This window comes from Paraburkholderia heleia NBRC 101817 (assembly GCF_000739775.1).
GTDB lineage: Bacteria > Pseudomonadota > Gammaproteobacteria > Burkholderiales > Burkholderiaceae > Paraburkholderia > Paraburkholderia heleia.
Window position 1 is genome coordinate 1 of record NZ_BBJH01000002.1, and the last position, 56,387, is coordinate 56,387.

The 56,387-nt window shown below is 65.2% G+C and carries 51 protein-coding genes and 2 pseudogenes (1 of these 53 running past the window's edge); 27 read left to right on the top strand and 26 right to left on the bottom strand.

Annotated features, from left to right (window positions below):
- Window positions 1-5 precede the first annotated feature (5 nt).
- From BHE01S_RS00685 to BHE01S_RS00720, 8 genes are all read right to left on the bottom strand, one after another.
- Window positions 6-731 carry a FadR/GntR family transcriptional regulator gene (locus tag BHE01S_RS00685; RefSeq protein WP_042259452.1) on the bottom strand — a complete coding sequence of 242 codons (726 nt, stop codon included), beginning with the start codon at window positions 729-731 and terminating at the stop codon, window positions 6-8.
- 54 nt (window positions 732-785) lie between these two features.
- Window positions 786-1,595 carry an ATP-binding cassette domain-containing protein gene (locus BHE01S_RS00690; RefSeq protein WP_042259454.1) on the bottom strand — a complete coding sequence of 270 codons (810 nt, stop codon included), beginning with the start codon at window positions 1,593-1,595 and terminating at the stop codon, window positions 786-788.
- Window positions 1,595-2,608, bottom strand: coding sequence for an ABC transporter permease (locus BHE01S_RS00695; protein ID WP_042259457.1), 1,014 nt, complete (start codon window positions 2,606-2,608; stop codon window positions 1,595-1,597). Before BHE01S_RS00695 ends, BHE01S_RS00690 begins: the two co-directional genes overlap by 1 nt.
- 27 nt (window positions 2,609-2,635) lie before the next feature.
- Window positions 2,636-3,739: a sugar ABC transporter substrate-binding protein gene (locus BHE01S_RS00700; RefSeq protein ID WP_042259459.1), complete on the bottom strand. Its 1,104-nt coding sequence runs from the start codon at window positions 3,737-3,739 to the stop codon at window positions 2,636-2,638.
- A 233-nt stretch (window positions 3,740-3,972) separates the two neighbouring features.
- Window positions 3,973-5,112, bottom strand: a complete 1,140-nt coding sequence (yjfF, locus tag BHE01S_RS00705) for a galactofuranose ABC transporter, permease protein YjfF (RefSeq protein ID WP_042259461.1) — start codon at window positions 5,110-5,112, stop codon at window positions 3,973-3,975.
- Window positions 5,113-5,145: 33 nt separating this feature from the next.
- Complete coding sequence (locus BHE01S_RS00710; RefSeq protein WP_042259463.1) at window positions 5,146-6,183, bottom strand: ABC transporter permease; 1,038 nt, start codon at window positions 6,181-6,183, stop codon at window positions 5,146-5,148.
- Complete coding sequence (locus tag BHE01S_RS00715; protein WP_042259464.1) at window positions 6,180-7,703, bottom strand: sugar ABC transporter ATP-binding protein; 1,524 nt, start codon at window positions 7,701-7,703, stop codon at window positions 6,180-6,182. The genes BHE01S_RS00710 and BHE01S_RS00715 overlap by 4 nt, the downstream gene beginning before the upstream one ends.
- 97 nt (window positions 7,704-7,800) lie before the next feature.
- Complete coding sequence (locus tag BHE01S_RS00720) at window positions 7,801-8,751, bottom strand: ABC transporter substrate-binding protein (protein WP_245639612.1); 951 nt, start codon at window positions 8,749-8,751, stop codon at window positions 7,801-7,803.
- A gap of 286 nt (window positions 8,752-9,037) precedes the next feature.
- Between BHE01S_RS00720 and BHE01S_RS00725 the strand changes: the two genes are divergently transcribed.
- Window positions 9,038-10,780 (top strand): IlvD/Edd family dehydratase, encoded by a 1,743-nt coding sequence (locus BHE01S_RS00725; RefSeq protein WP_042259469.1) that lies wholly within the window; start codon window positions 9,038-9,040, stop codon window positions 10,778-10,780.
- 46 nt (window positions 10,781-10,826) lie between these two features.
- Here the strand turns inward: BHE01S_RS00725 and BHE01S_RS00730 are convergent, their stop codons facing one another.
- The gene (locus BHE01S_RS00730) at window positions 10,827-11,834 is read right to left on the bottom strand and encodes an NAD-dependent epimerase/dehydratase family protein (protein ID WP_042259471.1); all 1,008 of its coding nucleotides are present in this window, start codon (window positions 11,832-11,834) and stop codon (window positions 10,827-10,829) included.
- A gap of 131 nt (window positions 11,835-11,965) precedes the next feature.
- On the opposite strand from BHE01S_RS00730, the gene BHE01S_RS00735 reads away from it, so the two are divergent.
- The gene (locus BHE01S_RS00735; protein WP_042259473.1) at window positions 11,966-12,868 is read left to right on the top strand and encodes a LysR family transcriptional regulator; all 903 of its coding nucleotides are present in this window, start codon (window positions 11,966-11,968) and stop codon (window positions 12,866-12,868) included.
- An 8-nt stretch (window positions 12,869-12,876) separates the two neighbouring features.
- Here the strand turns inward: BHE01S_RS00735 and BHE01S_RS00740 are convergent, their stop codons facing one another.
- A complete protein-coding gene (locus BHE01S_RS00740; RefSeq protein WP_042259475.1) occupies window positions 12,877-13,800 on the bottom strand; it encodes a LysR family transcriptional regulator in 924 nt (307 codons plus the stop codon).
- A 141-nt stretch (window positions 13,801-13,941) separates the two neighbouring features.
- On the opposite strand from BHE01S_RS00740, the gene BHE01S_RS00745 reads away from it, so the two are divergent.
- Together BHE01S_RS00745 and BHE01S_RS00750 are read left to right on the top strand one after the other, a co-directional pair.
- On the top strand, window positions 13,942-14,712 hold the full coding sequence (locus tag BHE01S_RS00745; protein WP_042259897.1) for a transporter substrate-binding domain-containing protein: 771 nt from the start codon (window positions 13,942-13,944) through the stop codon (window positions 14,710-14,712).
- Window positions 14,713-14,750: 38 nt separating this feature from the next.
- Window positions 14,751-15,866, top strand: coding sequence for a succinylglutamate desuccinylase/aspartoacylase family protein (locus BHE01S_RS00750; protein ID WP_042259477.1), 1,116 nt, complete (start codon window positions 14,751-14,753; stop codon window positions 15,864-15,866).
- Window positions 15,867-15,900: 34 nt separating this feature from the next.
- On the opposite strand, the gene BHE01S_RS00755 is transcribed toward BHE01S_RS00750, so the two are convergent.
- The 4 genes from BHE01S_RS00755 to BHE01S_RS00770 form a co-directional block, all read right to left on the bottom strand.
- Window positions 15,901-16,368 carry a MarR family winged helix-turn-helix transcriptional regulator gene (locus tag BHE01S_RS00755; RefSeq protein WP_042259899.1) on the bottom strand — a complete coding sequence of 156 codons (468 nt, stop codon included), beginning with the start codon at window positions 16,366-16,368 and terminating at the stop codon, window positions 15,901-15,903.
- 139 nt (window positions 16,369-16,507) lie between these two features.
- A complete protein-coding gene (locus BHE01S_RS00760; protein ID WP_042259479.1) occupies window positions 16,508-16,777 on the bottom strand; it encodes a hypothetical protein in 270 nt (89 codons plus the stop codon).
- A gap of 62 nt (window positions 16,778-16,839) precedes the next feature.
- Entirely contained in the window at window positions 16,840-17,286 is a 447-nt protein-coding gene (locus BHE01S_RS00765; RefSeq protein WP_042259481.1) for an Ohr family peroxiredoxin, read from the bottom strand.
- 273 nt (window positions 17,287-17,559) lie between these two features.
- Entirely contained in the window at window positions 17,560-18,033 is a 474-nt protein-coding gene (locus tag BHE01S_RS00770) for an OsmC family protein (protein WP_042259484.1), read from the bottom strand.
- A gap of 120 nt (window positions 18,034-18,153) precedes the next feature.
- Here BHE01S_RS00770 and BHE01S_RS00775 point away from each other — a divergent pair, with 120 nt between their 5' ends.
- On the top strand, window positions 18,154-18,807 hold the full coding sequence (locus BHE01S_RS00775; RefSeq protein WP_174479481.1) for a GntR family transcriptional regulator: 654 nt from the start codon (window positions 18,154-18,156) through the stop codon (window positions 18,805-18,807).
- Between the two features lie 111 nt (window positions 18,808-18,918).
- Window positions 18,919-19,545 (top strand): GNAT family N-acetyltransferase, encoded by a 627-nt coding sequence (locus BHE01S_RS00780; RefSeq protein ID WP_052405625.1) that lies wholly within the window; start codon window positions 18,919-18,921, stop codon window positions 19,543-19,545.
- Between the two features lie 139 nt (window positions 19,546-19,684).
- Here BHE01S_RS00780 and BHE01S_RS35905 read toward each other — a convergent pair.
- The 4 genes and pseudogenes from BHE01S_RS35905 to BHE01S_RS38280 all read right to left on the bottom strand — a co-directional run.
- Window positions 19,685-21,133, bottom strand: a pseudogene (locus BHE01S_RS35905) (EAL domain-containing protein); the annotation flags it as partial.
- Window positions 21,134-21,338: 205 nt separating this feature from the next.
- The gene (locus BHE01S_RS00790) at window positions 21,339-21,599 is read right to left on the bottom strand and encodes a hypothetical protein (protein ID WP_042259488.1); all 261 of its coding nucleotides are present in this window, start codon (window positions 21,597-21,599) and stop codon (window positions 21,339-21,341) included.
- Between the two features lie 431 nt (window positions 21,600-22,030).
- A complete protein-coding gene (locus tag BHE01S_RS00795; RefSeq protein ID WP_042259490.1) occupies window positions 22,031-22,672 on the bottom strand; it encodes an HD domain-containing protein in 642 nt (213 codons plus the stop codon).
- A gap of 59 nt (window positions 22,673-22,731) precedes the next feature.
- Complete coding sequence (locus BHE01S_RS38280; RefSeq protein WP_167337656.1) at window positions 22,732-22,881, bottom strand: hypothetical protein; 150 nt, start codon at window positions 22,879-22,881, stop codon at window positions 22,732-22,734.
- Between the two features lie 128 nt (window positions 22,882-23,009).
- Here BHE01S_RS38280 and BHE01S_RS00800 point away from each other — a divergent pair, with 128 nt between their 5' ends.
- Window positions 23,010-24,497, top strand: a complete 1,488-nt coding sequence (locus BHE01S_RS00800; protein WP_042259492.1) for a sensor histidine kinase — start codon at window positions 23,010-23,012, stop codon at window positions 24,495-24,497.
- A gap of 24 nt (window positions 24,498-24,521) precedes the next feature.
- On the opposite strand, the gene BHE01S_RS00805 is transcribed toward BHE01S_RS00800, so the two are convergent.
- Entirely contained in the window at window positions 24,522-25,019 is a 498-nt protein-coding gene (locus tag BHE01S_RS00805; protein ID WP_042259494.1) for an acyl-CoA thioesterase, read from the bottom strand.
- A 297-nt stretch (window positions 25,020-25,316) separates the two neighbouring features.
- Between BHE01S_RS00805 and BHE01S_RS00810 the strand changes: the two genes are divergently transcribed.
- Complete coding sequence (locus BHE01S_RS00810) at window positions 25,317-26,300, top strand: response regulator (protein ID WP_042259495.1); 984 nt, start codon at window positions 25,317-25,319, stop codon at window positions 26,298-26,300.
- 18 nt (window positions 26,301-26,318) lie between these two features.
- On the opposite strand, the gene BHE01S_RS00815 is transcribed toward BHE01S_RS00810, so the two are convergent.
- Window positions 26,319-28,085: a methyl-accepting chemotaxis protein gene (locus BHE01S_RS00815; RefSeq protein WP_042259904.1), complete on the bottom strand. Its 1,767-nt coding sequence runs from the start codon at window positions 28,083-28,085 to the stop codon at window positions 26,319-26,321.
- A 149-nt stretch (window positions 28,086-28,234) separates the two neighbouring features.
- Window positions 28,235-29,266, bottom strand: a complete 1,032-nt coding sequence (locus tag BHE01S_RS00820; protein WP_042259497.1) for a LacI family DNA-binding transcriptional regulator — start codon at window positions 29,264-29,266, stop codon at window positions 28,235-28,237.
- A 188-nt stretch (window positions 29,267-29,454) separates the two neighbouring features.
- Between BHE01S_RS00820 and BHE01S_RS00825 the strand changes: the two genes are divergently transcribed.
- The 7 genes from BHE01S_RS00825 to BHE01S_RS00855 all read left to right on the top strand — a co-directional run bounded on the left by BHE01S_RS00825 (window position 29,455) and on the right by BHE01S_RS00855 (window position 37,491).
- Window positions 29,455-30,627, top strand: coding sequence for an ABC transporter ATP-binding protein (locus BHE01S_RS00825; protein WP_042259501.1), 1,173 nt, complete (start codon window positions 29,455-29,457; stop codon window positions 30,625-30,627).
- Window positions 30,628-30,650: 23 nt separating this feature from the next.
- Window positions 30,651-32,651 (top strand): beta-galactosidase, encoded by a 2,001-nt coding sequence (locus BHE01S_RS00830; protein ID WP_042259905.1) that lies wholly within the window; start codon window positions 30,651-30,653, stop codon window positions 32,649-32,651.
- A gap of 64 nt (window positions 32,652-32,715) precedes the next feature.
- Window positions 32,716-33,978, top strand: coding sequence for an ABC transporter substrate-binding protein (locus BHE01S_RS00835; protein ID WP_042259503.1), 1,263 nt, complete (start codon window positions 32,716-32,718; stop codon window positions 33,976-33,978).
- A 92-nt stretch (window positions 33,979-34,070) separates the two neighbouring features.
- The gene (locus tag BHE01S_RS00840; RefSeq protein WP_042259505.1) at window positions 34,071-35,066 is read left to right on the top strand and encodes a carbohydrate ABC transporter permease; all 996 of its coding nucleotides are present in this window, start codon (window positions 34,071-34,073) and stop codon (window positions 35,064-35,066) included.
- A 21-nt stretch (window positions 35,067-35,087) separates the two neighbouring features.
- On the top strand, window positions 35,088-35,939 hold the full coding sequence (locus BHE01S_RS00845; protein ID WP_042259507.1) for a carbohydrate ABC transporter permease: 852 nt from the start codon (window positions 35,088-35,090) through the stop codon (window positions 35,937-35,939).
- A gap of 95 nt (window positions 35,940-36,034) precedes the next feature.
- Window positions 36,035-36,556, top strand: coding sequence for a pyridoxamine 5'-phosphate oxidase family protein (locus BHE01S_RS00850; RefSeq protein WP_218000392.1), 522 nt, complete (start codon window positions 36,035-36,037; stop codon window positions 36,554-36,556).
- A gap of 131 nt (window positions 36,557-36,687) precedes the next feature.
- Window positions 36,688-37,491: an FRG domain-containing protein gene (locus tag BHE01S_RS00855; protein ID WP_042259512.1), complete on the top strand. Its 804-nt coding sequence runs from the start codon at window positions 36,688-36,690 to the stop codon at window positions 37,489-37,491.
- Between the two features lie 27 nt (window positions 37,492-37,518).
- Here the strand turns inward: BHE01S_RS00855 and BHE01S_RS00860 are convergent, their stop codons facing one another.
- Window positions 37,519-37,815: a YciI family protein gene (locus tag BHE01S_RS00860; RefSeq protein WP_042259514.1), complete on the bottom strand. Its 297-nt coding sequence runs from the start codon at window positions 37,813-37,815 to the stop codon at window positions 37,519-37,521.
- A 42-nt stretch (window positions 37,816-37,857) separates the two neighbouring features.
- Here BHE01S_RS00860 and BHE01S_RS00865 point away from each other — a divergent pair.
- Window positions 37,858-38,034, top strand: a pseudogene (locus BHE01S_RS00865) (DeoR family transcriptional regulator); the annotation flags it as partial.
- Between the two features lie 22 nt (window positions 38,035-38,056).
- Here the strand turns inward: BHE01S_RS00865 and BHE01S_RS00870 are convergent.
- The gene (locus tag BHE01S_RS00870) at window positions 38,057-39,193 is read right to left on the bottom strand and encodes a peptidyl-alpha-hydroxyglycine alpha-amidating lyase family protein (RefSeq protein ID WP_042259907.1); all 1,137 of its coding nucleotides are present in this window, start codon (window positions 39,191-39,193) and stop codon (window positions 38,057-38,059) included.
- Window positions 39,194-39,413: 220 nt separating this feature from the next.
- Here BHE01S_RS00870 and BHE01S_RS00875 point away from each other — a divergent pair, with 220 nt between their 5' ends.
- From BHE01S_RS00875 to BHE01S_RS00885, 3 genes are all read left to right on the top strand, one after another.
- A complete protein-coding gene (locus tag BHE01S_RS00875) occupies window positions 39,414-40,442 on the top strand; it encodes a helix-turn-helix domain-containing protein (protein ID WP_042259519.1) in 1,029 nt (342 codons plus the stop codon).
- Window positions 40,443-40,602: 160 nt separating this feature from the next.
- Complete coding sequence (locus tag BHE01S_RS00880; RefSeq protein WP_042259521.1) at window positions 40,603-40,902, top strand: hypothetical protein; 300 nt, start codon at window positions 40,603-40,605, stop codon at window positions 40,900-40,902.
- A gap of 181 nt (window positions 40,903-41,083) precedes the next feature.
- Window positions 41,084-42,637 (top strand): hypothetical protein, encoded by a 1,554-nt coding sequence (locus BHE01S_RS00885; RefSeq protein WP_042259524.1) that lies wholly within the window; start codon window positions 41,084-41,086, stop codon window positions 42,635-42,637.
- A 62-nt stretch (window positions 42,638-42,699) separates the two neighbouring features.
- Here BHE01S_RS00885 and BHE01S_RS00890 read toward each other — a convergent pair whose 3' ends face one another.
- From BHE01S_RS00890 to BHE01S_RS00900, 3 genes are all read right to left on the bottom strand, one after another.
- Window positions 42,700-44,247, bottom strand: a complete 1,548-nt coding sequence (locus BHE01S_RS00890; RefSeq protein WP_042259526.1) for a methyl-accepting chemotaxis protein — start codon at window positions 44,245-44,247, stop codon at window positions 42,700-42,702.
- Between the two features lie 213 nt (window positions 44,248-44,460).
- Window positions 44,461-44,730 (bottom strand): hypothetical protein, encoded by a 270-nt coding sequence (locus tag BHE01S_RS00895; protein ID WP_042259528.1) that lies wholly within the window; start codon window positions 44,728-44,730, stop codon window positions 44,461-44,463.
- Window positions 44,731-45,079: 349 nt separating this feature from the next.
- Window positions 45,080-45,538 carry a PRC-barrel domain-containing protein gene (locus BHE01S_RS00900; protein WP_243412988.1) on the bottom strand — a complete coding sequence of 153 codons (459 nt, stop codon included), beginning with the start codon at window positions 45,536-45,538 and terminating at the stop codon, window positions 45,080-45,082.
- A gap of 341 nt (window positions 45,539-45,879) precedes the next feature.
- Between BHE01S_RS00900 and BHE01S_RS00905 the strand changes: the two genes are divergently transcribed.
- The 8 genes from BHE01S_RS00905 to BHE01S_RS00940 all read left to right on the top strand — a co-directional run.
- A complete protein-coding gene (locus BHE01S_RS00905; RefSeq protein ID WP_042259533.1) occupies window positions 45,880-47,787 on the top strand; it encodes a PAS domain S-box protein in 1,908 nt (635 codons plus the stop codon).
- A gap of 319 nt (window positions 47,788-48,106) precedes the next feature.
- Entirely contained in the window at window positions 48,107-49,039 is a 933-nt protein-coding gene (locus tag BHE01S_RS00910) for a MurR/RpiR family transcriptional regulator (RefSeq protein WP_042259535.1), read from the top strand.
- A complete protein-coding gene (locus BHE01S_RS00915; RefSeq protein WP_042259536.1) occupies window positions 49,036-50,031 on the top strand; it encodes an isoaspartyl peptidase/L-asparaginase family protein in 996 nt (331 codons plus the stop codon). Before BHE01S_RS00910 ends, BHE01S_RS00915 begins: the two co-directional genes overlap by 4 nt.
- A gap of 41 nt (window positions 50,032-50,072) precedes the next feature.
- Window positions 50,073-51,980 (top strand): dipeptide ABC transporter ATP-binding protein, encoded by a 1,908-nt coding sequence (locus tag BHE01S_RS00920; RefSeq protein WP_042259909.1) that lies wholly within the window; start codon window positions 50,073-50,075, stop codon window positions 51,978-51,980.
- Between the two features lie 107 nt (window positions 51,981-52,087).
- A complete protein-coding gene (gsiB, locus tag BHE01S_RS00925) occupies window positions 52,088-53,611 on the top strand; it encodes a glutathione ABC transporter substrate-binding protein GsiB (RefSeq protein ID WP_042259912.1) in 1,524 nt (507 codons plus the stop codon).
- 68 nt (window positions 53,612-53,679) lie between these two features.
- The gene (gene gsiC, locus BHE01S_RS00930; protein ID WP_042259916.1) at window positions 53,680-54,600 is read left to right on the top strand and encodes a glutathione ABC transporter permease GsiC; all 921 of its coding nucleotides are present in this window, start codon (window positions 53,680-53,682) and stop codon (window positions 54,598-54,600) included.
- Between the two features lie 7 nt (window positions 54,601-54,607).
- A complete protein-coding gene (gene gsiD, locus BHE01S_RS00935) occupies window positions 54,608-55,501 on the top strand; it encodes a glutathione ABC transporter permease GsiD (RefSeq protein WP_042259537.1) in 894 nt (297 codons plus the stop codon).
- Window positions 55,498-56,387: the 5' portion of a DmpA family aminopeptidase gene (locus BHE01S_RS00940; RefSeq protein ID WP_042259538.1), read on the top strand. Its footprint extends 187 nt past the window's final position; only the first 890 of its 1,077 coding nucleotides appear in the window; it begins with the start codon at window positions 55,498-55,500; its stop codon lies beyond the right edge, outside the window. Before gsiD ends, BHE01S_RS00940 begins: the two co-directional genes overlap by 4 nt.

The window sequence follows — 56,387 nt, forward strand, 5'->3', positions numbered from 1 at the left end:
GCGCCTCAATTCTCGAGGCCTGCCCCGCCCAGAATCGAGTTGGCGTCGGCGCGCGCATTGTCGAGCTGAACGACGCTCGCCTGGCGCGCCGCGAGCGCGTCGCCGTGCTCGATCGCCGTGAGAATCGCCTTGTGGCGCGGCAACGAAAGCGCATGCGTGTTGGGATGGCGGCTCGTGAGCTTGATCGATTCGGAAAGCGCGAGCGAGAGCATGTTGCCGATGTACGCCAGCATGTTGTTATGCGTGGCCGCCATGATCGCGCGGTGGAATTCCAGATCGGGCTCGAGCAGGTCGGCGGCGGTCTGCGCCTGCTCCATGCGCGCGTAGGCCGCGGTAATGCGGGCGCGGTCTTCGTCGTTGGCTGAAATCGCGGCGAGCGCGGCGGCGGCGGGCTCGATGATCTGCCGCACGGTCATGAGCGAGCGGAAGAACTCGCCTTCGGGAATGCTGTTGACGGTCCAGTACAGCACGTCGGGGTCGAGCATGTGCCATTCTTCGCGCGGCCGCACGACACTGCCCACGCGCGGCTTCGACACCACGAGGCCCTTGGCGACCAGCACGCGCGTGGCCTCGCGCAGCACCGGGCGACTCACGCCGTAGGTTTCGCACAGCGTGGGTTCGGGAGGCAGGCGCTGCCCGGGGGCGAGCGTGCCGCCTACGATCTGCATGCCGAGCTCCTGCACGATGCGCGCGTGCATGCTCTTGCGTTTCTCTAGATTGCGGTAATCCATGATGGTCCGGCCGGGGGCTACCCGGTCGGAGCGTCCCCCCTGTTTGCAGGCCCGTTACGCGCTGGTGGCGCGCATGGCCCGATATTCCCGCCGCACGATATCCATCAGCTCAGCCACCGAGGTATTGGCGCTGTGCTGCTCGTATGTCACGCGGCCTCGCTGCATCAACATGATGCGATCCGCAATATCGAGCGTCTGCGCATAGTTGTGCATGATCATGATAATCGATAGGCCGCCTTTTTCCTTCAAACGCATGATCAGATCGATGATCAGACCCGCTTCCCGCGCTCCCATTGCGGCGAGCGGCTCGTCGAGCAGGAGGATTCTTGCGTTCGAATGCACGGCGCGCGCCACCGCGATAGCCTGGCGCTGACCGCCTGAAAGCCGCTCTACAGGCAGGTCCACCGAGGGCACATGCACGCCGATGTCGTCGAGCAGCTGGGCCGCGCGCTGGCGCATCTGCTTGTGGTCGAGCAGTTTGAAGGGCCCGCGCCGCACGATCTCGCGGTTCAGGAACATGTTGTGGTAAATGCTCAGCGAATTGGCGAGCGCGAGGTCCTGATAAACGCATTCGATGCCGAGCGAGCGCGCATGGTCCACCGAGCGCAGCAGCGTTTCGCTGCCGTCGATCTGCAGCGTGCCGCTCGTTTGCTGGTGAAAACCCGTGAGGATTTTCACGAGCGTGGACTTGCCCGCGCCGTTGTCGCCGAGAATGCCGAGGATTTCGCCGCGGCCGAGCGTGAGCGAAACGCCGTCGAGCGCCGTCACCGCGCCGAAGCGCTTGACGATGTTGTCGGCCCGCAGGGCGAGCGGCGCGTCGGCCGTGGCGCTCGCGCCGCCGGGGGCGGTTTGCGGTTCGTCCATCATCGGCTCCCTTTGCGGCGCAGGCGCCCAACGTGGATGTTGAAGACCATGGCGGCGAGAATCGCGGCGCCGAGAATGATGTTGAAGGTGAACGCGTTGATGCCGATGAGCGTGAAGCCGTCGTTGAGAATGCCGAGCACCGCCGCACCGATCAGGCCGCCCACGATCGTGCCCGAGCCGCCCGTGAGCGGCGTGCCGCCGATCACGGCCGAAGCCACGGCGAGGAACATGATCTGGTTGCCGCCCGCCTGCGGGTCGATCGAGGTGATGCGAAAGCCTTCCAGAATGCCGGTGAAGCCCGCGAGCACGGCGGCGATGATGAAGTTGCCGAGGCGCAGCCGGTTCACGTGAATACCGGCTTCGCTCGCGCCTAGCGGATTCGCGCCCGCCGCCTGCGTATGCAGGCCCCAGCGCGTATGCCGCAACAGCACATGCATCGCCAACGCGATCGCCACGGTCCAGATGATCTCGCTATAGCCCCAGGCGCCCATGAAGGCCGCGAATTCGGGAGAGCCCGGCGTCTGCACCGGCGTGCCGCGCGAGATCGTGAGCGTGATGCCGTTGATGAGGAAGAGCGTGCCGAGCGTCGTGACGAACGAGGGCAGGCGCAGCCACACAGTCACGGCCCCGTTCACGAAGCCGACGATGCCCGCGGCCACCAGCCCCGCGATCACGGCGAGCCACATGGGCGCGCCCGCGTCGTTGGCGAACACCATCATGAACGGCGCGAAGGCGAACACCATGCCCGCCGACAGATCGATGTCGCCGCCGATCATCAGCATGATTTCGCCGAACGCGATGATCGCCACCGGCGCGATGAACTGCGAGAGGTTGACGAGACTCGCGTTGGTGAGCAGGAAATCCCGGTTGGAAAATTCGAAGTACGCCGCGAGGATCATCGCCACGAGCAGAATGCGCAGTTCGGGCGCCCACGCGGAGAACCATTGCCCGCGCGGGCGGCCAGCAGCCCGCGCGGTGACTTCAGCCTTGCCAGTTTCGTTCACGGAGTTCATCACTCGTAGTTCGTTGTGCGCAGTTCGTCAAGACTTGATCGCACCGCTCATCGGCACGATTTGCGGCTTGGTGGTCTTGCCTTCGTACCGCGTCGAGGTGTTCAGGTACGGCTCGACGGTATCCTTCGTCACGAACTTCAGACCCGTGTTCGTGTCGGCCGGGCCGACCAGTCCGCCGGAGGCGAGGGTCACGAACGCCTGCATCACCGTATAGAAGCCCTGCACATACGGCTGCTGGTCGATCGTGAAGTCGAGGAAGCCTTCGTGAATGAGCTGAACCGTGGTGGGCAGCAGGTCGAAGCCGCCGCCGTGTACGCCCTTCGAAGGCAGGTTGCTTTCCTTCATCACCTGCGCGACGCCCTGCGTGCTGCCCGCATCCACGGCGAACATGCCTTTCAGGTCCTGGTGGCCCAGGTAGAACGACTTGATCTTCGAAAGCTCTTCGTTGACGGTCGCGCCCGTCGCGACGGTCTGGATGTCGATCTTCTTGCCGGACTTCTTGATGGCGTCGCTCGCGCCGTCCAGACGCGGCTGGATGTTGAGCTGGCCAGGCGTGGCGATGAACAGGCCGACGAGGCCGCTGTCGATCAGGCTCACGATGCGCTCGCCCATCTGGTAGCCCGAGAGATACAGGTCCTGGCCGATATAGGCGAGGCGCGGGTTCTTCTTGCCGCGCGGCGCGTCGGCGTTATAGGCGAAGACCGGAATGCCCGCGTCGAGCGCCGCCTGAATCGGCTTGTCGAAGGCGGTCGGGTCGACGATCGGCACCGCGATCGCATCGGCTTTCGCGGCGATCGCCGCATTCACGGCGCGCACCATTTCGCCCGCGTCGGAGGTGGCCGAGCCGGTCCACTGGTAGTCCATGTTGAGCAGCGAGCATGCGTCCTGAATGCCGTATTGCGTGGGCACGAAGAACGGATTCGTGGTGACGTGATTGACGAACACGATCTTCCACTTCTTGTGCGACGGGAAGCCCGATTCGGCGGCCTGCGCCGTGGAAATGAATCCGCCGCCGCCCACCGCGCCGAGCAGCGAAAGCGCCGCGCCCAAGCCCGCACCCTGCATCAGGCCGCGCCGGCCCGTGTCGATCAAGCTCTTCCCGTCTTTTGTGTCATCCCGATCCTGCGCCATGTTTTCCTCCGGTCTTGTCATCGTGGTCGATGTAGTCGACTTGCGTCGAAAAGCGTGCAGATACTGGCCAGTACCGGGGGAACGCGCGAGACATCCGCAGCGAACGTGTGTTCGCCAGGCGCCGACGGTACCGCAAAAATCTTAGTGCAGCGTGATGAGGCCTCCTAATCCATGTATACCCGTAACTACTCCATAGGCCCTCGCGCGGCGGCGGGTCGCCCATGACAAGCGGCTTACGCACTGCCTTTCGCCTCCTGCATGGGTGGCGGCGGGCTGGCGAGCCTCGCCTGGTCCATCGGCGTGGCGGATCGCCCGCGCGCGGGGCGCGGGGCGCCGCGGCCCGTGCCGGTGGATTTGCGACGCGCGGCGTGGCGCTCGGTTGCGCGCTGCATGAGGCAGAACGCGCAGAGCAGCGCGCCGATCACGATGCGCGTCCACCACGAGCTGAGCGTGCCGTCGAAGGTAATGAGCGTCTGGATCGTGCCGAGAATGCCCACGCCGAACACCGAGCCGATCACATAGCCCACGCCGCCCGTGAGCAGCGTGCCGCCGATCACCGTCGCGGCGATGGCGTCGAGTTCCATGCCTTGCGCCTGCAGCCCGTAGCCCGAGAGCACGTAGAGCGTAAACACCACGCCGCCGAGCGCCGAGCAAAAGCCCGAGAGCGCGTAGACGCCGATCTTGGTGCGCGCCACCGGCAGGCCCATGAGCAGCGCGGAGCGCTCGTTGCCGCCGATCGCGTAGACGTTGCGTCCAAAGCGCGTGAAGTGCGCGATGACGATGCCCGCAGCGAGCATGGCGATGGCCGTGAGCGAGCCCGTGGTGAGCGAGCCGCTGCCCACCGGAATGCTGAATTCGGATAGCGCGTGAAAACCGGGGTCGTTGATCTGGATGGATTCGGTGGTGATGAGAAAGCAGGTGCCGCGCGCGAGGAACATGCCCGCGAGCGTGATGATGAAGGGCTGCAGCCGGAAGAAGTGGATCAGCGCGCCCATTGCCGCGCCATAGAGCGCCCCGCAGAGCAAAACGAGCGGCACGACGACGAGCACGGGCCAGTGCAGCTTCTCGGTGCCCACGGCGCAGAGGATCGTCGTGAGCGCAACCACGGCGCCTACCGAAAGATCGATGCCGCCCGAGATGATCACGAACGTCATGCCGATGGCGACGATCAGCAGGAACGCGTTGTCGACCAGCAGCCCGAAGGCCACCTGCAGCGAGAAGAACCCGGTGTACATGACCGAGCCGAAGCCGAACAGCACGGCAAAGAGCACGACGGTCACCACGATGGGCAGCACGCGCGGATCGACGAAGCGGGTGGCGCCGCGCCGGCACGCTGCGAGCGTGTTCGACAAGGACAGGGCTGGGCGGTTCATGCTCGGCTTCCCCCGAATGGGTGCGCTTCGTGCTCAGGCGCGCGCGCGGCGCGCGAGAGCGAGGCGTTTGAGTTGTTGAAAAGCGAAGGTGCGCGCGGCGGGCGACTGGATCAGACACACGAGCAGCACGACCACGGCCTTCACGACGAGCGTGGCCTCGGGCGGCACGCCGATCGAATAGGTGGTGTAGGTGAGCGTCTGGATGATGAGCGCGCCGAGCACCGTGCCCGCGAGACTGAAGCGCCCGCCCAGCAGCGACGTGCCGCCGAGCGTCACGGCGAGAATCGCGTCGAGTTCGAGCAGCAGGCCCGCGTTGTTGCCGTCCGCGCTGCGCACGTTCGAGCTGATCAGAATGCCGGCGATCGCGGCGGTCACGCCGCAGAACGCGTACGCGCCGAACACCACGGCTTGCGACGACAGGCCCGCAAGCCGCGCCGCCACCGGATTCACGCCGATCGAGCGGATGAAGAGCCCGAGCGCCGTGCGGTTGACGATGAGGGCTGTGAGCCCGGTCACGGCGAGCGCGATCCACACGGCGCACGGGATGAGCGCGAAATAGCCGCCGCCCGCGAACAGATACCCCGGCGCGCCGATGGGGATGATCTGGCCGCCCGTGAGCAACTGCGCCACGCCGCGGCCCGCCACCATCAGGATGAGCGTGGCGATGATCGGCTGCATGCCGACGAACGCGACGAGCAGCCCGTTCCAGATGCCGGCGAGCAGGCCCACCGCGAGCGCCGCGCCGAACGCCAGGCCCACGCGCGAAGGATCGGCGGCGAGCACGGTGGCGGCCGCCGCACCCGCAATCGCCACGACGGCGCCCACGGAAATGTCGATGCCGCGCGTGGCGATCACGAGCGTCATCCCGAGCGACACCACGACGAGCGGCGCGGCGCGCATGAGGATGTCGATGGGCGCGCCGAACAGGTGGCCGCCCAGCATCGTGATCGAGAGGAAGTTGCCGCGATGCGCCACATCGACGGCGAACAGCGCGATGAGCGTCACCGCGGGCCACACCAGCGGATGCCGGATGACGAGCGAAAGCCAGGCGGGGAGGGCGGGGCGCGTCATCGACGGTCTCCGGCAATGAGGTCGTAGACTTCGTGCTCCGTGCGCGCCGCGCCCGATAGCTCGGCCACCTTGCGTCGGTCGCGCAGCACGGCGATGCGGTCGGAGACGCGCACCACCTCGCTGATCTCCGACGAGATGAACAGGATGCCGAGGCCCTTCGCGCAGAGCGCACGCACGCGGTCCATGATTTCGAACTTGGCGGCCACGTCGATGCCGCGCGTCGGTTCGTCGAGTATCAGCAGACGCGGCCTGGTCGCGAGCCAGCGCGCGAGCAGCACCTTCTGCTGGTTGCCGCCCGACAGCAGGCCAATAGGCTGCTCGGCGTCGCGCGCCTTGATGCCGAGCTGCTCGATATATTCGTTGGCCAGTTCGCGCTGGCGCGAGCGCCGGATCATGCGCCACCAGCCGAGTTGCGCCTGCAGCGCGAGCACGATGTTTTCGCGGATCGACAGGTCGGCGACGATGCCTTCCTTCTTGCGGTCTTCGGGACAATAGGCCATGCCGTGGCGCACGGCGTCGCGCGGCGAGGAGAGCTTCACGGCTTTGCCGTCGATGTGCACCGTGCCTGCATCGGCTTTGTCCGCGCCGAAGAGCAGGCGCGCGGTCTCCGTGCGGCCCGAGCCGAGCAGGCCGGCCAGGCCCAGAATCTGCCCCGGCTGCACTTCCAGATCGAGCGGATTGAGCACGCCGCGGCGCGCCACGCCCTGCGCCGCAAGATAGGGCGCGGTATCCGTTGCAGCCGTTTCGCCGTGTGCGGCTTCGGCTTGCGTGAGCCGCTCGCCCGCGTTCTGCAGACCCACCATTTTCGCGACCAGCGTTTGCACCGGCAGATCGGCGGCGAGATATTCGCCTTCGCGCTCGCCGTTGCGCATCACCGTGATGCGATCGGAGATGGCATAGGTCTGCTCCAGAAAATGCGTGACGAACAGGATCGCGATACCCGACGCCTTGAGCTTGCGCAGCACCTCGAAAAGGCGCGCGACTTCGCCTTCGTCGAGGCTGGAAGTCGGCTCGTCTAGAATCAGGATGCGCGCATCGACGGACACGGCGCGCGCAATCGCCACCATCTGCTGCATGGCGATCGGGTAGGTGTCGAGCGACTGCGTGACGTCGAGCGAGAGATTCAGCTCCGCGAGCGCTTCTTGCGCGCGGCGATGAATCGTTTTCCAGTCGATCAGGCCGAGGCCGCGCCTGCGCGGCTGGCGGCCCGCGAAAATGTTCTCTGCAACCGAGAGATTCGGGCAGAGATTGACTTCCTGGTAGAGCGTCTGGATGCCGGCGGCTTCCGCCATTTGCGGCGTCGGAAAGTGCACGGCCTCGCCCGCGAGACGTATCTCGCCCGCCTCGGGCTGGTGCACGCCGGTCAGCACGTTGATGAGCGTGGACTTGCCGGCGCCGTTCTGTCCCATCAGCGTATGGATTTCGCCCGGGTACAGACGAAAATCGACCCGGTCGAGTGCGCGCACGCCGGGGAAGGTTCGGGTAAGACCGACGGTTTCGAGTATCGGGGAAACGCTCATGGGCAACCGTGAAAGAGGCCATCGAGCGCGCGGCGTGCTTAGTAAGCCCCTTAAATACTAAGGGATGCGAAACACACCGCGCCGCTTGCAGCGAAGTTTAGTACTTGCGCGACGGCAGCACCTGCGCCGCCACGTCCATCGGGAACACCGTTTCGTTCGTCACGATGCGCTTGGGCAGCTGCTTGCCCGCCACGACGTCCTTCACGGCGCTCATGAGCTGCGGCCCGAGCAGCGGGCTGCACTCCACGTCCACGTTCATCTTGCCGGCGATCATCGCCTCGAAGCCGCCCTTGGTGGCGTCGAACGACACGACGCTGATGTCCTTGCCCGGCTTCATGCCGGCTTCTTCCATGGCCTGGATCGCGCCGAGTGCCATGTCGTCGTTATGCGCGTAGACCACGTTGATCTTGTTTCCATACGTCTTCGCGAACGCCTCCATGACCTGCTTGCCGCCGGCGAGCGTGAAGTCGCCGCTTTGCGAAGCGATGATCTTGAACTTCGGATCGTTCTTGATCACTTCCATGAGGCCCGAATGACGGTCGTTGGCCGGCGCGGAACCCACCGTGCCCTGGAGCTCGACGATATTGATCGGGCCGGGGTTGTTCTTGTAGTGATCTTCAAGCCACTTGCCCGCGCGGCGGCCTTCTTCCATGAAGTCCGAACCGATCATCGTCACGTAGAGCGACGGGTCCTTCACGTCGATGTTGCGGTCCGTGAGGATCACGGGAATCTTCGCGCGTTTGGCTTCCTGTAGCACCGGCTCCCAGCCCGATTCCACCACGGGCGAGAACGCGATTACGTCCACCTTCTGGGCGATATACGAGCGGATCGCCTTGATCTGGTTTTCCTGCTTCTGCTGGGCGTCCGAGAACTTGAGGTTGATGCCGGCGTCTTTGGCGGCCTGTTTGACCGACACCGTGTTGGCCGTACGCCAGGCGCTTTCCGCGCCGACCTGGGCAAAACCCAGCGTGATCTGCTTGTCTTCGGCGTGGGCGACGCCCGCCGCCAACGAGAAAGCGGCCGCCGCAGCGACCAGCCCGCTTACCATGCGTGTTGCCAGTTTCATGCGTGTCTCCGATGTAGCTCTGCACGTTGTATTTCTTTAATTCATGGCGCTACACCCGCGTCCATCACGGCCGGACAGTATCACGAGAAGTATCGCGCCATCCCTGGCCTCCGGTTATATCCTTTCGGTATCCCGTTAGCCGCCCCTGCTGACCACAATAGACAAACTATATGCAACGTCCGGAACGGTTTCGATTAGCGTTTTCCCGATAAGCCTGACTCATATAGTCATGCTATTTATTGGACTTTCTCACTAAGTGGGCAAAGCCATGAACACCCGTAAGCCCAAGCTTCGCTCGGCCGCGTGGTTCGGCACTACCGATAAAAACGGCTTCATGTACCGGAGCTGGATGAAGAATCAGGGGATCCCGGATCACGAGTTCGCGGGCAAGCCGATTATCGGCATTTGCAATACCTGGTCGGAACTCACGCCCTGTAACGCGCACTTTCGCAAGCTCGCCGAGCACGTCAAGCGAGGCATCTACGAAGCCGGCGGATTTCCTGTCGAGTTTCCCGTGTTCTCGAACGGCGAGTCGAACCTGCGGCCCACGGCCATGTTCACGCGCAACCTCGCTTCGATGGACGTTGAGGAATCCATACGAGGCAATCCGGTCGATGCGGTCGTGCTGCTCGTGGGCTGCGACAAGACCACGCCCGCGCTGCTGATGGGCGCGGCGAGTTGCGACGTGCCGGCCATTGCCGTGACCGGCGGGCCGATGCTCAACGGCAAGCATGAAGGGCGCGATATCGGCTCGGGCACGGTCGTGTGGCAACTGAGCGAGCAGGTGAAGGCGGGCAAGATCTCGATCCACGAGTTCATGTCGGCGGAGTCGGGTATGTCGCGCTCGGCGGGCACCTGCAACACCATGGGCACGGCTTCGACCATGGCGTGCATGGCCGAAGCGCTGGGTGTGACGCTGCCGCACAACGCCGCGATTCCGGCTGTGGACGCGCGCCGCTACGTGCTCGCGCACATGTCGGGCATGCGCATCGTGGAGATGGCGCTCGAAGATTTGCGTCTGTCGAAACTGCTCACGCGAGAGGCGTTCGAGAACGCCATTCGCACGAATGCGGCCATCGGCGGCTCGACCAATGCGGCGATCCACCTGAAGGCGATTGCGGGGCGCATCGGCGTGCCGCTCGGACTCGACGACTGGACGCGCATCGGGCGGGGTACGCCGACCCTCGTCGACCTGCAGCCTTCGGGCCGCTTTCTGATGGAGGAGTTCTATTACGCGGGTGGCTTGCCCGCGGTGCTGCGGCGCCTCGGTGAAGCGAACCTGCTGCCGCATCCCGATGCGCTCACGGCCAACGGCAAGACGCTCTGGGAGAACGTGCGCGAAGCGCCCATTCACAACGCCGAAGTCATTCGCCCGCTCGACAATCCGCTCGTGCAGGACGGCGGGCTGTGCGTGCTGCGCGGCAATCTCGCGCCGAACGGCGCGGTGCTCAAGCCGTCGGCGGCCACGCAGACGCTGTTGAAGCATCGCGGGCGCGCCGTGGTGTTCGAGAACTTCGACGACTACAAGGCGCGCATTGGCGACCCCGATCTCGACGTTACGGCCGACTCCGTGCTCGTCATGAAGAACTGCGGGCCCAAGGGCTATCCGGGCATGGCCGAAGTGGGCAACATGGGCCTGCCGCCCAAGCTGCTCGCGCAGGGCGTGACCGACATGGTGCGCGTGTCGGACGCGCGCATGAGCGGCACAGCGTATGGGACGGTGGTGCTGCACGTGGCCCCTGAAGCGCGCGCGGGCGGGCCGCTCGCGATCGTGCGCGACGGCGACTGGATCGAACTTGACTGCGAGAAGGGCGTGCTGCGCGTGGATATCAGCGACGAGGCGATCGTCGCGCGGCTCGACGAATGGGCCGCGAATCAGCATCCGATCCCCGCCGACCGCAGCGGTTATCGCAGGCTTTATGTCGAACATGTGCTGCAGGCCGACGAGGGCTGCGATTTCGACTTCCTGGTGGGCTGCCGCGGCTCGGACGTGCCGCGGCATTCGCATTGAATTTCGGCATCCGTATCAAATCGCACGGCGCATCAAGGCGTAAGCATCAAGCCGCCTGTGGCGCCCGTTCTTCTGCGCCGAGGCAGTTCAGGCCCATGAGCGTCGCCTCGACGGCTTCGTCGAGCGGCGTATGAGGCTCGCGCCCGAGTTCGCGGACGAGGCGGGCATTGTCGAGCTGCAACGGCTCGCTCCACAAGTAGCGCATCTCCATCAGTTCACGCAGCGTCGTCACGAACGGCGAGATGGCGCGGACGAAGGCCCAGGAGAAGGGCTTGCTTTGCGGCTTCAGTCCGTGACGCCGGGCGACGCGGCAGATCGCTTCGACGAGTTGCGAGCCGTCGGCATCCCAGTGGCCGGCCATGTGGAACGTCGCGAACGCGGGCAGCGTGTCGCGGCGCTCGAACAACTCGAGCATCGTGCGCGCGACGTCAGGCACGTACGACCACGCGTGGCCCACGCCGCGCGTACCCGGCTGACGCACGGTCCGCACAGGCTCGCCACGCTTCACGATCCCTTGCGCAAACCAGCTGTTGCCCACGTGCGGCCCGAAAAAGTCCCCCGCGCGCACGACGATCGAGCGTACGCCATGCTCGCTCGCGGCCCGCATGCGCCGCTCCAGTTCCACGCGAATCGCTCCCTTGCGCGTGAGCGGCTGCTGCGGCGAGTCTTCACGCAGCACCGGGAAGGTGTCGGGCCCGAAGTTGTAGACCGTGCCCGGCAGCACGACGGTCGCACCCACGGCAGCCGCCGCGGCGAGCGTGTTGTCGATCATCGGCAGCACGACCTGCGCCCAGCGCCGGTAGCCGGGCGGGTTCACGGCGTGCACGATTACCGTGCAACCCTGTGCCGCGCGTACCACCGCTTCGCGCGAGAGCACGTCGCCGTCGAGCCATTCGATGGCGCTCGCCGCCGCCGTATCCGGTGCGCCGCCGCGCCGCAGCGCGCGGACTTGCCAGCCGGCGGCCTGCAACTGGCGCGCGACTTCGCTGCCGATTCCGCCGCTTGCGCCGAGCACGAGCGCGCGGTTCTGTCGAATGATGGGGCCGAGGCTCATGCTGGATCTCCTTGCGGGTGAGCTGTGATGAGCAGCATTCTGCGCGGCTTGCCGTCAATAGAAAATTACCGAAACTAGACGAGAGGCTATACATTTATGCATAGCATGCGATCTGCATGGGGGATGGGGAAATGGACGAGAAGGAACCGAACTGGGAGTGGTACCGGAGTTTTCTGCAGGTCCTGGAGAGCGGCTCGCTCTCGGCGGCCGCCCGTGCGCTGGGCATCACGCAGCCGACCGTCGGCCGCCACATCGAAGGCCTGGAAGCGGCGCTGGGGCTCACGCTGTTTACTCGTTCGTCCGATGGCTTTTCGCCCACCGCCGCGGCCAATGAACTGAGGCCGTACGCTGTCGGCCTCGCGATGACCACGGCGGCCTTGCGCCGCGCGGCGAGCAGTCATGGATCGGGCGTGCGCGGGACGGTGCGGCTGACAGCGAGCGAAGTGATCGGCGTCGAGGTCCTGCCGCCGATACTGGCGGCGCTGCGCAGCGAGTATCCGGAGTTGTCAATCGAACTTGTGCTGTCGAACAAGGCAGACGACCTGCTGCGTCGCGAAGCGGACATTGCGGTGCGCATGTTCCGGCCCGCGCAGGAAGCACTGGTCGCCAAACGTGTTGGCGCGATCGAAGTCGGGCTGCACGCCCACGAACGCTATCTGGCGCTTCATGGCGTGCCGAAGTCGCTGAAGGCGTTGTCGCGCCATACGATCATTGGCTTCGATCGGGAGAACGCATTCATTCGCTCGGTTCAGCCCAGGTTTGCCGCCTATAACCGCAATAACTTTGCATTTCGGGCCGACAGCGATCTTGCCCAGTTGGCCGCGATACGCGCAGGCTTCGGGATCGGCGGGTGCCAGTCGCCATTGGCGGCAAGAGACCCGAAGCTGGTTCGCGTTCTGCGTGAAGAATTCTCGCTGACGCTCGATACGTGGGTGGCCATGCATGAGGATTTGCGCACGAGCGCGCGCTGCGCCGTGACCTTTGCGGCGCTGGCGTCGGGGCTGAATGCCTATATACAGGGAGTGGGCGTGTAACGGCCGCTTCAACGGGGGGCTCGGCGTGCCCGCGCATACGAAGCCAGCATCGTCGCGAGTTCCTGCGCGGCAGGCGTGAGCGGCACGGCCGCGCGCTGCAGCAGACAGACCTGTTGTTCCGCCGGCCGCTCGGCGATCCTGATGCGCGCGAGCCGCTCGGCAAACGGCCCGCGCGTGGCGACCGCCGACGACTCCAGCGCGAGACAATCCGTCTCGCTGACCCAATGCAGCGTTTCGAAGAGCCCCTCCACCGTCGCTACAATGCGCGGCAACGGCAAGCCGTGATCGGTGAAGAACGTCGTGAGCCGGCTCGAAGCGAAGGCGTCCGCGATATTGGGGGAGCGCGTCGCGAGCCAGTCGCAGTGCGTGAGCGCGCGCAGCGAGCGCGCCCCCGCCTTCGGATGGTCGCGGCGGCAGACGACCACCGGATCCGATGGGTAAAGCGCCGTCACCGAAAGATCGGTCGTGTCGGTCTGGTCCGAAACGAGCGCGAGCGCGAAATCGAGCGTGCCTTCGCGAATCCACGAAATCATCATGCGCGACGTCCCCGTGCGCAGACGCAGCGCCACGCGCGGAAACCGCGTGCTGTACTGCCCGAGCACGGGCACGAGCGCGTCCATGAGCGGGTCGGTCGTGAGGCCGAACGCCACTTCGCCCGCGTAGTCGCCGCGCAGTTGCTGCGCCTCTTCGCTCGCGCGCTCGCATTCGCCGAGAATCGATGCCGCCCGCACCAGCAGGCGCTGCCCCAGCACCGTGAGCGTCACGCCGCGATTCGTGCGCGTGAGCAGCGCGCCGCCCAGTTCGGCTTCGAGATTCTGCAGCTGCTGCGTCACGCCGCTTTGCGCCACGCCGAGCGCGCGCGAAGCCGCCCGCACACTGCCGCGCTGGGCGACGGCGACGAAAACGCGCAACTGGGAAAGCGTGAGACTCATGGATGACAACTGGGCGACGATTCGTTGTGATCGGTAGAAGTGATCATGATAGACGAATCCGGCCTTTTCCAGAACGCGGCTGCGTCCTACCATCGGACGCTCAGGGGACTCCCGCTTCCCGCCGCCCACCCCGCGCTCATCATGAAAAAAATCCCGTCGATCCTGCTTTCCCTTGCACTGGCCCTGAGCAGCCATGCTTTCGCGCGCGAGGGCGACACCGTGCGCCTCGGCATCGATCCGACCTATCCGCCCATGGACGCCAAGGCGCCCGACGGCTCGCTCAAAGGGTTCGACGTCGATCTCGGCAACGAGATCTGCCGCCGGATTCACGCGCGTTGCCAGTGGGTCGAGCTGGAGTTCTCGGGCATGATCCCGGCGCTCCAGGCGCGCAAGATCGACGCGATCATGTCGTCGATGGCGATCACCGCGAAGCGCGAGCAGCAGATTCTCTTCACGTCGAAGCTGTTCCAGTTCAAGTCGCGGCTCGTCGCGCGCAAGGGCGCTCCGTTCGACGCCACCGCGCAGTCGCTGGCTGGCAAGTCGGTTGGCGTGCAGGCGGGCACGCAATTCGAAACGTATGCGCTCGCGAACTGGGCGCCCGCGGGCGTGCACGTCGTCACCTACAAGAGCCAGGACGAAGTGTTCGCCGACCTCGTCAACGGGCGGCTCGACGCTGCGCTGCTGGGCTACGTCGAAGCCGATTATGGCTTCCTGCGCACGCCGCAGGGCAACGGCTTTGCGTTTGCCGGCGGCCCGATTTCGATGGGCGACCGCGGCACCGGCATCGGCATGCGCAAGGACGAAACCGCGCTTCAGGCGCAGATGAACGACGCGATCGCGGGAATGCTGAAGGACGGCACCTATGCACAGATCGCGCGCCGCTATTTCGACTTCGATCCGTATGGAAACTGAGCCGCTGCAACGCACTCGTTTAAAACCGCATTGAATACATGAACCAGCAATCCATTCCGCTTTTGTGCGCCACGCCGGGCACGCGCCGCGAACTGACCAGCTTCCATTTTGGCCCCGCCGACGCGCGCCAGAAGGTCTATATTCAGGCGTCGCTGCACGCCGACGAAACGCCCGCCATGCTGACGGCGGTGTTGTTGCGCGCGCAACTGGCGGAGCTCGAGGCGCAAGGCGCGCTCGCCGCGCAGGTGGTGCTCGTGCCGCTCGCCAATCCCGTGGGTCTTAACCAGCACGTGCTTGGCCAGTTCATCGGCCGCTTCGATCTCGCGAGCGGCAGGAACTTCAACCGTCATTTCCATGCGTTTCCCGGGCTGCTCGCGCGCGCGAAGGAGACGCTCGGCGCCCACGCCGGGCGCAACCGCGAGCTGATCCGGCAACTGATGCGCGAAGCGCTGGACGCGCAGACGCCGCTCACGGAATTCGATTCGCTCCAGTTGGCGCTGCTGAGGCTCTCGCACGACGCCGATCTCATCATCGACCTGCATTGCTCGCTCGAGGCAGTCATGCACGTGTACACGAGCGAGGCCGGCTGGCCCGATATCGAGCCGCTCGCCCGCTATCTCGGTTCGCGCGCGCAACTGCTCGCCACCGACTCGGGCGCGCAGGCGTTCGACGAGGCACATAGCCTGCTGTGGTGGCAACTGCGCCAGCAGATGCCGGCCACGCAGCCCGTGCCCGCCGGACCCGCCGCGGTGACGATCGAGTGCCGCGGCCAACGCGACGTGTCGTGGGAAAGCGCCCAGCAGGACGCCGATGCGCTGCTCGACTACCTGCGCTGGCGCGGTGCGCTCCTCGGCGAGGCGAAGCCGTTGCCGGAACTGCTGATGCCGGCCACGCCGCTCGCCGGCAGCGCGCAATTCCATGCGCCGTGCAGCGGCATTCTCGTGCACCGCGCGAAAATCGGCGACTGGATACGCGAGGACGATCCGCTCTTCGATATCGTCGATCCGATGACGGGTGAAATGACGACAGTGAAGAGCACGGCGGAAGGCGTTTTCTATATGCGAAGGGCGATTCACTTCGTCACGGCCGGTGCGCCGCTCGGACGCGTGACGGGCACCCGGCCGATACGCAGCGGCGTGCTGCTGGGAGCTTGAGCGGGGAGCGCGTCAGCCCGGCTGACTGCGGCGGCTATTCGGTGTCGAGGGAGCGAATCAGATTGGCGCGCAGGTTCACGATCGCCTTCTGCAATCTCATGAATTCGTCGTGACCCAGCCCGGTCGCTTCGGTGAGGTCCGCGATTCTCAGGCTCTTTTCGCGCAGCTTGCGGCCGCCGGCGGTCAGGCTCACACGCACCTGGCGCTCATCTTCCGGATCGCGGCGCCGTTCCACATATCCCATCGCTTCCAGCTTTTTCAGCATGGGCGTGAGCGTGTTGGATTCGAGAAAGAGCTTCTCGCCCAGGCCGCTCACCGTCTGGTTGTCCTGCTCCCAGAGCGCGATGATCGCGATGTACTGCGGATAAGTCAGCCCGAGTTCGTCCAGGATCGGCTTGTACGCCTTGCCGAACGCCAGATTGGTCGAATACACGGCGAAGCAAAGATAGTCTGCGAGCGGTGCGGGCTTGGCGCCCGGTGCCGGGTGGTTCGTCGGTTTCATGGTCATCCTCTTCAGATGAAGGCCTCAATGGCTCGCAAACCTGAATAAATCGCTTGCGATTATATCGTAGGCCGACACCGGTTTCGCCGTCCATCGCCATTGCGATGCCCGGCGAAACAGCCACGACGCAGTGGCGCAATCAATGATGGGCGAAGAGGCCGTTTCGCTCCATTGCAACGCGGCTGCCCCCGGCTGAGGTGGCGTCGGCCATACCGCCGTACGCGGCGGCTGCGTTGCCGGCCCCGGCGTGCTCCGCGGCGAGCGTTTGCACGCTCTGGCCGCGTTGCGACGCCGGTGCGCCGACTTCCGGGCGATAGGCCGGGGCCGGGCCGTAGCCGCTGGCGAATGCGGGGGCGGCTGCGCCGGCGGAGAGGGCGATGAGCAGCGTGGCGATGAGACGGGTTTTCATGATGGGATCTTGCCAGGTGAAGTTCAGTGGGTTTGGGTGAACAAAGTCATTGCGTTTGCCGCTTACGCGGTCACGACCGTCAGGCTCACGTCGATGTTGCCGTGGACGGCTTTCGAGTACGGGCAGATCTGATGGGCGCTGCGCGCGATGGCCTCGGCCACGTTTTGCTCGACGCCGGGCAGCGCGACCGTGAAGTGCGCGCCCAGGAACCAGGCCGCGCCGGTTTGACCGATATCGACCTGAATGTCCACCGCGGCGTTCTGCGGCAAGGCGACCTTCTTCAGCGAAGCCGCGATACCGAGCGCGGAGATGTAGCAGGCAGACCACGCGCCCGCAAACAGCTGTTCGGCGCGCGGGTGCGGTTCGGTGCCGACGATGTCGAGCGTTTCGCTGGTTGAAGACGAGAGCTCGAGGTCGACCACGCCGAATTCGCCGCGTTGCGCCGCGGGGTCGTGGTTGATGGTGGTGTGGGTGTTGCCGGAGAACAGCACTTTGTCGATCGTTGCCATGAGGCGCTCCTTGATGGTATCCGGGGTTCAGCGGTATGCGTCGCGTGAGATCGAATCGCATGCGATGCATAGTGGGCGAGAAATTCCAGCATGTCAAGCGCATAAGATTAAATCGTATGCGAGTTATATGGGGTCACCAGGGCCGCTTGAGGGAGAAATCGACCGCTGAAACGTTACCGATCGTTTTGGCGATCCGCCGCGACTGAGACCTTTTTGACGGCGTGACTGGGAGGCGGCGCGGCGGCCCGAGCCTCCCCGGGCGGTCAAAAGCGCCTACGCAGCCAGCTCGATGGCAGGCTCGCAGACAATGGGAAAATTCACCGAATTCGCGATATAGCACTGCTCGTGCGCCGCATGATGCAACCGTTCCGCGAGACTGCGGTTGTCGCTCGCGCGGATCGTCACGCGCGGGCGCAGCACGATCTTCGTGAAGGCACCGCGCTGCGGCGTGTCGGCCATGGTGCCTTCGGCCTCGTCTTCATAGGCGAGCACCGCAATGCCCGCCTCGGCGCACAAGTGCAGGTACCAGAGCTTGTGGCACGCCGAAGCCGAAGCCACCAGCAGATCCTCGGGATTCCAGCGCGCGGCGTCGCCGCGAAACGCCGGGTCCGACGAGCCCGGAATGTCCGGCTTGCCGTTTGCACGGATCACGTGATCGCGGTCGTAATCCCGATAAGCCGAGGTGCCCGTGCCGCGATTGCCCGTCCATTGCACCGAAACGCGGTAGGTGTGTTCGCCGTGCGCCATGTTGACTCTCCGTTTTGCATCGAAAAGGGATACGTCATTATGACCGCATCTGGAATTTTGGTATACCATTATGCCAGAATGATCCAAATGAGAACCGGCCGTGAACCGGGCATGACACGCATGGAAACAAGATTCGACTCCACGGCGGACGCGGTTGCGTCCGGGTTGCGCGACCTGATCGTCAGCGGCGAGCTGGGCAGCGGCGAGCGTCTTGTCGAGCGCGATCTCGCGGAGCGCTTCGAGGTGAGCCGCATTCCGTTGCGCGAAGCCATCCAGCGGCTCGCGCGCGAAGGGCTCGTCGAGATTTTCCGCAATCGCGGTGCGGTCGTGCGCATGCTCACGGCGCAGGACGTAGAGGAGATCTACGGCTTGCGCGCGCTGCTCGAAGGCGATGCGATCTTTCACGGCGTCAAGCGCATCGACGACGAAACACTCGCACGCGCGGAACTCGTGCACCGGCTGCTGGGCGAGGCGGCCTCCACGCAGAAGCAGGGCGAACTCAACCGCGAGTTTCACGAACTGCTTTACGGCGCGTGCGGGAACGCCCGTCAACTGGCGGCCGTCCGCGAACTGCGCGCGCAGGTGGAGCGCTACGAGCGGCTGCAGAATACCTTGCTTGCCGATACGCCCTCGTTCCAGCACGAACACGAGGCGATCCTCGAAGCATGCCTTGCACGCAACGCGCGCAACGCGCGCGCCTTGACGGCGGCGCATATCGAGTCGGCGAGGCGCATCGTGCTCGCCGTGGTGGAGCGCATGGCGGCGCAAGGGTAGTGCTTGTACGGCACGGCATTCACGCACAGCGCCCCGGTTTTTACGACATTTTTTCTTGTGACCCTTACGGGCGAACCCTAGACTGGATGCATCGAAACGACAGGAGATGCCATGTCGACCTTGCGTGCAAGCCAGCGCCCGGATGAGCAGATCGCTACCGTTCAGCCCGGCCTCGGCCGGCTCGTGCTGAGGCGCTTCGATGCGCGCCACGACTCATGGGAAGCGCTCACGCGTTTGCTGCATCGCGCGTTTTCGCGGCTCGCGTCGCTTGGATTGCATTGCTCATGTGCCGATCAGGCGGCGAGCCTCACGCGTGAACGCGCGCTTGCCGGAGATTGCTTCGTCGCCGTCTGCAATGGCACGCTCACGCTGGAAGGTCACGATAGCCATTCGCAGTGCGAACATTATCGCCAGCGCGGCGTGGCTTCGGTCCATCAGTTCGGTATCGAGCCAAAATGGCAAAGCCGCGGTATCGGCCGGGCGCTGCTCGCGTTCGCGGGGCGTTGGGCGGCCGCGCGCGGTTACACGCAGCTCGCGCTCGACACGCCGTTCCCCGCTGCTCACCTCATTGCGTTCTATCGCGCACAAGGCTTTAGTCTCGTCGATGTCGTGCGCTTTGCGGGCCGCGGCTATGACAGCGCGGTGCTCAGCAAGGCGGCCGCGGTGCTCGGTGGCGTGACATTCCCACACTTGACTGGTGGGTCGCCGCACGCCACGTCGCCGAATCTGCTCGCCTGAGCGTGCGCCACGCTCACGCCATGCGCGTGCGCGCCGTCTCACGATCCAGATAGCGCAGGAATTCGTCGGCGGGCATGGCCTTCGCATAGAGCCAGCCCTGCGCGAACTGAACGCCGCGCTCGCGCAGATACTGCGCCTGTGCCTCGGTTTCCACGCCCTCGGCGACCACCAGCAGGCCGAGGCTGCGCGCCATGTCGATGATATGCGGCACGATCTTGTTCATTTCCTCGCCGCTCGCCAGCGAGCGGATGAACGAGCGGTCGATCTTGATGCCATCCACGGGCAATGCCTGCAGATAGGCGAGGCTCGAATATCCTGTGCCGAAATCGTCGATGAAAACGCGGTGGCCAGCCGCACGAAACGCGTCGAGAACGGGCGCGCAGCTGGCGGTGTCGATGAGCGTGCGCTCGACCGTTTCGAACCAGATTTGTTCGGGATGCACCGCATATTTCGCGAGGCTGGCCTTGAGCGTTTCAAGCACGCGTGTGCCGGCGAGATCCTTGCCTGCGAGGTTCAGTGAGACATGCAGATCGCGGCGGCGCGCGAGCCTGGCGCCCACGCCCTCGAACACGGAGCGTATGACCTGATCGGTGATGGGTTCGACGAGATCGAGCGATTCCGCCATCGGAATGAACGTGTCCGGCGCGACGACGGTGCCGTCTTCGAGTTTCCAGCGCACGAGCGCTTCCGCGCCGACGCAGCGCCCGCTTTCCAGCGAGACGAGCGGCTGCATCCACGCCACGAACTGGTGCTGCCGGATGCCCTGCAGAATCGCGCTGCGCGGCGTGCGCAACTTGCGGCGCCAGCGCATGACGAGCCACGTGCCGATTGCGCTCAGGACAAGTGCGGGCGGCAGAAGCGTTCGAAGCTGCGCCGCCAGGTCATGGCGCATGCGGTTCTCGGGCTCGTACGCGACCACCGCAATGGGATAACGGCTCGAGCGCTCGACGACGTAATAGCGTCCTTCGAAATATGGGTTGCTGCCGGTGCGCTCGAGTGCCGCGCGGACGAGGGCATCGTCGGTGTGCGGCCAGCCTGAAATTACGGTGCCGTCCTGGGTTTCGAGAACGGTCAGCTTGATGGTGTCGTCGAGCGGCACGATGTCGAGGTAGAAGCGCGGGTCGATCACCACGACGTGATTGCCGAGGCGCACGTTGAGCATCTGCCGCTCGTTGCCGCGCTTGCCGACTTCAGTATGCCAGGCGGTGAAGCCGCCTGCATAGGCCCATTCGGGCGGCGGCAATGCGATATCGACGGCGCCGCGCAGCGAACTGCAGCGCAGCCGCATGTCATGGATCGACGCCACTTCGCGAATGTATCGAAACTGTTCCTCGACCTGCCGCAGCTGTTGCATGTGGTCGTTCGTGCACGGCGTGTCGGCGTATGACATGAGCTGGCGCAGCGCGGACTCGACTTCGGCGCTCACCAGTTCGGCGCGCAGCAGTGCGCGATTCGAAAAGACGTCCACTTGCTCGCGCAATTGGCGTTCGTTGACGGCGTCCGACGCGTACACGGCGGCCATGAGCGCTGCCAGGACGGCGAACGCCACGACACAAAACGTCGTCAGGACGGTGAGTCGGCTGCTCATGGTGTACGGTCGGGCTCTGGCCTCAAGAACGACGGGGCCGTGCGGCCTTCGTCGAGCGCCGCAGCCGATGGTAGCGTCTTTCCGCTGGCCGCGACGCGATGCTGTCCGGTCGGTGCGCGAGCGCGAGCGCCGTAAGCGCCGGCGGTGCCGCTCATGCGTGGCGCATGAAAGCGGCCAGCGGGAGCATGGTCTGCCGGGGCTCTTTTTATTGCTTCACGCGATAGCATCGCCAAAGTCTCATCAGAATCGAGTACACCGCAATAGTCACAACCAGGTCGATGAGGATCATTGCGCCGATATAGAACAGCTCGTAGTCGGCAACTCCGAACGCTTCGGAAACCGCGATCAGATGATGTTGCTGCTGCAACGTCATCGGCATTGGATAGGTATGAACGTATCGACCGGCCAATAAGAAAAGTGCGCAGAACAGCAGCACTTTGGCGGCCTTAGGGGCAAGTGTTCCCATTTGTGATTACCTCGATCCAGCCATAGGCGCGAATGCCTGAAGTGCCGGCAGGAACGGTTGTGGTTTGCAGTAACGCTTGCCGAAGTGTAGCGAAGGCAACCAGTTTGAAAGATTGCCTTCATCACGATGCCGCCATCGAGGGGAAGTTCACAAGCAGCTAAATCAATAGAAGTGCGAAATCGACAATCTTTAACGCTTGCGCTCGCCGGCCAGTAGTTGTTCGGTGCTTCAGCGGCCGGCCATCGTTCCCTCCCACTCGCGGATGGCTCGGCGCGCGATCGGGACGCGCTAGCCGATATGGAATTCGAGTCGGCCGAGTCCACGCTTTCGCGTCTTGTAGAACGTCGAGCGCGAGAGCGATGATGGACAGCATCGCCCGCCAGACTCGCACCGAACGCCACCCCAGGCGGCCCGGATCGCTGCCGCCCCACTCAACCGCGCCAGGCCGAATGGCGGATCACGCTGCAGAAGTTGCCGGCATGGAAATGCGGGTCCTTGTCGGCGAGCACGTCGGCCTTCACGTTGCCGAAGGTGGTGGCGGGCTTGTGCTTGATGCCGTCATGGAAGGTCTGGATGATGTCCTCCTTGAAATGCTCGCTGCGCGGGTGCGCGTGGACCACGGCCTCGCGCTCGGTGTCGCTGAAGCGGTCGTAGGCAATGCCGAGCACGTCCATTTCCACGCCCGCCGTGACGAGCGCGATTACCGGATGCATGTGCTGCGGGATGCCCGGCGTCGTATGCAGCGCAATGGCGGTCCAAACGAGATCGATGTCCTGCTGCGAAATGCCGTGGCCGCGCAGGAAATCGCGCGCGGCGTTCGCGCCGTCCACTTCGAAGCGCTCGTGCTCGCTGCTGTGCGCGTGCGTGAGGCCCATGTCATGAAACATTGCGCCGGCGTAGAGCAGTTCGCGATCGAACTTCAGGCCGAGCCGGCGGCCGGCCAGTGCGCCGAAATAATAGACGCGGCTCGAATGATGGAACAGCAGCGGCGATTCGGTGTCGCGCACGAGTTCGGTGATTTCGCGGGCGAGCTTGCTGTCGGGGATGGCGACATCGGCGAGGGTCGGGGTCATCTGGGGGGCTCCGTCGGGGTGGGTGATGAGCACTATTCTGGACGGCGCCAGGGCTGTCCTCAATCGACGGATGCCGTGGTTTTCTGCCAAATCGACCGAAATTGGGCCAGTGGGGATTCGCGGCGCATGGCGGCGGCGCCGATAGCGGCAAAATTTCGCCGCGACAAGGGATTAGCGGCGATAATCGGCAAATTCGATTCGATCGGCACGCATTTCATGCGCCGTGCATCGGGCGGCGAGTTCCGGCCCGCGAATCGCACTATGGGCGCACGGGGACGCTGCCGGGAAGGCGCCGCGCCAGCCTGGTCGGTAAAAACAAAAACCCACGCGACAGACTATGTATTCGATCCTGCCAGCGTTCGTGTCCGCATTGTTTCTCGGATTCGGCGTCTACGTGCTCCTGACAGAGGGCTTCACGCGCCTCTCGGTGCCGTTCGCCCTGATGTGCGCGACCACGTTCTTCTGGCAGGGCATCTGGGCCTTTCTGTTCCAGACGTCCGACCCCGAACTGTCTGCCTTGCTCGTCAAGCTCGGCTATTTCTTCATCCTCTTTCTGCCCACCACGTTCTATCACTTCGTGATCGAAGTGAGCGCGCGGCATGGCGAACGCCCGCTCCTCATCGCCTCGTACCTGCTCAGCGTGCTGCTCGCGGCACTGCTGCTGTTGAGCGATGCGGTCGTGGACGGCTACGGCACGTTCTTCTTCGGCAAATACCCGAAGGCGGGCGTGCTGCATCCCGTGCATGTGGCCCAGACCGTGCTGCTCGCGTGCCGCAGCACCTGGCTGCTGTACGCTGCGCGCGGCCAGACGCATGCGCACGACCGCCGCAAGCTGCTCGACCTGTGCTTCCTGAGCCTCGGCCTGTACACGCTCGCCGCCACCGATTACGCCGTGAACTACGGGCTCGCGTTCTATCCCGTGGGCGCGGTATTCATCGCGATCAGCCTTGGCATTCTCGCGGTGACGATCGTGCGCTACGGCCTCATGCGTCCGTACCTCATCGCGGCCACAGTGGCGCACGAGGTCGCCACACCGCTCGCGGCGATCGGCATGCATGCCGAGGAAATCGGCAACGTGCTGCCCGAACTCATGCGCGGCTACCAGCTGGCCGTGCAGCACCAGTTGTGCGTGGACGGACTCTATCCCGGGCAGTCGGAGCGACTTTCCTCGCTCGCCACCTCGATACGCCGTCAGGTGGACAGCACGAGCACCGTGGTCGAAATGTCGCTGGCTTCGTTCACGCTCGACCGGCTCGACCGCCGCAGCTTCGAGACCTACCCGGTGCGCTCCTGCGTGAATGCCGCGCTCGAGCGCTTTCCGTTCCGCACCGGCGAGCGCGACATGGTCGAGGTGGCGCCCATCGACGCGCAACTGAGCTTCTCGGGTTCCGATTCGCTCGTCGTGTTCGTGCTGTTCAATCTGCTCAAGAACGCGCTCTTCGCGATTCACGCGGAAATGGCCGAAAGAAGCGACAAGGTGAGCGACTACGTCGGCCACGTGGAGATCAACGCGACGAGAGAAGCGGGCTTTTGCGTCTTGCGCTTTATCGACAACGGCTGTGGCATTCCTGCCGACGTCCTGCCGCGCGTGTTCGATCCGTTCTATTCGACCAAGGCGCACGGGCGCGGCGCGGGCATGGGCCTCACGTTCTGCCGCCGCGTGGCCGAGGCGCTGGGCGGCACGATCGCCTGCGAGTCCGAGCCGCACGTTCACACCACCTTCACGATCCGTCTGCCCGAGCCCGGCACGAGTGCCGACCGCGCACTGCACGACGCACCGGCGAAGCCCCGCCGCTTTCCGGCGGGGCAGGATTTCGCGGGCTAGTTCAGGCAGCCGGGTTCAAGACGTTCAGTTCGAACCCGTTGGCAGGACCAGCTCGTATTCCTTCACGCGCTCGATGATGCCCGGCGGAAAGCGGCGAATGCGCTTGTCGGTGCCGGCAAAGAGAATCTGCTGATACCCGAGCGACACGGGCCGCCCGTCCACGCAAAAGCGGAACACGAGATACGCGGAGCACTGACGCACCTGGAAGGTGTTGAGGTAGCAATCCACGCGCTGGAACGGAAAGGTTTCCTGCACGTATTCCTGGTGCGCGCGCTTGGTGACGAACACACCGCCCGAGGCGAGCAGATTGTTGTGAATGCACTCGTGAAACCAGCGTTCGCGGCAAATGCCTTGCCATTCGAAATAGCGGGCGAAATACGTGTTCATGAACGCGTTCGAGTCCTTCAGGTAAATGTCGATGACGTGATGGAACGTTTTGGTCGGCGTAGCTTCCATGATTTCGTCGGAGAATCCGGCGGTGCCACGGGACAGGACGGCGGGAATGGATTCGCGTGCGTACATCAGAGTGACTCCAGATAGGGACTGCAGGCGGCAGCCGCGCGTGCCTCCGGAGAAAAGGAGGCATGCACCATTCTCTTCGCGTTCGTCTTCATCCAATACCGTGCGCCCCACATACGCAAACCGCTTCATGCGCGCTGGGTGCGATAACGTTTGCGCATGTTTCATTGACCGCGCATCCGGGGCTGCGGGTTGCTGTGTCCAGGCGAGACGCCGCATAATCGACATGTTTTCCTCGCGGTGCAGCTCGGGGTGTCGAGTGCGCCGCATGAGGCGCAGCGTGCTTAACCGAGATCCAGCATGAGTTCCATCGTCAGACAGCCGGTGTACCACCCCGTCTCCGTCGTTTTTCTCGACGACAGCCCCGACTTCCTCTACGCGCTGCGCGGCCTCTTTCCAGGCGCGGGCACGGACCGCTGTTTCACGGGCGCGAGCGAGGCGCTGGCCTTCGTCGCTTCGCACGAGGCGCGGCAGAGCGCACGCAATCCCGCAGCGGGCGCCGCATGGTCGGAGTTCGAGAAGCACGGCGGCAACGCACTGGGCGAGGACGTGATGACCGACGCGGCGCGCTTTGGCGATATCGCCGCGCTCGTCGTGGACTACGAAATGCCGGAGATGACCGGCCTCGAATTCCTGGCTGCCGCGAAGGACGTGGCGTGCACGCGCATCCTGCTGACGGCCACGGCCGACGAATCACACGCGGTGGAGGCGTTCAACGCGGGGCTGATCGACTTCTACGTGAAGAAGTCCGATCCCGCCATGACCCGCAAGCTGCGCGGCGCGATCGAAGACGCCAAGCGCAAGTTCTGTGCGCGGCGCGGCCATATCGGCGTGCATGGCGTGGGCGCGATTTACGCGAACCGGCGCATCGCCGACGTGCTGCACGAAGTCGCGCAGCGCGAGCGCATCGTCGAGTACTACTGGCGCCCCGAGCAAAATGCCGTGCTCACTTTCGACGCCGAAGGCAACGCCGGCGTGTTTCTCGCGTGGGACAGCCACGACTGGGCGGCACAATGCGATGTCGTGACAGACGAGGGCGGCCCCGAGGCGTTGCGCAAGGAAATGGCGGCGCGCCGCGTCATGCCGGTTTACTGGCCGAACGAGGCGTATCGGCCCGGCATGTCGCGCTTGGCGTTCGCCACGCCGCAGCCGGCGCCGGGACTCGACGATACCTATACCAGCTGGACTCGTATCGGCGAACCGGGTCTTGCGCCCGGGTTGATCACGTTTGCCGCGTGGCGGGCTCAGCAAGGCGCGCCCGGTGAAGGCGGGCGCCTTGCGTGATCACATCCCAGCCGGCATTTAGAACGTTTCCCAGTCTGCGGCTTCGTTGGACACGGAGGCCGCGGGGCTGGCCGATGCCGCCTTTGCCGTTGCCGCGGGCGCGGCCTTGCGGGCCGGCGTGCTATGCGCGGCCTTCGCGGGGGCGGGGCGCTTCAGCGGTGCGGCCGGCGGCACGGCACGCGCGCGTTGAGCCGGCGCTGTCACTGCAGACGTAACCGTCGGCTCGGCCTGCGCCGCGACCCGGAACACCGTCACGACATCGCGCAGGCCATTCGACTGCGCCGCCATCGACTGCGCCGCGGCCGATGCTTCCTCCACGAGCGCCGCGTTCTGCTGCGTCACTTCGTCCATCTGCGCGACGGCGCGGTTCACCTGCTCGATGCCGGTGTGCTGTTCCTCGGAAGCCGCTGCGATTTCGCCCATCAGGTCGGCCACGCGGCGCGCCGAAACCACCACCTCGTCGATGGTCTTGCCCGCTTCATCGACGAGCCTCGTGCCTTCCGACACCTGCGCCACCGACTGCCCGATCAGATCCTTGATCTCCCTGGCAGCCGTCGCGCTGCGCTGCGCGAGGCTGCGCACTTCGCCGGCCACGACGGCGAAGCCACGGCCCTGGTCGCCGGCGCGCGCCGCTTCCACGGCCGCGTTAAGGGCAAGGATATTGGTCTGGAAGGCGATGCCGTCGATCACGCCGATGATCTGCTCCACGCGCTGCGAGCTGCTCGAAATCTCGTTCATCGTTTCGACCACGCGGCGCACGACTTCGCCGCCGCGCGCGGCGACTTCCGATGCGTTCACCGCGAGTGTGTTGCCCTGGCGCGCATTGTCCGTGTTGTGCTTGACCGTGGTCGTGAGCTCTTCGATGCTGGCGGCCGTTTCTTCGAGCGAGGCGGCTTGCTCTTCCGTACGCGAGGATAGGTCCAGGTTGCCCGCCGCGATTTCCCTGGCGCCCGTCGTAATCGATTCAGCCGAAGTCTGGATGCGCTGCACGGTTTCGACCAGTTGGCGCTGCATCTGCTGCATCGAATGGAGCAGGCTGCCCTGGTCGCCGGGCGCGAGATCGACGCGGGCCGTGAGATCGCCTTCGGCGATGCGCTGGCAGATCTGCGAGGCGTATTCCGGCTCGCCGCCAAGGCTGCGGCGGATCGTGCGGATGAGCCACGTGAGGCCGAGCGTCACGGCTGCGCCGATCAATGTCACGAGTATGAGGTTGCGAATCAGCGCGTTGCGGAAGGCGTCGTCGATGTCGTCGGTATAGATGCCGGTGAAGAGGTGCCAGTCCCAGCCTGGCACGAGGACGGAATACGTGATCTTTTCGACCGGCGCGCTCTTGCCTGGCTTCGGCCACCAGTAGCTGCTGTAGCCGTCGCCGCCCGTGGACGAGCTCTTGACGATCTCGAGCGCCACGTGGGTGCCGCGCGGGTCCGTCGTGTTCGCCTGGCTCTTGCCTTCCATCTCCGGCTTGGGCGGCACGAGCAGCGCCACAGCATTGCTGTCGTAAATGCCGAAGTAGCCGCTCTGGTCGTCGCCGTAGCGCATGCCGCGCAGCGTGGCGATGGCGAGGCGCTTCGCGTCGTCGGCGCTCATGTGGCCGGCGGCCGCTTCCTTCTGGTAGTACGAGACCACGCCCAATGCGGTTTGCGTCTCCTGCTCGACGAGGGCCTTGCGGTCCGTCACCATGCTCGAGCGCGTCATGAAGGCGTTCGCCACCACCAGCACGACGAGCGAGATCCACAGCAGCCCGACGATGCTCCACGCTTTCTGATTCAACGTTGTTCGCTTCACGTTCGATTTTCTCCAGCCGTCTTCGATCTGTTTTTCGCGGCGGTGCACAGGTGCAGCGCCATCGTGTTTAACGGATGGTTGGAGCGGAACCTTAAGTTTGCTTATGGGTTCTTTGCGCAGGGTGGGGGGTTCTTATGCCAATGCTTTCGTTATCCTTTCGCTCTCGGCCCCGCCGTCGAAGCCCGCACGACAAGCTGAGGCGGCGAGACCACACACACGCGTGGAGCCGCGCCGGCGGCCGAATCCGGCGCTTCGACCAGCTCCGTCAGCAACTCAACGGCCAGCTCCGCCGCCTCGATCGTTGCGACCGCAACGGTTGTGAGCGCGGGCCGCGACTCGCGCGCAAGCTGAATATCGGTGATGCCGACCACGGAAAGCTCGCGTGGCACGTGAAGGCCGAGATCGGCGGCGGCCTGCATCGCGCCGAGCGCGGGCAGGTCGTTGGTCGCGAAGATCGCGGTGAGGTCGGGATGCCGCGCGAGCAATTCGCGCGTGGCCGCGTAGCCGCCCTGCGTCGTATCCGGCGCATAACGCACGGGCGCGCCCGTGCCGTCGAGACCGGCGGCCTGCATGGCTGCGACGAAGCCGTCATAGCGCGCCGCGTGAATACCGGAAACCTTGCTGCCGACAATCGCGCCAATGCGCCGATGCCCGAGTGTCAGCAAATGCCGCGCGGCTAGCTCCCCCGCGCGCCGGAAGTCCACGGCCACGCACGGCAGGCCCGGCGGGTCGAGCGGCCGTTCCCACATGCACAGCACGACCGGCGCGCCGCGCCGCACGGTGGCGCGCAGGTCGGCGAAGTCGAGATTGGCGTTCATCACGAGCACGCCCGCCGAGAGCGTGCCCGCAATCTGTTCGAGGTAGGCGCGGCCCGTTTGCGGGTCGCCATCCGTATTGCAGATGATGAGGAAGCGCCCGCTGCGCCGCAGCGCGTTCTCCACGGCGAGCGCGAACTCCGGATAGAACGGGTTCGCGATGCTCGATACCATGAGCGCGATGGTGGGCGGGCGCCCTTCGGCGAGCGCGCGTGCCGGCAAATGCGGGCGATAGCCCAGCGCCTCGACCGCTTCCAGCACGCGTTGGCGCGTGGCTTCGCCCACGCGCCCGCGTCCGCGCAGTACGTTCGAGACGGTGGCCGGCGTGACGCCGGCGTGTCGCGCGACTTCGTTCAGGGTCGGCATGCAATCTCAAAATATGGGAAGGTGATTCAACATTTGCATGATTGTGACGGGCACTGCAACATTGGCCCGACAATCAAAGCGAATATCGGAGACAAGGCACCCAGATCGCATCGGCGATGAGTTTTTGCGGGTTGCTGATTAAGCGCTTAATCTCCGTGTCGTGCTGATTAGAACATGGAGACGGGACGATGGCGAGCATTTCGTTGCGCGGCGTTCAGAAGGCATACGGCGAGAATGCGCCGGTGATTCGCAACGTCGATCTGGAGATCGGCAGGAACGAGTTCTGTGTATTCCTCGGCCCTTCGGGCTGCGGCAAGTCCACGCTCCTGCGCATGATCGCGGGCCTGGAAGACGTAACCGACGGCGATATTTCGATCGGCGGCAAGCTCGTGAACGACGTGCCGGCCGCGCAGCGCGGCGTGGCCATGGTGTTCCAGAGTTATGCGCTGTTCCCGCACATGACCGTGTACGAGAACATGGCGTTCGGCCTGAAGCTCGCGAAAACGCCGAAGGCCGAGATCGATCGCAAGGTGCGCGAGGCCGCACGCATTCTTCAGCTCGAAGCGCTGCTCGAGCGCCACCCCAAGGCGCTTTCGGGCGGCCAGCGGCAGCGCGTGGCGATTGGGCGCGCGATCGTGCGCGAGCCCGGCGTGTTCCTGTTTGACGAGCCGCTTTCCAATCTCGACGCGACCTTGCGCGGCCAGACGCGCATCGAGATCGCGCGCCTGCATCGCCAGTTCGAGCAGGCGAGCGTGGTGTACGTGACGCACGATCAGATCGAGGCGATGACGCTCGCCGACAAGATCGTCCTGCTGCATAGCGGTAAGGATACCGAACGACACGGCAGCATCGCCCAGGTGGGCGCGCCGCTCGAGCTTTATCACCGGCCCGCGAGCCGCTTCGTGGCGGGCTTCATCGGCTCGCCGCGCATGAATTTTCTGCCGGCGCGCGTGGCCGCTGTCGAGGCGAACGGCGTGAGCGTCACGCTCGACGCAAGCGGCGAAACGGTGCGGCTGGCGGTGCAGGGCGCGCGGCTCGCCGTAGGCGCGCCGGTCACGTTCGGCGTGCGTCCAGAGCATCTCGAACTGGTAGTAGAGGGCGTTGCCTCGCGCACCTCGCACGATGCTCAGGATGCCTTGACGATTTCTCGTGCTATCACACTGGTCGAGGAACTTGGCGAGCACAGCTACGTGCACCTCGATCAGCCGGGCGGGGCAGTGCTCGTCGCCAAGGCGCCCGGCGATGCCCGGCTGGCTAGCGGCGATACCGCGCAGTTCCGCGCGAGCGCGAGCGCCTGCCACCTGTTCGCGGAAGACGGCTTCGCTGTTGCGCCGCTCGTCACCGCCGATCAACCTGCATGAAAACAACCACCGAGGACACCGGAATGCGTCTTGGAGTCTGCTATTACCCGGAGCACTGGCCGGAGGCCATGTGGAAAGACGACGCCGCGCGCATGAAGGCGCTGGGCATCGCGCAGGTGCGTATTGCCGAGTTCGCGTGGAGCCGCATCGAGCCCGCGCCCGGTGAATTCGACTGGGGCTGGCTCGATCGCGCGATCGACACGCTCGGCGCCGCCGGCCTGCAGGTGGTGATGTGTACGCCCACGGCCACGCCGCCGAAGTGGCTCGTCGATCAGCATCCGGACATCCTGCCCGTGGGCGCCGATGGCCGCGTGCGCGGGTTTGGCTCGCGCCGGCACTACGATTTTTCGTCGCCCGCGTATTTCGAGGCTTCGCGGCGCATCTGCGAGGCGGTCGCGGCGCGTTATGGCCAGCATCCCGCCGTCGCCTGCTGGCAGACCGACAACGAATACGGCTGCCATCAAACGGTGGTCAGCTACTCGCCGGCGGCGGTGCAGCGCTTTCGCGCGTGGCTCAAGGCGCGCTACGGCAGTATCGACGCGCTCAACACCGCCTGGGGCACCGTGTTCTGGAGCATGGAGTACCGCAGCTTCGACGAAATCGAGGCGCCCGTCGGCACCGTGACCGAGGCGCATCCGTCGCACCGGCTCGACTACCAGCGCTTTGCCTCCGATGAGGTGCGGCGCTACAACCGCATGCAGGCCGGAATCCTGCGCGCGCATTCGCCTGGGCGGCCCATCGCGCACAACTTCATGCAGCTTTTCATGGAGTTCGATCACTACAAGGTCGCCGCCGATCTCGACGTCGCGGCGTGGGACAGCTATCCGCTCGGCGCGCTCGACCAGCAGTGGTTTGCGCCCGAAGTGAAGGCGCGTTATCTGCGCACCGGCCACCCGGACTTCGCCTCGTTCAATCACGACGTGTATCGCGGCATGTCGAAGCTGCCGTTCTGGGTCATGGAGCAGCAGCCCGGTCCCGTGAACTGGGCGCAATGGAACCCGGCGCCGCTGCCCGGCATGGTGCGTCTCTGGAGCTGGGAGGCGTTCGCGCATGGCGCGGGCTGTGTGTCGTATTTCCGCTGGCGCCAGGCGCCGTTCGCGCAGGAGCAGATGCATGCGGGCCTGAATACGCCCGACAACCGTCCCGACCTCGGCAGTGCGGAGGCGGGGCGCGTGGCCGAGGAAATCGAGGCCGTGCTCGCGGCGGCGAAGGGCGGCCGCGACTTCGACGTGAAGACGCCCGTTGCGCTCGTGCTCGACTACGAGGCGAAGTGGCTCTTCGAGATTCATCCGCAGGGCGCGGATTTCCACTATCCGCGCTTCGCGGTGGAGTACTACTCGGCGCTGCGTGCGCTCGGCTTCGACGTGGATATCGTTTCCGTACACGCGCCGCTCGACGGTTACCGGCTCGTGGTCGTGCCGCCGCTGCCCGTCGTGCCCGACGACTTCGCGCAGCGCCTCGCCAGCTCGGGCGCGCAAGTGGTGATCGGGCCGCGCACGGGCTCGAAAACCGCCGATCTGCAGATCCCCGCCAACCTGCCGCCGGGACCGCTGGCCGCACTGCTGCCGCTGCGCGTGTGGCGTGTGGAGTCGTTGCGGCCCGACATCAACGAGCCGGTACGTTTCGAGATGGACGGCGCGCATGAAGGCCACGCGCGCCACTGGCGCGACCTGATCGAACTCGGTGCCGAGACCTGCGAAAGCGAATGGGCTGTGCCGGAAGTGCGCGCGACGTTCAGCGACGGCCATCCCGCTTATGTGAAGAGCGGCGCGGTCCACTACCTGGCGAGTCTGTTCGACGAGGCCAGCACGCAGGCGCTCTTTGCGCGCGTGGCGCGCGAGGCAGGGCTCACGCCACAGCCGCTCGGCGATGCGATCCGCGTGAGCCGGCGCGGCGGCTTCACCTGGGTTTTCAACTACGGGCCGGGCACGCACACGCTCTCTGCGGATATACCCGACGATGCATACGTCATCGGCTCGCGTACGCTAGAGCCGCAGGGCGTGAGCGCCTACCGTTCGCAATAGACGACGCATTGTGCAGTTCCCACCGATGCAGCACCGACAACGACGTATAACCAAGGAGACACGCATGATCGGCAAGACCTTCAGACCACGCACCCTGCTCGTTGCTGCGACGCTGGCGGCAGGCGCGCTTGCAGGCACGTTCGCGAGCGCGGCGCAGGCCGGCACGCTCGAAATGAACATTGCCTACAAGGGCGCAAGCCAGCGCGCCGTGTGGGAACAGGTGATCGACGAGTTCAAGAAGACGCACCCCGGCACCGACGTGAAGGTGTCGTTCGTCGACGAGGAGGCCTACAAGGTGCAGTTGCCGAACTGGCTCACGACCGCGCCGCCCGACATCGTGAACTGGCACGACGGCGAGCGCATGGCCTACTACGCGAAGCGCGGCCTTTTCGCGGACCTCTCGGACGACTGGAAGAAGAACAACTGGGACAGCATGTACGCGTCGACGAAGGAAGCGTCGTCGTACCAGGGCAAGCAGTACGCCGCGCCGACGGTCTATTACTCGTGGGGCATGTTCTATCGCAAGGACCTGTTCGACAAGGCGGGCATCAAGAGCGAGCCGAAAACGTGGAATGAATTTCTCGATGCCTGCAAGAAGCTCAAGGCCGCGGGCATCACGCCGATTGCCGTGGGCGGGCGCGACGCGTGGACGCTGGCGGGCTGGTTCGACTATCTGGACCTGCGCCTGAACGGCAACGCGTTCCACCAGAAGTTGATGGCGGGCGAAGTGCCGTACACCGACCCGCGCGTGAAGAAGGTCTACGTCACGTGGAAGCAACTGCTCGACGACGGCGACTTCATTCCCAATTCGCTCTCGTACGATCTCGATGCGGCACAGCCGTTCCTGTTCCAGGGCAAGGCCGCGATGATGCTGATGGGCACGTTCATCACGGGCGGCTTCAGCCCGACGGTCAAGCAGCAGATGGGTTACTTCCAGTTCCCGATCATCGACCCGAACGTGCCGACCGCCGAAGACGGTCCGGTCGAATCGCTGCATATTCCGGGCAAGGCGAAGAACAAGGCCGATGCGCACGCGTTCCTGGCGTTTGCACAGACGCCCGAAGTCGGCGCGCAGCTTGCGAAGGGACTGGGCTCGCTTTCGGCCAACAGCAAGTCGCCGGAGCCCGAGGACCCGATTTCGAAGATCGGTTTCCAGATCCTGTCGAACACCAAGGGCGGTATTGCGCAGTTCTATGACCGCGACATGACGAAGGAAATGGCCGACGAAGGCATGAAGGGCATGCAGCAGTTCGTGTCCGATCCGACGAAGCTCGACTCGATTCTCGCGCAGCTGGAGCAGACGCGTCAGCGCATCTACAAGAAGTAGGTCGTTTTAAGCGAAGGCGGGTGGAGCGTTCCGGTGTTACGCTGCCGCCCGCCACGGAGCCTGATAAGGGAGGTTTTGCCGTGAGACAGGCAGTGACTCACTCCGTTGCGCACCGCGTGGATGGCGCCTTGCCGCCGGGCGATGCGAACGGTGACGCAAGCGGCGGTGCCAGCGGCGGCATGTCCAACGCGCCGCACGCAAGCGGGCGGGGCACGCAGCCGCGCCGCCGCGCGTCGCCTACCGCGCGGCGCCAGCGCCGTGCCGCGTGCCTCTTTCTCGCGCCCGCGGTCATCATGTTCGCGGTGTACGTGATCTGGCCGATTCTCTCCACGCTGCGTCTGTCGCTCTACAACTGGGACGGCATGACCGAAGCGAGCTTCGTGGGTCTCGCGAATTACGTCGAGCTGTTCCACTCGCCTACGTTCTACACGGCGCTCAAGAACAACGTGATCTGGCTGGTGCTGTTTCTGCTCGCGCCGCCCATGGGCCTCGCGATCGCCCTGTACCTGAACCAGGCCGTGGGCGGCATCCGCATCGTCAAGTCGTTGTTCTTCGCGCCATTCGTGCTTTCGGGCGTGGTGGTGGGCCTCATCTACTCGTGGTTCTACGACCCCACGTTCGGCCTGCTCGCGCTCATGCTGGGCCACGGCATTCCCGTGCTCGGCGACCCGAACTATGCCACGCCGGGCATCATATTCGCGGCGCTCTGGCCGCAAACCGCATACTGCATGATCCTCTATCTCACGGGCCTCACCACGCTCAACAGCGAGCAGATCGAGGCCGCGCGCATGGAAGGCGCGAAGGGCTGGACCATGCTCTGGCACGTGATCCTGCCGCAACTGCGTCCCGTCACGTTCATGGCCGTGGTGGTCACGGTCATCGGCGCGCTGCGCAGCTTCGACCTCATCTCCGTGATGACGGGCGGCGGGCCGTTCGAAAGCTCGACCGTGCTCGCGTACTACATGTACGACCAGGCGATCAAGTACTACCGGCTCGGCTATTCGGCCGCGATTGCCGTCGTGCTGTTCGCGATCATGCTGCTCTACATCGTCTATCACCTGCGCCGCCTGCTGCGCAGCGAGCACTGAATCCGCTACGAGGAGCCCCCCATGTTTCCGGTTCCGGTCGACAAATGGAAGCCCGCGTCGCGCCGCCTGTACAAGCTTTCGCTGCCCGTGGCGCTCGTCATCTGGCTGCTGCCGCTCATTGCCGTGCTGATTACTTCGGTGCGCTCCACCGAAGAGCTGAGCGAAGGCAACTACTGGGGCTGGCCGAGGCACTTCGCGATGATCGAGAACTATCGCGATGCGCTCACGACTTCGCCCATGCTCCATTACTTCTGGAACAGCGTGCAGATCACGCTGCCCGCGGTGGCCGGGGCGATTGCGCTCGCGGCGCTGGCGGGCTATGCGCTGGCCATTTACCGGTTTCCGGGCAATGCGGCGCTGTTCGCCACTTTCGTTGCGGGCAACTTCGTGCCGATCCAGGTGCTGATGATTCCGGTGCGCGATCTCACGCTCAGGCTCGGGCTCTACAACACCGTTGGCGGCCTGATCCTGTTTCATCTTTCGTTTCAGACCGGGTTTTGCGCGCTTTTCCTGCGCAATTTCATCAAGCAGCTGCCGTTCGAGCTCGTCGAGGCCGCACGCATCGAGGGCGCTAACGAATGGACCGTGTTCGTGCGCATCGTGCTGCCGCTCATCCGCCCGGCGCTCGCTGCCCTCGCCATTCTCGTGTTCACGTTCGTCTGGAACGACTATTTCTGGGCGTTGTGCCTGACCCAGGGCGACGACGCCGCGCCCATCACGGTGGGCGTTGCGGCCCTCAAGGGACAATGGACGACGGCATGGAACCTCGTTTCCGCAGGCTCGGTCCTTGCTGCGCTGCCTTCCGTGATGATGTTCTTCGCGATGCAGAAGCACTTCGTGGCGGGGCTCACGTTCGGCGCGACCAAGGGCTGAACGGTCGATGAAAGGCGGGGCGATTTGACTTCGGCGCGGCACTACGGTCCAATTTCGGGAGACCCGACGCACGCAACACCCGCAAGGAACGCCCCATGCAGCAAATCGAACCGGCCCCGCAGGCGATGCAGCCCGAACCCGCCACGCAGCCCAAACCCGTCACGCAACTGCCTGCCGCGCTCGTGCGCGACTTCGACGGCGAGCACCTCGAAGCGCGTCTTGCCGATGCGGTTCGCCTTTCGACCGTCAGCGAGGACGGCTGGCCGCATGGCGCCCAGCTGAGCGCGGGCGAGATCCTGGCCGTGAGCGCCACCACGCTGCTCATCGCGATCTGGCCGCAATCCGCCACCACAGCCAACCTCATGCGCGACGGCCGCCTTACGCTCTCGCTCGTGCATGACGGCGCGCTGCTGGAGATTCGCGCACGCTCGCAGGCCGTGGCGCAGCGGCAAACGTCACTCGCACTGAGCGTATTTCGCGTGGAAATCGAATCCGTCACCGGGCATCGCGCGAAGTATGCCGAGGTGTTGAGCGGCGTGACGTTCCGTCTCTACGAGCGCGCGCAGGTGCTGGCGCGCTGGCGCGAGCAGATCGCGATGCTGCGTACCTTCGCCTGAGTTTGCACGCAATGCGCGGCGGAACCTTCGCGATGTTGTCATTGTCGATGTGCTAGCGTGTCCGGCTGGGGCGCGCGCTTCGCGCGACCCGGCGCAACGCAAAAGCAAACGCAGACGCTGCCGGAACCACAATGCAGACCACGGTACTTACAGACTGGCAACAGTTCATGGCGCTGACGACGCAGCTCGACGGCTGGGCGTTTCGCGGCCAGCAGAACGCGCAGTGGCACCTCGAAAGCTCGCTCACGCGGTACATGCGCGACTACGTGGGCGACCGGCTGCAATGGCGCCAGCGCGAGGAGCGCGCCATTCGCGTGTTTCGCCGCAAGGCGCACAACTTTCTCGCGCATCCGGACCTGCTCAAGGACGACCTGCGCTGTCTCGCGCTCATGCAGCACCACGGCGCGCCCACGCGGCTGCTCGATTTCACCAAGAGCCCGTTCGTCGCTGCCTTTTTCGCGCTCGAACGCGCAATCGGCGACGCGGCCGTCTACGCGCTGAACACGCCTGCGCTCTGGAACAGCCGCGCGCTGCCCAAGGCCAATCCCACCCTCACGCGCGACGTCATCGACCCGCGCGCGCACGACAACTTCGAACGCTACTTCTTCAGCAACACGAACGAAATTCTCTGGTCGGGAGAGCCGACGGAAATGGACGACCGGCTCGTCGCGCAGTCGGGCACGTTTGTCGTGCCTGGCGTGATCGACAAGCCGTTGCAGGCCATTCTGGAAGGCTACGAGAGCCACGAGGAACTGCTGCACAAGATCGTGCTGCCCGAGCGCATCCGCATGGACGCGATGAAGTGGCTCTACCGCATGAACATCACGAATGCGTCGCTGTTCCCGGGGCTCGACGGGCTCGCGCGATCCATTGCGGTGGAGCTGGAAATCGTCTGGTCGGGCATGGTGGTACCGGTCGCGGGCTCGCCGAACTGAACCGGCCCTTGCCCGCAGCGGCCACACTCACAGCGTTTCGGGCCGCGGGAGATTGAGGCCGGGCGCGAGGCGCGTGGCCTTGAATTCCGTCACTTCGTAGGTGGCGACCTCCTGTTGCGCGAAGGGATCGGCGGCGAGCAGCGCGTCGAGCCGCTCGCGCGGCATGTGCGAAGCGATGATCACGCCGCCGTCGCGCGGCATCTTCGGGCCGGCGGCAATGAAATTGCCGGCTTCGAACTGCGCGTCGAGGTACGCGCGATGCGCGGGCAGGGCGTCGTCGATGCGTTCGAGCGAGGCGGTATAGAACAGCGATACGATGTACATGGGTGTCGAAAGAAAACGGGCGAAGCGTGTATGTTAGCGCGCGGGGCCGCGCGCGCGGCTGAAACGGTCGTATTGGCATCGGCCGTGAAGCTCAACGCCGCGTCGCCGTATTGCATCGGTCCGGTCGGCATGGCGCAGGCCATTGTTGTCGAGCGTTCGACGGATGCGAAGGTCACCGCACCGATCGAGGCGGCCGGCGTGACGGTGGTGCGCGCCTGAGTGCGCGAGTGTGCCCTGACGCTCAAGCGTGAAGCACCAGTTTCTGCACGCGCCAGTTCAGCAGTTCGGCGACGAAGAGCACATTCTTCGCGGGACACGCCATCTCGTGGATCCAGCCGAACTGCTTCAACTGCTTGCCCGATTCGCCCAATACACCGAGCAGTTCGCCATCGAGGCTCAGCTTGTAGATGCGCCCAGGGAAAGCGTCGGAGCTGTACAGCACCTGATCGGGACCCGGCGAGATGCAGATCGCCCAGGGCGATCCCGGTGCGAACGTGCCTGCGGCGATCGTCGCCTCGTCCGGCACATTGCCGATAGCGGGCCGCGCGCCCGGCGGCACCGGAACGTCGATCGTGAACTGCTTCAGGAACTTGCCGTCCGTGTCGAACACCTGAATACGCCGGTTGCTTCGGTCTGCGACATAAATCCGGTCCTGCGCGTCGACCGCAATGCTGTGCGGCGTGTGGAATTGTCCGGGTCCTGTGCCGCGATCGCCCCACGACTTGAGCCAGTTGCCGTCCTTGTCGACCTTCGCCACGCGCGAGTTGATATAACCGTCGCTGATGTACGTGTTGCCGGCGGAGTCCCAGGCGACGTCGGTGACCTGGCGAAAGCGGCCGGGCTCGGCCGGCAATGGCGGGTTCGGATGCTTGAGCGGTCCCGTCTCTTCGTCGGCCGCTTCCTGCTTGCGGCCGAACACCATCGCCACGCGGCCTTCCGGCGTGAACTTGATCACCATGTCAGAGCCCTTGTCCGTCACCCAGATGTTGTCCTGCCGGTCGATCTTCACGGTGTGCGCGAACGACCACGCATAGAGGTTATGGCCGATCTCCCTGACGAACCGTCCATCGGCCGAAAATTCGAGCAATTGCGCGGCGGCGGCGCCATAAGCCGGCCCCGTGCTGTTGCCGCGCGAGAGCACGAAAATGTGCCCGTGCGAATTCACCGCCACGCCGGAGCATTCCCCGAAATACATGTCCACGGGCAGGCGCACCGGGTTGGCAATGGAATCGTAAGCGATGGACGGAGCCGTTTGCGTCTGGCCAAAGGCCGGCGCGGCGGCGAGGGCGGCGGTGGCCGCGAGGAACTGGCGACGCGTGAACGCACCCTGCAAAAGGCCGCCGCAGCATGGGCAGCCAATGGAATGAAGCGGGCTCATCGGACCTTCCTCCTCTTCGTCGAAGACAGCGGCCAGTGCCGTGCATGGCAATCCTTATGGCGCATCGAACGGCCGCCCGTCCTGCGCGTAGCAAGGCGCGTTCCCCGTACTCGATATTCCTTGCCGCGCGCACCCTAAAGAATTTGCGTGCGCAACCGATAGCGCAGTAGTCGAGTGGAAAATGCCCATCCCATAGCCGTTTCGCATACCAAGGTGGCCCATGAGTCCAACGCCAAATTCCCTGCCTCATTCCGCGTTCGATACCAGCGGCTTGCCTCGCGACCAGCAGTTTTCCGCGTGGCGCGAGGCGGTGAGCGTCATCTTCGACACGCAGACCGCCGAATCGCGCGACGCGGGATTTGGAACCAGCGTGAGCGGCTACCTGTTCGGCGACGTGGTGCTGGGCTCGATACGCACGGGTGCGCAGCGATACGACCGCTCGAACGCGAAGATCGGGCGCGACGGGCATGACCAATATGTTCTGCAATTCTATCTGGGCGGCCATTGCCGGGTGCGCGACGGCGGGTCGGACGCCTGTACGCAACCGGGCGACATGTTCATCGTGGACGCAGCCCAGCCGCTCGCGACCGAAACCACACCAAGCGAGTTCCTGAACCTGGCGGTGCCGCGGCGCTTGCTCGCGCCGTTGCTGAGCGCGCCCGACCAGCAGAGCATGCGTGTGATTCGCGGCGCAGATCCCACGGTCGCGCTGCTGCGCGAGCATCTGGGCGCACTCTACCGGCACGCCCCGCAGATGACGCTTGCCAACGTCCAGGCCGTCATGCCTGCCACGCTTCAGCTCGCGGCCAGTGCGCTCAACGCGAGCGTGAGCCCGGAACATATGCCGGCCGTTCAGGAATGCGCATTCGTGTCGATCTGCCGGTATGTGGAGAAGCGCCTGACCGACCCGCAACTGGGCGCGCAAGGGGTCGCGCGTGCATTCGGCATGTCGCGCGCCACGCTGTACCGGCTTTTCGAGCACGAGGGCGGTTTCGCGACCTATGTGCGCGAGCGCCGCCTGCGGCGCTGCCGCGCGTTGCTCGCCGACCCGGCGCGGCGCGGCATGTCGATTGCCGATATTGCCGCCGCGCACGGATTTACCGATGCCGCGAATTTCACGCGCGCCTTTCGCCGCTCGATTGGCCTCTCGCCGCGCGCGGTACGCATGCTGGCGCTCAACGGCGATACCGAACTGGCGAAAGAATCCCGCGCGGACGACTGGCGCTACTGGATGGCCTTGATGCGATGAGCATAAAGCACGCGGATCGTGCAGGCCGCGCGTGAGACAAAACAACAAGTATTTGAGACATAGCGACAGATTTGGCCCCAGGCACTGCCGATTCATTGCCGCGTCATGCGCCACCTGCAAAGATGCATGCGCCTGCGAAATCCAGGCAAACGGGGGAAACATGAAGAAGGTCCACAAAAAGCCGCGTCAAAGCGGCCTGTACTACTACGAAGCGGCGTATACGCTCGAACTCGCGCGCGGCGCGTCGCATATTTCCAGCATGCTTTCGGCGGCGACACAGGAAGGCGCTGTGCACGAAGTGATGCGCGAATTCATCGCGACGCACGGCAGGGCCGCGCTGGCCGCATTTTGCTGGCTGCTGGCCGAGCGGCTGGAAAAGCGTGGCTGCGCTGCGGCTGCCATGCAGGTACGGGACTTCGACGCGTCGCGCCGGATGCGGGAACTGGCCTGCGCAAGCTGAGCCGCAGACGGCCGGGCATACGCATGCGCCCGTATGGGCAGGCGAAAGATTAATCTAAAGATTTCGTAATACGTGACGATAGAGCGATAGAGCAGTTGGCCGCGCCGGCATGCCGGCATGCAGCGCCTTTTTGCGAACGGCCGGGCGTGCAGTCTGGCGAACAACAAGAACGCATCGAGCCATGACCACGCTATCGTCCCTGAATGCCGCCACGACCCTCGCGCTCACGCCCCTCGTGAGCAGCGTCAGTCCCGCCGCTGAGGCCGGCAGCGTCGCGTCCAGTCTCGCGGCGCTCTCGTCCTCGACCGTTGTCACCATCCCTTCGGCAAGCGGCCTTGCCGTGCTCCAAACCTATACGCCAGAAGGCACGCTCACCGGCACCGCGCCGCTGTTGAACTGGGCGGGCGACAACAGCAATATCGTGTCGCTCACGATGATGGGCAACTACGCCGCGCAGACGATGGCTGGCCATTTCGCCGGGCTTGGCAGTGCGTTGCTCGATCGCTTCAAGACCACGGGCGGCGACTATGCGCAGTCGGTCAGCGTTTCGTCGGCAAGCGGCCTTGCGCCAGTGGGGCAAGGATCGAATGGTCCAAACGGCCAGATCGGTCTGACGATTCGAACGAAGAGCGGCGTGACGGTCGAAATCGAGCTGGGCAGCGAAGACGGCGGCCTCTCGGTGAGCATCAAGAGCAACGGTACGCTTGGCGAGAGCGAACGCAGCGCGCTGGCGAAACTCTCGGACGGTTTCCAGCAGGCCATCGACGGCCTGAGCGCCGTGCCGCCCAAACTCGACGTGAGCGGTCTCGCGCTGTTCGACACGTCGGCGCTCGCGTCGGTGAATTTTCACTACAACGTGACGGGCGACCGCAACGGAAATATTTCGGCCAGCTATTCGCAGGACAGTTCGGCGCGCAGCCTGAGCGTAACGAGCGCCGCCGGCGCGATGAACGTCAAGGTCGACACGAGTCATTCCGCACTTTGGGGATCCGGCGCGCAGCGCGCGGCATCGATAGCGAGCTATCTGGCGCAGTTCGACCACGCGAATTCGCGCGGACACGGCAATGCTGCGCTGATGTCGATGTTCGAAGACGGCTTTGCGCAAATGAACGAGGACTATGGCGCGCCTTCGGGCGAGACGTTGCCGGGAGCCGCGTACGCTCCGGCGCTGCAGCAGTCGGATCAGGCCATGCTCACGGGTCTCGCCGACTTCAGTGCGTCGATCACGGACACGAGCACTTCGCCCAATCCGATGCGCCCTGGCGAAGTCGATTCATTCTCCTATCAAGTTGCGCAGAGCACGCAACTCGAAGGCTCGGCGCGCGAGGGCAGGATTTCGCAGATCCAGCAGGCGCATTTGAGTGCGAGCTACCATCAGGCGCTGCAGGGTGGGGGCGCGCCTGTCCTCACGTCGTCGAGAGATTCGCAGAACTACGATTACGTGCGCATCGACGACAGCGCGCAAAGCGCGGTGCGGATAGCGACGGCGCGCGGCGTATTGCTGAATGCCATGCTGATTCAGTCGTCGGTGCAGAATACGCGTGATTCGAAGTACGAACGAGGTGTGCTCGTTTCCGACGTGAACACGCCGAAAGACACCTCACGCTCGACGAACCTGCTTTCGATGCTCGAACCGCTGATCGAGAAAGGCGACGCCGCGCGCAACACCGCCGCATGGCAGCAGGCGCTTGCCGGCATCCACGGCATGATCTTCCTGAACAGCGCGTCAAATTGAGGGTGGCCGGTTCTTGCTGGCAGCGCCTCGATCGATCGCCTGTAGCGCCTGTCCTGCTGCGCTCAGCGCGCGAGCCTGAAAGCCCGCACGGCGTCGTGCAGCGCGTCGGCCTGCTCGCTGAGCGCCATGGCGGCCGCAGCCGCTTCTTCCACGAGCGCCGCGTTCTGCTGCGAGACCTGGTCCATCTGCGAGACCGCGAGATTGACCTGCTCGATGCCGTCGCGCTGCTCTTCGGACGCGTTCGCGATCTCATGCATGATGGTCGTCACGCGGCCGATGGACTCGCCGATCTCGTTCATCGTCACGCCGGCAGAGCGCACATACTCCGAACCCGACGAAACGTGCTCGACCGATTCGGCGATCAGCGTCTTGATCTCCTTGGCGGCCGCCGCCGAGCGCTGTGCGAGCGAGCGCACTTCGCTCGCGACCACGGCGAATCCGCGACCCTGTTCGCCCGCGCGCGCGGCTTCCACCGCCGCATTGAGCGCGAGGATATTGGTCTGGAACGCAATGCCTTCGATGATGCCGGTGATATCGGCGATCTTCTGCGAGCTGCCGTCGATGCGCTCCATCGTCTGCACCGCGTTGCTCACCACTTGCGAGCCGCGATCGGCGACATCCTGCGCGCTGTTGGCGAGCGTCTGCGCGGTGCGCGCGTTTTCGGCGTTCTGCTTGACCGTGGCGGTGAGCTGCTCCATGCTCGCGGCCGTTTCCTGCAGCGAGGCCGCCTGTTCTTCGGTGCGCTGCGACAGGTCGTCGTTGCCGGCGGCAATCTGGCGCGTCGCCGTGGAAATGGACTCGGAGCTGTGGCTGACCTTGCGCACCGTGTGCGAGAGCGCGTCCTGCATGGCCTTCAGGCTCGTCACGAGGCGGCCCATTTCGTCGCTCGAACGGGTTTCGAGGTTGGCGGTCAGGTCGCCGTCCGCAATGCGCTGGAGCGCTTCCTGCACGTTCTCGAGCGGTGCGGCGATCGCGCGGTGGAGTCCCACGGCACACACGCCTGCCACCGCGAGGCCGAGCACGATCAGCGCGATGCTGCCGGCCTGCAGCCACGAATAGCGGTCGTGCGCGCGGTCGAAAGCCTGCTCGCCGTGCGCCTTCTGCCATGCCTCGAGCGCAATCGACGCCTTGGTGAGCGCGACCGAGAGTGGCGGAATGCGCTTCATCGCGATGTCGTCCTGAGCCTGGCGGTCGCCTTGCTTGATCGCGGCCATGAGCGGCTGGATGCCTTGCTCCAGCATGCCGGTGAAGGCGGCCTGAACGCCGTCGGCGAGCGCCTGTTCTTCGGGGCCGTGCGGCAGCGAGCGGTACACCTCCCAGGCGCTGTTAGAGGTGGCGAGATAGTTCTGCGCCTTCTCGAGCAATGGCTGGACATCGGGTGCGTCGGGGTGCAGGAGGATGCGGTCGAGCGTCGTGCGCGCGATGGTCAGATTCAGGTTCGCCTTGCCGATGTTGATGGCGGCGGCCAGCTGGTTCGAGTAGGCGTAGCCGAGCGCGGTATTGGTGCGCGACATGCCTGCAAGGCCGGAAACGCCGGCTGCCACGATCAGCAAGGCCAGCACGCCGACCGCGATGCGCAGACGGACAGAAATAGAGAGTCGTGCAAACACGAAGAGGGCTCCAGAACGCGAGGGGCTACGTAGCAGAAACGGTCGTGCTTCGCGGGTGAGACGGCAAAGCACCGAACATGTTTACGGCGCTGGGCGAGGGAACTGAAGGTCAGCGCTGGAGCCGTTGCGCAATGGTGGTTTTCCCGGGGCGATCGGGATATTTGTACGCGCCTCGGCGCGCCACGGACTTGACGAAGGCTGGCGCGCTTCGCGTTAGCTGCGCCCCGAATGCCTGACGCGCTTGAGCACGAGCACGCAGAGGGCGGGCAGATGCACGACGCCCAGGCCGCATGCGATCACCGCCCACGGCGGCGCGATCGTGCCGGACATCATCGCGCCGATCACGCCGAAGCACAGGCCGGCCAGCAACAGCGTGGCGTGGGCGACGATGCGCTTCGGGCCGTGCTCGGTGAAGCGCGGAATATTCGCGTGGACATACACGACGATGAGCAAGGCGACGGTGGCGACGGCAGGGAACAGCATGTTCGAATCCTCGATTCCAGCAGCGATGACGGTAAAGTCTTCGACTGTAGTGGAGGATTGTCGTTGCGTCGATCGTCAGGGCCTGGAGGGTCGCGGGGAGGGGTTAGCACCACACCACACTGTCGTACGCCACCGTACGGCGGTACACGTTCTTGCCGCGCCAGCTGGAAAACTCCATATACGCGCATTCCAGCACCAGAATCCAGTTCGTGACCCGCATTGCCGCCCCCAAAGGTGTTCCCGGTTGTTCCCTTCGACTGCGAGATCAGTCTATGACCCGGGAGCGGCGGACAATGCGGCGAGCAGGGCGCGATATCGCGTCCAGTTCGCCGCATTGCCGGAACGACGTTCAGTGGCGCGGTGTCACCGGCTCGACGGCGGCCCAGTACGGCTCGGCGCCGTAATACGCGTGCAGCGTGCTGCCCCAGCTCGCGTCGGCCATGGAGGGCCAGCTGTCCCGGTCAAAGCCCGGCGCTTCCTTCACGCGCTCCGACGACACGTTGAGCAGGAAGCACTTGCGGCTCGTGTCGAGCATGAGCGCGCTCCATGGAATGGCGAGCAGCTTGTCGCCAATGCCGAGAAAGCCGCCGCTCGACATGACCACGTAGGCTACGCGGCCGCTCTGCACGTCGAGCATGATTTCCTTGATCTTGCCGACTTCCTGGCCGTCCGAACTCAGCACGCGGTCGCTGTCGAGCGTGCTGGCGGCCATCACGTCGGGGCCTGGCCCCGCGGCGCTCACGCGGCCCTTGCCGACGATGCGTACGCCATTGCCGGTTGGCATGGGCGGAGGAGTGAAGGTGGGCATGATGGTCTCCGGGTATGAAGGGAACAACGTTGAGTCCGGCCAGACTCCCGACGATTCCCGTGTCAGGCGGCAGGCAATGCCGCGGCGGTTCTGGCCGCCTGCGGCAGGTACCGCAAGCGGCGTACCGCATCGCGCCTCCCGATTCAATGCCGAACGTTCGTACGCTTAAATTGCGATTTGCGCGTAGGGAAAATGTCTGGCGCGCAAGCCTTGCGCGGCACGTGTGGTGCGCGCATTCCCGTGCTTCAGTTTTTGCCTGGTCCGGCCGTAAACCCCAATCAAGGCGCGCCGGTACGGGGAGCGCCGCGCAACCGTATCCGCCCCGCCGGGCCCCCCACACGATGATCACTGCTCCGCTTCCTCTGGATGAGGACGTCCGCCTTCGGGCGCTGCGGCAACTCGACATACTCGACACCGATCCCGAAGAGGCGTTCGATCGCATCTCGCGGCTCGCCGCCTTCGCGTTCGACATGCCGATCGTGCTGATCTCGCTCGTGGACGAAGACCGCCAATGGTTCAAGTCACACCGTGGGCTGGCCGCGTGCGAGACGCCGCGCAGCGTGTCGTTCTGTGCTCACGTCGTGCTGGGCAAGCGCACGCTCGTGGTGGAGGACGCGCTCGACGACGAACGCTTTCTCGACAATCCGCTCGTCACGGGCGCGCCGAACATCCGCTTCTACGCGGGCTCGCCGCTGTGCCTCGCCGACGGCCAGGCGGTCGGCACGCTGTGCCTGATCGACGAAAAGCCGCGCACGTTCGACGCCGCCCAGTCCGCAATGCTCGCGGATTTCGCACACCTCGTCGAACGCGAGCTGGAATTGCGCCGGCAGCTGAACCACTCGCGAACGGTGCACGAGCGCGACCGCCGTTCGCTCGCCATCAGCGAGGCGCGCTTTCGGACCGTGTTCCAGCAAACGCCGATCGGTAAGGCCGTGGTCGATCTCGACGGCCGTTTTCTCGACGTGAACCAGAAGTTCTCGCAGATCATCGGCTACGAGGAGAGCGAGCTGCACCGCCGCACGTTCGCATCGGTCACGCACCCGGCCGACATCGCCGCCGATCTCACGCAAGTGGCCGAACTGCTCGCGGGGCGCCAGGCCACGTATGCGATCGAAAAGCGCTATCTGCGGCCCGATGGCCAAACCGTGTGGGTCAGTCTCGCGGTGTCGCTCGTGCGCGACGTGTCGGGCACGCCGCTGCATTTCATCGCGGCGGTGCAGGATATTACGAGCCGCAAGAAGAGCGAAGAGGCATTGCGCAACTATCACGTCGAGCTCGAAGAGCGCGTGCGCGAACGCACGGCGGAGCTGCGGCGCAGCCGCGACGCGCTGCAGACCATCACCGACAACGTGCCGGCGCTGATCGCCGTGGTCGATCGCAATCTTTGCTACCAGTTCACCAACGAGACGTTCAGGCGCGTGTTCGGCGCGGAGCCGGCAGCGCTGCGCGGGCGCCGCCTGAGCGAGACGTTGCGCCCCGAAGTGTTCGAGCAGTTGGAGCCGCTCTTTGCGCGCGCACTGGCGGGCGAGCGCGTGACCTGCGACGCGGTGCGCTATCGCGCCGATGCCGACCGCGTGTGGTCAGCCACCTACATTCCGGCCAGGCGCGAAGGCAAGGTGACGGGCTTCTATGTGATGGCGCACGACGTGACCGAGCAGCGCCGCACCGAGCAACGCCTGCGCGAGGGCGCGCTGATCGACCCGCTCACGGGGCTCGCGAACCGGCGCGCGCTGCAGGAGACGCTGCGCGAACTGCGCGCGAGCGGTGGGCCTTTTGCGCTCTTCTTCATGGACATGGATGGCTTCAAGTCCATCAACGACCGCTACGGCCACGATGTGGGCGACGCTTTGCTCAGGGAGGTCGCGCGCAGGCTCCTCGCCACCGTGCGCACGGGCGACGTGGTGAGCCGCCTCGGCGGCGACGAATTCGTGGTGGCAAGCCGCGGCGTGAGCGACGCGCGCACCGGCGAGGGCATCGCGGCGGCCATGTGCCGTGAGGTGTCGAAGGCGTTCGTCCTCGCGGGCCGCGTGATCGAGACGAGCGCGAGCGTGGGTGTCGTGCTGGCCGGCGTGACAGGCGCGGCCGGCGTGGTGGACGCAACGAGCGCGGTGCTCCCGGCCGCAGCCGGGAACCGGGCGCGGGCCGACGATCCGCTGTGTCTCGCCGATGCGGCCATGTACGAAGCCAAGCGCGCGGGGCGCAATACGTGGCGGTTGGCGCCGGGCGCCGAAGCGATGGCGGCGTCGTGAAGCCGCGCATGCCGTTTTCATGATTCGATTGCCGCCGGCGTCTGGCTGGCGGCAGTGCAGCGCCCCTTCCCACGCACCGCCGCGCGTCTTATCTCGCCTGCGGGCGACACATCTCTCCGGCTTTTGCCGGGTTCTTCCTCCCGATTGCTGCGACGTGGCCGAGGCGCGCAGCCTGGCGCCTCGTTGAGCCCGGTCAAGCCAATTTTCCCCTGCCTTTGCTTGAATAGGGTAAACCCAGGGCGCGATGAAAATTAATTTTCACTAAGATCCGTCCATGTAATTTCATTTACGGCCCTGCCGTCCCAGCTCCCGCCCACGCATGCCAACCCGCCCGTCAACTCCCGACACGCCCGAAGCCGAGATCGTCGCGCGCATCACCGCCGCGATGCCCGTTCTCACGCCGGGCCACCGGCGCATGGCCGAATACGTGCTCGCGAACCTGTTTCACGCCGCGACCATGCGCATCGACGAACTGGCGGCTGCGGTGGGCGCTTCGGTGGCGACGGCCAACCGCTTTGCGCGCGCACTCGGGTTCGACGGCTATCCGCAGTTTCGCGAGGCGCTCGTGCGCGGCTTCGAGGCCACGCTCGCGCCGGTCGAGCGGCTGCGCAGCGCGCAGGAATCGCCGGCCAGCGGCGCCGAATTGTTCGGCGCCTCGCTGGAGCAGGCCGAGTCGAACCTGCGTTTGTCGCGCCAGTCGATCGACAGCGAAGCCGCCGCCGCAGCCGTCGACGCGATCCTCTCGGCGCGCCGCGTCTACGTGATCGGCTCGGGCACGAGCGCGTTTCTCGCCGGGCTCATGGAGAACGCACTGCTGCCGTACCTCGACAACGTGCAGGCGCTCGCCTCGGTCGGCGGCCCCACGCATTCGGCGCGCAGGCTGCTCGGCGCGAACCAGGACGATCTCGTGATCGGCATCGCGTTTCCGCGTTACGTGGACGACACGATCAAGCTCTCGCGTCACGCCGCGAAGCTGGGCGCGCGCGTGCTCGCGCTCACCGACAGCCTCGACTCTCCGCTTGCACGCTTCGCCGATCTCACGCTGTTGATCCGCTCCGAGCGTCGCCTCGCGGCGAACTCGGAAGCTGCGGTGCTGGCCGTCATCGAAGCGCTGTGCGACGCCGTGGCGTTGCGCGCGAAGGATTCCGTCGTTGCCGCGGCGGCCATCACCGAATCGGTGCTGCCGTGGCTCACCTCGGCCTCGGCGCAGGCGCCTGCCGCCCCGTCTTCTCCAACGAAAAAGAAGTCATGAAATCGAACGCAGTCATTGCCATTCACGGCGGCGCCGGCACGATCCTGCGCGCCTCGATGGCGCCCGAAGTCGAAATGCGGTATCTCGATGCGCTGAGCGGCATTCTCACGGCTGGCCAGCGCATCCTGGCCGTTGGCGGCAGCGCGCTCGACGCAGTCGAGGAAGCGGTGCGTCTGCTCGAAGACTGTCCGCTTTTCAACGCGGGCCACGGCGCGGTCTTCACGTCCGCGGGCACGCATGAACTCGACGCCTCGATCATGGACGGCCGCACGCTCGAAGCGGGCGCCGTGTGCTGCGTGAAGCGCGTGCGCAATCCGGTGCTGGCAGCGCGCCGCGTGCTGGAGAAGAGCGAGCACGTGCTCTTCACGGGCGAGGGCGCGGAAGCGTTTGCGGCGGCACAGGGCCTCGAATTCGTAGATCCCGGTTATTTCCACACCGATGCGCGCTACCGCCAGTGGCAGCTTGCACGCGGCGAAGCGCGCGCGATGCTTGATCACGATGGCGCGACGCTCGAAGCGAAGGCGGCCGCGAACGCATCGGCAGACAGCCTGCCGCACGAGCCGATCGACCCGAACCGCAAATTCGGCACGGTGGGCGCGGTGGCGCTCGACGCGCACGGCCATCTCGCGGCGGCGACTTCGACGGGCGGCATCACCAACAAGCAGGTGGGCCGCGTGGGCGACGCGCCGCTGATCGGCGCGGGCTGCTATGCCGAGGACGCCACCTGCGCGGTGTCCACCACGGGGTCGGGCGAAATGTTCATGCGCATGGTCGCGGCCTACGACGTGGCGGCGCAAATGAAATATCGCGGTGTTTCGCTATCCGAAGCAGCTGGGAATGTCGTGATGGAGCAGTTGCCGCGCATCGACGGCCGTGGCGGCCTGATCGCCGTAGATGCACGAGGCAACGTGGTCCTGCCGTTCAACACGGAAGGCATGTATCGCGGCTACGCACGCGTGGGCGAAGTGCCCGTTGCGTCGATCTACGCCTAAGCGGCGCATTGTTTTGCGCATCAAACGAAGGAATCCTCATCGTGCAGACGTCCTGGCACTCCCCTGATACCGCGCCGGCCGGCGAAAAGGCCGAGTTGCCGCCGAATCGCGTGATCGACGTCCGCGATCTCAGCGTGTCGTTCAAGCGCGGCGCGCTCACGTTCGAAGCCGTGCGCAATCTGTCGTTCCACGTCGATCGGGGCGAGACGCTCGCCATCGTCGGCGAATCGGGCTCGGGCAAATCGGTGACCTCGCTTTCGCTGATGCGGCTCGTCGAGCACGGCGGCGGTCGCATTACGGGCGGCAGCATCGACCTGCGCCGCCGCAACGGCAGCGCACTCGATCTCACGCGGGCGAGCGCCTCGACCATGCGCTCGGTGCGCGGCGCAGACATCGCGATGATCTTCCAGGAGCCGATGACCTCGCTGAACCCGGTGTTCACGGTGGGGAACCAGATCAGTGAAGCGATCGCACTGCATCAGCAGACGAACGCCGTTCAGGCGCGCGCCGAAACGTTGCGCCTGCTCGAGCTCGTACGCATTCCCGATGCGCGCCGCGTGATGGACCGCTTTCCGCATCAGCTTTCGGGCGGCATGCGCCAGCGCGTGATGATTGCGATGGCGCTCTCCTGCAAGCCGGCGCTGCTGATCGCCGACGAACCGACCACGGCGCTCGACGTGACGATCCAGGCGCAGATCCTGCAGCTGATTCGCGGCCTGCAGGACGAGATGAATATGGGCGTTGTCTTCATCACGCACGACATGGGCGTGGTGGCCGAAGTGGCGGACCGCATCCTCGTGATGTATCGCGGAGAGAAAGTGGAAGAGGGCGCGTCCGATGCGCTGTTCGCCGCGCCTTCGCATCGCTACACGCAGGCGTTGCTCGCCGCCGTGCCCAAGCTCGGCGCGATGCAGGGCACCGACCTGCCGGAGAAGTTTCCGTTGCTTTCGATGAGCGAAGCGGCGCGCCCGGCCGCCGCGTCGACGCTCCCGGTAAACGTGCCGAAAACGCATGCGGCGCCGGTGCTGCGCGTGCGCGACCTCGTCACGCGCTTCCCCGTGCGCAGCGGTCTGTTCGGCAAGGTCAAGGGCCGCGTGCATGCGGTCGAAAAAGTCAGCTTCGATCTCCACGCCGGCGAGACGCTCGCGCTCGTGGGCGAGTCCGGTTGCGGCAAATCGACCACGGGCCGCTCGCTGCTGCGGCTCGTCGAGAGCCAGAGCGGCACAATCGAATTCGGCGGCCGGAATATCAGCACGCTCACAGGCTCCGCGCTGCAGACGTTGCGCCGCGATATCCAGTTCATTTTCCAGGACCCGTTCGCCTCGCTCAACCCGCGCCTGACCGTAGGCTTCTCGATCATGGAGCCGCTGCTCGTGCACGGCATTGCGAAGGGGGGTGAGGCGCAGGCACGCGTGGAATGGCTGCTCGATCGCGTGGGCTTGCCGAAGTCGGCGGCGGCCCGCTATCCGCACGAATTCTCGGGAGGCCAGCGCCAGCGTATCGCGATCGCCCGTGCGCTGTCGATGAACCCGAAAGTCGTGATCGCCGACGAATCGGTCTCGGCGCTCGACGTTTCCGTGCAGGCGCAAATCGTCAACCTGATGCTCGACCTGCAGCAGGAGCTTGGTGTGGCGTATCTCTTCATCTCGCACGACATGGCCGTGGTGGAACGCGTGAGCCATCGCGTCGCGGTGATGTATCTGGGGCAGATCGTCGAGATCGGTCCGCGCCGCGCCGTGTTCGAGAACCCGCAGCACGCCTATACGAAAAAGCTCATGGGCGCGGTGCCGATCGCCGATCCGGCGCGCCGCCACGCGAAACGCGTGCTCGCCGCCGACGAACTGCCGAGTCCGATTCGCGCGCCCGGCGACGAGCCGCAGGTTCTGCCGCTCGTCGCGGTCGGCCCCGGCCACTTCGTGGCGAAGCATCGGGTGGGCGGCGCTTACTGAGCATGCCGCAGTGCCACGCAAACGTTCGCTTTTTAGCTGGATCATTTCGCCGAATCGTCAAGATTCAATGGTATGGAGACCTGATGATGAAAGAAGTCAAAGCATGGATGAAGGGCGGTGCGCTCGCACTCGCACTGATCGCCGGTGCGACGTCCGCGCAAGCCGCCGAACGGCGCGCGGTGATGGCCGTCGATTCGACGTTCTCGACGCTCGACCCGTACGACGCCAACGACACGCTCTCGCAGGCGGTTTCGAAGTCGTTCTATCAGGGCCTGTTCGGTTTCGACAAGGACCTGAAGCTCACCAACGTGCTGGCCACGAGCTATGAAGTGAGCAGTGACGGCCTCGTCTATACGTTCAAGCTGCGCGAGGGCGTGAAGTTCCAGGACGGCACCGACTTCAACGCGGCGGCCGTGAAGGCGAACTTCGACCGCGTAACGGACCCGGCGAATCACCTGAAGCGCTACAACATGTTCCTCCGCATCGCGAAGACCGAGGTGGTCGATCCGTACACGGTGAAGGTCACGCTGAACGCGCCGTTCTCGGCGTTCGTGAACGTGCTCGCGCACCCGTCGGCCGTGATGATCTCGCCGGCGGCCATGAAGAAGTGGGGCAAGGACATCGGCCTGCATCCGGTGGGCACGGGTCCGTTCGCATTTGTGAAGTGGGACCCCGCCGGCGACCTCGTCGTGCACAAGTTCGACGGCTACTGGAAGAAGGGCTATCCGAAGATCGACGAGATCGACTGGAAGCCGGTGGCCGACAACAACACACGCGCGGCGCTCATGCGCACCGGCGAGGCGGACTTCGCCTTCCGCATTCCGTTCGAGCAGGCGAGCGCGTTCCAGGCGAACCCGAAGGTGGACCTGATCGCCACACCCTCGATCATCCAGCGCTACATCAGCCTGAACACCGCGAAGAAGCCGTTCGACAACCCGCTCGTGCGCCAGGCGCTGAACTACGCGATCAATAAGGACGCGCTGGCCAAGGTGGCATTCGGCGGCTACGCGCTGCCTTCGGACGGCGTGCTGCCGCAAGGCGTGGACTACTCGATCAAGCTCGGCCCCTGGCCGTACGATCCGGCCAAAGCGCGCGAACTGCTCAAGCAGGCCGGTTACCCGAACGGCTTCGAAACCACGTTGTGGTCGGCGTATAACAACTCGACTGCGCAAAAGGCCATTCAGTTCGTGCAGCAGCAACTCGCGCAAGTGGGCGTGAAGGCGAACGTCGAAGCGCTCGAAACGGGCACCGCGGTCGCGCGCGTGGAAAGCGCGCAGGATCCGGCAACGGCGGGCGTGCGCATGTATTACATCGGCTGGTCGTCGTCCACGGGTGAGGCGGACTGGGGCATCTCGCCGTTGCTCGCTTCGGCGTCGTGGCCGCCCAGGCTCATGAACACGGCGTACTACAAGAACCCGGCGGTCGACGAGGACCTCGCGAAGGCGCTCGAAACGACAGATCGCGCGCAAAAGACGGCGCTTTACACCGACGCGCAAAGGCGCATCTGGGCCGATGCCCCGTGGGTGTTCCTCGTGAAGGAGAAGGTCGTGTACGCCCGCAGCAAGCGCCTCGCCGGCGCGTATGTGGCACCGGACGGCTCGTTCAACTTCGACGAGATCTCGATTCGCTAATGCGTTGCGCGCCCGCCGGAACGTTCGAGTCCGGCGCGGCGCGCACGCCCCGATGCAGTCACCCGCTCATGCTGAATTTCATTGTCAAACGCTCGCTGGGTCTGCTGCCGACGCTCCTGATCGTCGCGGTCCTGGTGTTCCTGTTCGTGCATCTGCTGCCGGGTGACCCGGCGCGCCTCGCGGCCGGTCCCGAAGCGGACGACGCCACGGTTGCGCTCGTGCGCGCCGATCTCGGCCTCGACCAGCCGCTGCCGCAGCAGTTTCTCCACTTCTTCGTGCGCATCGCTCACGGCGATTTCGGTGTTTCGATGCGCAGCAAGCGCCCGGTCATCACCGAGATTGGCGAACGTTTCATGCCCACGTTGCTGCTCACGCTCACCAGCATGGTCTGGGCGGTGGTGTTCGGCATGGCGATCGGCATCGTCTCGGCCGTGTGGCGCAATCGCTGGCCCGACCGCATCGGTATGGCGCTGGCGGTGTCGGGCATTTCGTTTCCGGCTTTCGCGCTCGGCATGGCGCTCATGGAACTGTTTTCGGTGCACCTGGGCTGGCTGCCTGTGGTGAGCGACGGTTCGTGGCGCAGCTACGTGCTGCCGTCGGTGACGCTCGGTGCCGCCGTGGCCGCGGTGATGGCGCGCTTCACACGAGCCTCCTTCGTCGAGGTGCTCAACGAGGACTTTGTGCGCACGGCGCGCGCGAAGGGGGTGGCCGAACAATGGGTGGTGATCAGGCATTGCCTGCGCAACGCGATGATTCCCGTCGTCACGATGATGGGCCTGCAGTTCGGCTTCCTGCTGGGCGGCTCGATCGTCGTGGAGGTGGTGTTCAACTGGCCGGGCCTCGGGCGGCTGCTCGTCGATTCGGTTTCGATGCGCGATTACCCCGTGATTCAGGCCGAAGTGCTGTTGTTCTCGCTCGAGTTCATCGTCATCAATCTGATCGTGGACGTGCTGTACGCGGTCATCAATCCGACCATTCGATTCAGGTGAGCCCGCCATGAGCACGACCCTAAACGTTGACGTACGCGCAGAGGACGAAGCGATCCGCACGCCGTGGCGCGAATTCTGGCGCAAGTTCCGCAAGCAGCCTGTCGCGCTCGGCGCAGGCGCTTTCGTGCTGCTGCTGGTGGCGATCGCGGTGTTCGCGCCGCATCTCGTGCCTTACGACCCGGAAAATTACTTCGACTACGACTCGCTCAACGCGGGCCCATCGGCGGCCCACTGGTTCGGCGTGGACGCGCTGGGCCGCGATATTTTCAGCCGCATTCTCGCGGGCACGCGCATTTCGCTCGCGGCGGGCTTTCTTTCGGTGGCGCTGGGCGCGGTGGTCGGCACTTTCTTCGGCTTGCTCGCGGGCTACCATGAAGGATGGTGGGACCGCATCATCATGCGTGTGGCCGACGTGCTGTTCGCATTCCCAGGCATTCTTCTCGCCATCGGCGTGGTGGCGATCCTCGGCAACGGCATGATCAACGTGGTCTGTGCGGTGGCGGTGTTCAGCATTCCGGCGTTCGCGCGGCTCGTGCGCGGCAATACGCTCATGCTCAAGCACCTTACGTACGTCGAGGCCGCGCGCAGCATTGGCGCGTCGGACTGGACGATCATCATGCGGCATATTCTGCCAGGCACCGTGTCGTCGGTGATCGTGTATCTGACCATGCGTATCGGCACGTCGATCATCACGGCGGCGAGCCTGTCGTTCATCGGCCTCGGCGCGCAGCCTCCCACGCCGGAGTGGGGGGCCATGCTCAACGAGGCGCGCGCGGATATGGTGACGGCGCCGCATATCGCGCTGTTCCCGAGCCTCGCCATTTTCCTCACGGTGCTCGCGTTCAATCTGCTGGGCGACGGCTTGCGCGACGCGCTCGACCCGAAGCTGGACCGCGCATGAGCATCGATCGTGGAGAGGCCGCACCGCATGTCGGCACACTGGCGAGCGGCGCGACGGGAACGATTGCGGACGTGGGCGGCGTGCGTGTCGGACACTGCACGCTCGACGCGGGCGATGTGCAAACAGGCGTGACCGTGCTGCTGCCGCATGCAGGCGACCTTTTTCGCGAGAAGGTGCCGGCGGGCGTTTGCGTGATCAACGGATTCGGCAAGAGCATCGGGCTCATACAGCTCGAGGAGTTGGGCGTGCTCGAAACGCCGGTCGCGCTGAGCAACACGTTTGCGGCGGGCACACTCGCCCAGGCGCAGATCCGCGCGGCGCTCGCGGCGAATCCGCAAATCGGGCGCGGACTGCCGACCGTCAATCCACTCGTGTTCGAGTGCAACGACGGCTATCTGAACGACATCCAGGCGCTGGCGGTTCAAGAGGAACACTATCTCGCGGCCTGTACGGCTGCGAGCGCCGACTTCGCTCGTGGCAGTGTAGGCGCGGGTCGCGGTATGTCGAGCTTCGACCTGAAGGGCGGCATTGGCACGGCGTCGCGCGTGGTGCACGCGGCGGGTGAGCCGTACACCGTGGGCGCGCTCGTACTGGCGAACTTTGGCCGCTTGCCTATGCTGACGGTCAGCGGCGTGCCCGTGGGGCGCGAGCTTGCGGCGCGCGCGGCGTCGAACCGCGCGGCGCAGGAGTCCGAGAAGGGCTCGATCATCATGCTGATCGCCACGGACGCGCCGCTCGACGCGCGGCAGCTTCGGCGCGTGTCGATGCGCGCGGCGGCGGGTCTCGCGCGCACGGGGTCCGTTTATGGACACGGCAGCGGCGATATCGCCATGGCGTTCAGCACCGCATACACGTTGGCACACGACGCGCCGACCCACGCGTTGCC

Bases quoted from the DNA above. Each gene is read 5' to 3' on its own strand.
- BHE01S_RS00685 (WP_042259452.1), bottom strand. From the start codon at position 731: ATGGATTACCGCAATCTAGAGAAACGCAAGAGCATGCACGCGCGCATC.
- BHE01S_RS00690 (WP_042259454.1), bottom strand. From the start codon at position 1,595: ATGGACGAACCGCAAACCGCCCCCGGCGGCGCGAGCGCCACGGCCGAC.
- BHE01S_RS00695 (WP_042259457.1), bottom strand. From the start codon at position 2,608: ATGAACTCCGTGAACGAAACTGGCAAGGCTGAAGTCACCGCGCGGGCT.
- BHE01S_RS00700 (WP_042259459.1), bottom strand. From the start codon at position 3,739: ATGGCGCAGGATCGGGATGACACAAAAGACGGGAAGAGCTTGATCGAC.
- yjfF (WP_042259461.1), bottom strand. From the start codon at position 5,112: ATGAACCGCCCAGCCCTGTCCTTGTCGAACACGCTCGCAGCGTGCCGG.
- BHE01S_RS00710 (WP_042259463.1), bottom strand. From the start codon at position 6,183: ATGACGCGCCCCGCCCTCCCCGCCTGGCTTTCGCTCGTCATCCGGCAT.
- BHE01S_RS00715 (WP_042259464.1), bottom strand. From the start codon at position 7,703: ATGAGCGTTTCCCCGATACTCGAAACCGTCGGTCTTACCCGAACCTTC.
- BHE01S_RS00720 (WP_245639612.1), bottom strand. From the start codon at position 8,751: ATGGTAAGCGGGCTGGTCGCTGCGGCGGCCGCTTTCTCGTTGGCGGCG.
- BHE01S_RS00725 (WP_042259469.1), top strand. From the start codon at position 9,038: ATGAACACCCGTAAGCCCAAGCTTCGCTCGGCCGCGTGGTTCGGCACT.
- BHE01S_RS00730 (WP_042259471.1), bottom strand. From the start codon at position 11,834: ATGAGCCTCGGCCCCATCATTCGACAGAACCGCGCGCTCGTGCTCGGC.
- BHE01S_RS00735 (WP_042259473.1), top strand. From the start codon at position 11,966: ATGGACGAGAAGGAACCGAACTGGGAGTGGTACCGGAGTTTTCTGCAG.
- BHE01S_RS00740 (WP_042259475.1), bottom strand. From the start codon at position 13,800: ATGAGTCTCACGCTTTCCCAGTTGCGCGTTTTCGTCGCCGTCGCCCAG.
- BHE01S_RS00745 (WP_042259897.1), top strand. From the start codon at position 13,942: ATGAAAAAAATCCCGTCGATCCTGCTTTCCCTTGCACTGGCCCTGAGC.
- BHE01S_RS00750 (WP_042259477.1), top strand. From the start codon at position 14,751: ATGAACCAGCAATCCATTCCGCTTTTGTGCGCCACGCCGGGCACGCGC.
- BHE01S_RS00755 (WP_042259899.1), bottom strand. From the start codon at position 16,368: ATGAAACCGACGAACCACCCGGCACCGGGCGCCAAGCCCGCACCGCTC.
- BHE01S_RS00760 (WP_042259479.1), bottom strand. From the start codon at position 16,777: ATGAAAACCCGTCTCATCGCCACGCTGCTCATCGCCCTCTCCGCCGGC.
- BHE01S_RS00765 (WP_042259481.1), bottom strand. From the start codon at position 17,286: ATGGCAACGATCGACAAAGTGCTGTTCTCCGGCAACACCCACACCACC.
- BHE01S_RS00770 (WP_042259484.1), bottom strand. From the start codon at position 18,033: ATGGCGCACGGCGAACACACCTACCGCGTTTCGGTGCAATGGACGGGC.
- BHE01S_RS00775 (WP_174479481.1), top strand. From the start codon at position 18,154: ATGGAAACAAGATTCGACTCCACGGCGGACGCGGTTGCGTCCGGGTTG.
- BHE01S_RS00780 (WP_052405625.1), top strand. From the start codon at position 18,919: ATGTCGACCTTGCGTGCAAGCCAGCGCCCGGATGAGCAGATCGCTACC.
- BHE01S_RS00790 (WP_042259488.1), bottom strand. From the start codon at position 21,599: ATGGGAACACTTGCCCCTAAGGCCGCCAAAGTGCTGCTGTTCTGCGCA.
- BHE01S_RS00795 (WP_042259490.1), bottom strand. From the start codon at position 22,672: ATGACCCCGACCCTCGCCGATGTCGCCATCCCCGACAGCAAGCTCGCC.
- BHE01S_RS00800 (WP_042259492.1), top strand. From the start codon at position 23,010: ATGTATTCGATCCTGCCAGCGTTCGTGTCCGCATTGTTTCTCGGATTC.
- BHE01S_RS00805 (WP_042259494.1), bottom strand. From the start codon at position 25,019: ATGTACGCACGCGAATCCATTCCCGCCGTCCTGTCCCGTGGCACCGCC.
- BHE01S_RS00810 (WP_042259495.1), top strand. From the start codon at position 25,317: ATGAGTTCCATCGTCAGACAGCCGGTGTACCACCCCGTCTCCGTCGTT.
- BHE01S_RS00820 (WP_042259497.1), bottom strand. From the start codon at position 29,266: ATGCCGACCCTGAACGAAGTCGCGCGACACGCCGGCGTCACGCCGGCC.
- BHE01S_RS00825 (WP_042259501.1), top strand. From the start codon at position 29,455: ATGGCGAGCATTTCGTTGCGCGGCGTTCAGAAGGCATACGGCGAGAAT.
- BHE01S_RS00830 (WP_042259905.1), top strand. From the start codon at position 30,651: ATGCGTCTTGGAGTCTGCTATTACCCGGAGCACTGGCCGGAGGCCATG.
- BHE01S_RS00835 (WP_042259503.1), top strand. From the start codon at position 32,716: ATGATCGGCAAGACCTTCAGACCACGCACCCTGCTCGTTGCTGCGACG.
- BHE01S_RS00845 (WP_042259507.1), top strand. From the start codon at position 35,088: ATGTTTCCGGTTCCGGTCGACAAATGGAAGCCCGCGTCGCGCCGCCTG.
- BHE01S_RS00850 (WP_218000392.1), top strand. From the start codon at position 36,035: ATGCAGCAAATCGAACCGGCCCCGCAGGCGATGCAGCCCGAACCCGCC.
- BHE01S_RS00855 (WP_042259512.1), top strand. From the start codon at position 36,688: ATGCAGACCACGGTACTTACAGACTGGCAACAGTTCATGGCGCTGACG.
- BHE01S_RS00860 (WP_042259514.1), bottom strand. From the start codon at position 37,815: ATGTACATCGTATCGCTGTTCTATACCGCCTCGCTCGAACGCATCGAC.
- BHE01S_RS00870 (WP_042259907.1), bottom strand. From the start codon at position 39,193: ATGAGCCCGCTTCATTCCATTGGCTGCCCATGCTGCGGCGGCCTTTTG.
- BHE01S_RS00875 (WP_042259519.1), top strand. From the start codon at position 39,414: ATGAGTCCAACGCCAAATTCCCTGCCTCATTCCGCGTTCGATACCAGC.
- BHE01S_RS00880 (WP_042259521.1), top strand. From the start codon at position 40,603: ATGAAGAAGGTCCACAAAAAGCCGCGTCAAAGCGGCCTGTACTACTAC.
- BHE01S_RS00885 (WP_042259524.1), top strand. From the start codon at position 41,084: ATGACCACGCTATCGTCCCTGAATGCCGCCACGACCCTCGCGCTCACG.
- BHE01S_RS00895 (WP_042259528.1), bottom strand. From the start codon at position 44,730: ATGCTGTTCCCTGCCGTCGCCACCGTCGCCTTGCTCATCGTCGTGTAT.
- BHE01S_RS00900 (WP_243412988.1), bottom strand. From the start codon at position 45,538: ATGCCCACCTTCACTCCTCCGCCCATGCCAACCGGCAATGGCGTACGC.
- BHE01S_RS00905 (WP_042259533.1), top strand. From the start codon at position 45,880: ATGATCACTGCTCCGCTTCCTCTGGATGAGGACGTCCGCCTTCGGGCG.
- BHE01S_RS00910 (WP_042259535.1), top strand. From the start codon at position 48,107: ATGCCAACCCGCCCGTCAACTCCCGACACGCCCGAAGCCGAGATCGTC.
- BHE01S_RS00915 (WP_042259536.1), top strand. From the start codon at position 49,036: ATGAAATCGAACGCAGTCATTGCCATTCACGGCGGCGCCGGCACGATC.
- gsiB (WP_042259912.1), top strand. From the start codon at position 52,088: ATGAAGGGCGGTGCGCTCGCACTCGCACTGATCGCCGGTGCGACGTCC.
- gsiC (WP_042259916.1), top strand. From the start codon at position 53,680: ATGCTGAATTTCATTGTCAAACGCTCGCTGGGTCTGCTGCCGACGCTC.
- gsiD (WP_042259537.1), top strand. From the start codon at position 54,608: ATGAGCACGACCCTAAACGTTGACGTACGCGCAGAGGACGAAGCGATC.